A 55470-nucleotide genomic window follows, 5' to 3' on the forward strand; every position below is an offset into this window, starting at 1 on the left:
AAAGCCCCACCCTCCTCGGTTACACTCACACGCTGCCTGCCGGTGTGGCGGAATGGTATACGCAGCTGACTCAAAATCAGCCGGGGGTGACCCCATGAAGGTTCGAGTCCTTTCACCGGCACCACAGCATCAAAGGCCAGGTCCTCGACCTGGCCTTTTGCTTTTCAGGCGATGCATGCCCATGTGGCCGCTCCTGTGTCACTGCACTGACGCATAACTGCGACCGCTGACAGGGTTGTCTCTAGACGCAGCGCACACTTTTCTTGCCAGACTCACGTACATCTGCCTATCGTGATCCCGCCGGATCCGGGGGCGGGGGAATGCATGACGCTGCGTGCTGCACTGTTTTTTCTGGTCACGCACGCACTCGTCATTGCCTTGGTCGGCCCGCAGGACCCTGTCGGCTCCTACCTGTTGCTGATCACCGCGCCGCTGCTGGCCGCACTGGCCTGCGTGCGGCGCGCACGTGTCAGCCAGGCGGCCTGCAAGTGGCGGCTGCTCGGCGCGGCCGTCGGCCTGTTCTCACTCGCCCTGCTTGCCCTGCTGTACCGCAATGTGGCCGGCCTCACCCCTGCGCAGATGACCGCCTCGACACTGATCCTGTACGTGTTCTACCGGATCCCCCTGACCTATGTAGCTGCAAGCCCGGGCGGCGGGAACCGCTTCATCCGTGCGGTGGACCTTGCGATCATTGCCCTGCTTTGGCTGCTGTACTACCTGCATACGCGCGCCATGGCGCCTCTCAACACCGCGCTGTGGACGCAGTGCCTGAACACCATGAGCAGCGTGCAGAACAGCCTGGTGTTCTGCTTCGCGCTGATCCGTTTCCTGGCCGAGGACAATCCCGACCGCCGCGATTTCTTCCGCACACTTGCGATCTACGCGCTGGGCTACTTCCTGCTGGCGCTCTACATCAACACCTACCAGCCGCAGACACCTGACGGCGGCTGGGGCGACCTGCTGATCAGCGGGCTGTTCGTGTTGCTGGCCGTCCTGGCCGGCAGCCACCGCCGCTACCCGGCAGTGGAGGTATCCCGCAGCCTGCGGCGCATCGTCGACGCCGGCGTCCCACTGATGCTGCCCTTGCTGCTGATGATGGTGGCGCTGCTGGTCGCGCGCCTGCAGCCAAACCTGGCCACGGTAGGTTTCATCGGTGCGATGCTGGGTTACGCCCTGCGCAGCGTGCTGAGCCAGATCGAGATCCAGCGCCAGCGCGATGAACTGGAAACGCTGGCGCGGCGAGATCCATTGACCGGGCTGGGCAACCGGCGCAGCTTCGATGAGTCGCTGGATGGGGCCCACCGCCGCGCGCGCCGCCAGGGCCAGGGCCTGGCGGTGCTGATGATCGACATCGACCACTTCAAACGGCTGAACGACACCTACGGGCACCCAGAAGGTGATCGGCGCCTGCGTGCCGTCGCCGGCATCCTCGACGGCTGCCTGCAGCGCGGTGACGACCTGCTGGCCCGCTATGGCGGCGAGGAGTTCATTGCGGCCCTGCCATCGCCCGAGGCGATGCACGCGCTGCATCTGGGCGAACGCCTGCGTGCTGCGGTCGAAAGCGCCGCACTGCCTGCTGCCGAGGGCCATGTGACCATCAGCGTAGGCGTGGCCTGGCAGGCCGCCAGCGATGAGTACGCGCCGGGAGACCTGGTCGGCCATGCCGACCAGGCCCTTTACCGGGCCAAGCATGCCGGGCGCAACCGTGTGCACCTTGCCTCGGCCATGCAGCCGTCCGATGAGCCTGTGGGCCCGCGCACCTAGACGATCCGCAGGGTCGCCCCTCCATGCAGATGCCCTGCCCCGTCCTGCACGCGGAAACCGGCGACGGTCTGCAGCAGCTGTGCCGACTGCTCTTCCATGCTGCGCGCCGCCGCCGACGCCTCCTCGACCAGGGCAGCGTTCTGCTGCGTGCCCTGGTCGATCAGGTCAACCGCATGGTTCATCTGCTGGATGTCGTCGCTCTGCTGCTGCGAGGCAGTGCTGATCTCGGTCATCAGATCGCTGACCCGGCGGACGTTGGTCACGATCTCGTCCATGGTCCGGCCCGCGCTTTCCACCTGGGCGGTGCCGGCCCCGACGTTCGCCACCGACTCATCGATCAGATGCTTGATCTCCTTGGCGGCACTGGCCGAGCGCTGGGACAGCTCGCGGATCTCGGTGGCGACCACGGCAAATCCTCGACCATGTTCGCCCGCGCGTGCGGCCTCCACCGCTGCGTTCAACGCCAGGATATTGGTCTGGAAAGCGATGCCATCAATCACCCCGATGATATCGACGATGCGCCGCGAGGAGGCGTTGATCACCGCCATCGTCTCGACCACTTCATGCACCACACTGCCGCCGCGCGCAGCCACATCGGCGGCCCCGCCGGCCAGCTGGCTCGCCTGGCGCGCGTTGGTGGCTGTGCGCTGCACGGTCTCGGCCAACCCCTTCATCGACACCGCGGTTTCCTCCAGCGAGGCCGCCTGCTGCTCGGTGCGCTGCGACAGGTCGCTGTTGCCCTGCGCGATCTCGGTCGCACCCACCGCAATGGTGTCGGCAGCGAACTTGATCTGGCCGATGATCGCGGCCATCGCCTCGACCAGCGAATTCACGCCCTCGCACAGTTCGGCAATGGAACCCTGTTTGTCCGCCGTGGCAACGCGCCGGGTCAGGTCGCCCTGCTTGGCCGCGGCCACCACCTCGCGGGTCTGCGCCACTGCGCGCTGCATCGCCTGGTTCTCATGCACCTGCGCGGTGATGTCGGTTGCGTACTTGACGACCTTGAACGGCTTGCCGTTGAGGTCGAGGATGGGGTTGTAGGAGGCCTGGATCCAGACCTCACGCCCGCCTTTGCCCAGGCGTCGATACTGCCCGGCGTCATACTCGCCACGCCCGAGCTTCTCCCAGAACCGGCGATATTCGTCACTGCTGCGATGGCCTGGCTCGACGAACAGCGAGTGGTGCTGTCCACGCACCTCATCGAGGCCGTAGCCGGTGACTTCGAGAAAGTTCTCGTTCGCCGAGAGAATGCGCCCGTCCATGCTGAATTCGATCACTGCCTGCGATTTGCCGATTGCCGCCAACTGCCCGGCCGAATCGGCCGCCTGCAGCTTCTGTGCGGTGATGTCGGTGGCGAACTTGACCACTTTGTACGGTCGCCCCTGGCGATCCAGCACCGGGTTGTAGGAGGCCTGGATCCAGATCTCGCGCTGGCCTTTGCCGAAGCGTCGATACTGCCCTGCGTCATATTCGCCGCGTCCCAGCCGCGCCCAGAAGTCACGGTACTCGGCGCTGCGCGCCTGCTCGGGATCGACGAACAGGGAATGATGCTTGCCCTGGATTTCCTCCAGCCGGTAGCCCACCGCCTGCAGGAAGTTGTCATTGGCCTGCAGGATGGTGCCATCGAGCGCGAACTCGATGACCGCCTGCACGCGGTGCAGCGCTGCGACCTGGGCCTCGAGTTCGGCACGATCGGTCGCTGCTGGTTCAGTGCCGGTACGGTGCTGCGGGGCCAGGGCGCCCAGCAGCGCGCGCCACGGCGACCAACGGGTATGCAGCTCGGCCGGCGCCTGCGCGCCCGCCGTGAAGCCTGGAATGAGCATTGTCTGATCCTCGGTGTCCGGTAAGCGGTTGCGACCCGACGGGCGGGATGCCCGGCGGCAACTTCAGTTGCTTGGGACTACAGGTGCCTGCGGGCACCCCTCGAGCGGCTGGCAAGAACGTCTGGTGCGGGTGCGATCGGCATCCGGGAGCGGCGGAACACACAGCGCGGGCCGCCCATCGGGGGCAGCCTGGGGTCCTGCAGCGGGCGACTGGAGCGGGATCCAGAGGGGATATCGGCGATGCCGTCGGCCGCTTTAGCGGGATTCCGCGACCTCCGTCGCAACTCCGTGCATTGCAGCAGGAAAGCGATAGATGATCGTTGTGTACTTCACACCCTGTTCACGTGCTGCGGGCTGTCCCCCGAGGGACTCAGCAAGCGAACGGCTGGACCGGTTCTGCTCGGCCACCGGATAGCGGAACGCCGCGCATGACAGTCGCTGCGACGCCGCAGACCACACCGCCGCCACTGCTTCCCGCCCATAGCCATGGCCATGCATTGCTTCAGCGATCCAGATACCCAGTTCGGGCTCTGCATCACCGGTGCGATGCAGGCCGGCCAGTCCCAGGAACACGCCATCCTCGCGCCTGCGGATCACGAACGTGATGTCGCTCCCATCGGCAATGGCAGGCAGCCACGCCTGCCAGACGGCGGCAAATGCCTCCTTTGACGGGGGCGGCTCGAAGGCCATGTAGCGGGTCAACCCGGGGGTGATGCCCGCAAACGCCTCGTCAGCGTCACCGGACGTAAATGGCCGGAGGCACAGCCGCGGACTTTCGATGCTCCAGTGATCGGATGTCATGTTCTGCATTGCCTGGGCACGGAATACAGCATCACTCGGCAGATGGATGCAGCTCAAGGCAAAAAGGTTTGCATGACCAACGGGAGGTCCCCTGCCGGGCGGAAATGGCGAGCATGCAGCGATCCGCAGGATGTTCATCTACAAGGAGATCGTATGTTCGTTCGCCTCACCAGCTTCGTCATCCTCGGCCTGTGCAGCACCGGCGCGCTTGCCGCCGATGCCACCTATCGGCCGGCCTTTCACCCCGACCAGCTGAAGGGGCCGCCCGCAGGCCGCACCAACGAGGTGCTGGTGCTGGGCAGCCCGCATCTGTCCGGCCTGCCGAAGACCTTCACACCGGACATTCTGCAGCCATTGCTGGAGCCTCTGCTCGAGCGCCTGCAGGCATGGCAGCCCAATGCCATCGCCGTGGAGAACCTGTCCGGGCTGCAGTGCGACTTCATGCGCCGCAACCCCACCCGCTACGCGGACAGTGTCGAGACCTACTGCATCGACCCGGCACCGGCCCAGGCCGCGACCGGCCTGGACGTTCCCAGCGCCAATGCCGAGATGGAGCGCCTCCTCGCACAATGGCCGAAAGCCCCTACGCCGGCCCAGCGCCGCCGCCTCGCGGCCGTGTTCCTGGCCGCAGGCGAGAACGGTTCGGCGGTGGTGCAATGGCTGCGCCTGCCCATCGACGAACGTCGCGCCGCAGACAGCCTGACCCCGGAGCTGGTGCAGTTCCTCGACAAACGCATTGCCAGGCGCGACGAGGCCGGCATGATCGCCGGCGTCCTCGCTGCACGCCTGGGCCTGGAGCGCTTGTGGTCGGTCGATGACCACACCGCCGACGCGCCTGTCCCGAAGGAGCAGGAGAAGGCCTATGGCGCGGCGCTTCAGGCGGCCTGGGACAACCCGGCAACCACGGCGCGGTTCGCCGCCGACGAACCGCTGCACGCCAACCTGGCCAAGCCCGACGGCCTGCTTGCGCTCTATCGCGACTACAACGCCCCGGACACGGCGATGACCGTCTACAACAGCGACTTCGGCGCGACCCTGGTCGAGCCGTCACCCGATGCCTTCGGACGCAAGTACCTCGGCTACTGGGAAACCCGCAACCTGCGCATGGTCGCCAACATGCGCGACGTGCTCGGCCAACACCCGGGCACCCGCATGCTCACCATTGTCGGTGCCTCGCACAAGGGCTACTACGAGGCTTACCTCAACCAGATGCACGATGTGCAGCTGGTCAGTGCGGACGCAGTATTGCGTTGACGGGCTGGGTGCCGGCCACCCGCCGGCACTATCCTGCAGGGCCCCATCCACAGGTGCCTGCATGCTCAAGGTCATCGCCGAAGACTTCATACATCCCGATGCCGTGGACACTGTGCTTCCGCTGTACCGGGAACTGGTCGCGTGCACGCAGCGCGAGCCGCTCTGCCTTGGCTATGAACTGTTCGTGGACCAGAAGGATCCCGGGCATTTCGTCTTCATCGAGCAATGGCCGGACCGCGCCGCCCTGGACATCCACTGTGCCAGCGAGCATTTCCAGCGGCTGGTGCCGCAGATCAATGCCTTCCAGCGCGCGCCATGCCGGTTCCTGCTGATGGATGCTGCACCTCAGTAGTGGCGGCACCGTCGCCGTGATCCCGGCGACGGTGCCGCCACAGCACCAGGCTGGCCGCCATCGTGCACGCCAGGGTCAGGGCCAGCAGCGCCACCACGCTTCCCTGCAGCACCGGCAGCATTGCCTGGGCCAGACGGTCCTCACGCACCTCCTCCAGCCGCAGCCAGGCGGCGAGGGTCAGGCACCAACCGACCATGGCCGGGGCGAAGGCGCGCACCGTCATCGGGTTCCAGACATTCATGGGATCACCTGTACGAGAGGAGGTGGGCGGAGTATTCGCGCCCGTCCTCTCACTGGATGAGATCAACCCTCGGCCGCGTCGACGTCGTCGCCTGGCAGCTCGCTGGCCTCGCCCTGCACCTGCACGTTGTTACGGCCCATCGCCTTGGCCCGGTAACACTGGGCATCGGCCGCGGCCACCGCCTGGTCCACGCTCATCCCGCCGGCCAGCGGCGCGATGCCGATGCTGGCCCCTACGCGCAACCGGTTCTGGTCCCACGGAATCGACAGCGACGCCAGGGTGTGCAGCAGCTCACCGCCAATGCGGGCAGCACGACGCGGCGTGCAACCGGACAGGATCACCGCGAACTCGTCGCCGCCCAGCCGCGCCACCACATCCGAATCGCGTACCCCGTGACGCAGAACGCTGGCCACCGCCCACAGCACCGCATCGCCAGCCAGATGGCCCCAGGTATCGTTAATCGGCTTGAACCGGTCCAGATCGATGTACATCAGCGACGCGGCCTGGCCGGTACGTTCAACGCGGGTGATCGCCTGCTGCAGATGCACCTCGAAGCCACGGCGGTTGCTCAGTTCGGTCAGCGGATCGATCTCGGCCAGATGGCGCGCCTCGCGCTGGCGGGCACGCTGCTGGGTATCGTCGCGCAGCACCCAGACCGCGCCTCGCACGTGGCCCTCGTCATCGCGCAACCAGGCGCGGGTCAGGTCCACCGGCACCGTGGCGGCACCCAGGCGCAGCAGCAGGTCGGCATGCAGGTCCACCGCGTTGCTTTCCGGATCCAGCAGTACCGACACGTCCAGCACCGACCCCGGCGCGTACTCGGTGGTCAGCGCCAGCACATCCTGCACCTTGTGCCCGGCCAGCGACAACGCGCCATCGCCGGCCAACGTGCGTACTGCGGCGGCATTGGCGTAGTCGATCCGGCCATCGAGGCTGACGCTCAGCACCAGGTCGGCCACGGCATCCAGGGTGATGCGGCTGCGCTGCTCGCTCTCGAACAGCCGCTGCTCGCTGCTGCGCTGGGCGGTGATGTCCTGGATCTGCGACACGAAATGCACCGGCTCGCCATGCTCGCTGCGCACCAGCGAGACCGACAACCGGGCCCAGATCACCTTGCCGTCGCGATCGAGATAGCGTTTCTCCAGGTGGTAGTGGCTGCGCCGCCCGGCCAACAGGTCCTGCACCAGCGACAGGTCGGTCTGCAGGTCGTCGGGATGGGTCAGGCGCTGGAAATCCACCTGCAGCAGCTCTTCCCGCGGATAGCCGAGGATCCGGCACAGCGCATCGTTTACGTCCAGCCATCGCCCTTCCAGCGACACCAGCGCCATGCCCAGTGCAGCCGAGGTGAACGCACCGGCGAACTTCTCCGCGGACAAGCGCGCCTCGGCTCGCGCCTGCAGGATCTCGGTGATGTCGATGGCCATGCCGACATAGCCGATGCGTGCACCGTCGGCACCGTCCATGCGGCTGATCGACAGGCGTACCTGGCGTGGCTGGCCATCCTTGCGCAGCAGCGTCCATTGCCGCGAATAGGTCTGGCCATCGGCACGCGCACTGAGTGCCTCGAACACGCCTGGCAGATGGCCATCGGCATCGGCCAGCGGTCGCAGCCAGGCATCCAGTTCCTGCGGATCGTGGAAGGCATCCAGCCGGCGCTGGCCGACCACTTCGGCCGCGCTGTAGCCCAGCAGGCGTTGCGCGCCGGTATTGAACAGGGTGATGGTGCCATCGGTATCGGTGGCGATCACCGCCACCTCATCGGAGGCATCGACCACGGCCTGCAGGCGTTGACGGGTCTCGGCCGCATCATGACGGGCCTGCTGCAGTTCGGTCACGTCGGCATGCGCGCCGGCCATCCACAGCGGCCGGCCCTGCCCGTCCCATTCGAAGACGCGGCCACGGTCCTGGATCCATATCCACTGGCCGTTCTTGTGGCGCATCCGCAGCAGGCACGCGTAGTTGTCGGCGCGTCCCTCGAAGTGCTCGTCCAGTGCCGCGTCGGACAGCGCTATGTCATCGGGATGGACCAGCTTCAGGAAGGTCTTCTGGCAGATCGGCTCCAGCTCTTCCAGGCGGTAACCGACAATCTCGGCCCAGCGCGCATTGACCCGCATCTCGCCGGTCTGCACGTTCCATTCCCAGGTGCCCGCAGCGGTGCCATCGATGATCATCGCCAGCCGCCGACGCTCTTCGGCCAGCTCCTGCAGGCGACGCTCCAGCAACCCGTTGCCGTTGGTACCCTGGCCCGCCATCAACGCTCCCTCCGGCCCGCGCAGGCAGGCGTTGGCCGCAGCAATGCGCTGCAGCGTGTAACGAAGACGACGGGTCGTGCTGGCGTCATGGCCCTCCCCAGCGACAGCGGGGGGGCCGAACGCCTCCCCTCCAGCGCAAGTGTGCGCAATCACGAGGAAAACCGACAAGTCCCCCGCCGCGGATCAACCGTGACGGGGGGCACGAACCTCAGCTGCGCTTGGCGCGGGCGAAGGCCTCGGCCAGGGCATTGTTGGCCGGGGGCGCGGACGCGGCAGAACGACCGCCATTGCCCTGGCCCCGGTTCGGCCCACGGTTCTGGCCGCCTGCATCGCGGCGCGGACCCTGCCCCTGGCCGCGCTCATCGCGCTGGCCCGGGCGGCTGGTGGCCTGCCCGGGGGTATCGTCCAGGCGCCGGGTCAGCGCGATGCGCTTGCGCGCCACGTCCACCTCCAGCACCTTCACCTTGACGATATCGCCAGCCTTGACGACGTCGCGCGGGTCCTTCACGAAGGTATCGGAGAGCGCCGAGATGTGGATCAGGCCATCCTGGTGCACGCCGATATCGACAAAGGCCCCGAAGGCGGCCACGTTGCTGACCACCCCCTCCAGCACCATGCCCTCGCGCAGGTCCTTGATGTCCTCGACGCCCTCGGCGAAACGCGCGGCCTTGAACTCCGGACGCGGATCGCGGCCTGGCTTTTCCAGTTCCTTCAGGATGTCGCGCACGGTCGGCACGCCGAAGGTGTCGTCGGTGAACTGTTCTGCCTTCAGGCCACGCAGGAAGCTGCCATCACCGATCAGCGCCTTGATCGGGCGCGCGGTGCTGGCGACGATGCGCTCGACCACCGGATAGGCTTCCGGGTGCACCGCCGAGGCGTCCAGCGGCTGGTCACCATCGGCGATGCGCAGGAAGCCGGCGCACTGCTCGAAGGTCTTCTCGCCCAGGCGCGCAACCTTCAGCAGGTCCTTGCGACGCTTGAACGGGCCGTTGTCGTCACGATGGCGCACGATGTTCTCGGCCACCGTGGCCGACAGGCCGGACACCCGCGACAGCAGCGCGGCCGAGGCGGTGTTCACGTACACGCCCACGGCATTCACGCAGTCCTCCACGCGCGCGTCCAGCGCCCGCGCCAGGCGGTACTGGTCCACATCGTGCTGGTACTGGCCGACACCGATCGCCTTGGGTTCGATCTTGACCAGTTCGGCCAGCGGATCCTGCAAGCGGCGGGCGATCGACACTGCGCCACGCAGCGACACATCCAGGCCCGGGAACTCCTTGGACGCGAACTCGGACGCCGAGTACACCGACGCGCCGGCCTCGCTCACCACCACCTTCTGCAGCTTCGGGTTGGCGGCGGCCTTGATCGCTTCGCCGGCCAGCTTGTCGGTTTCGCGGCTGGCGGTGCCGTTGCCGATCGCGATCAGTTCCACGTTGTGCTTGGCGCACAGCTGCTTGATCGTCTGCAGCGACTGGTCCCACTGGCGGCGTGGCTCGTGCGGGTAGATGGTGTCGGTGGCCACCAGCTTGCCGGTGGCATCGACCACGGCGATCTTGCAGCCGGTGCGGATGCCCGGGTCGAGGCCCAGCACGGTCTTCGGGCCCGCCGGTGCGGCCAGCAGCAGATCCTTCAGGTTGTCGCCGAACACCGCGATGGCTTCGGCCTCGGCCTTTTCGCGGGCCTGGTTGAACAGATCCAGCAGCAGATGGGTGTGCAGCTTGGCGCGCCAGGTCAGGCGACAGGCGTCCAGCAGCCAGCGGTCGGCGGCACGGCCCTGGTCGGCGATGCCGGCCTTGCGCGCCACCCGACCCTCGGCGTACTGGTGGCCGGTCTCGGCGTCACTGCCCGGGTCCAGCTCCAGGAACAGGATCTCCTCGCGGCGGGCGCGGAACAGCGCCAGCAGCCGGTGCGAGGGAATCTTCGCCAGCGACTCGGCATGTTCGAAATAATCGCGGTACTTGGCGCCTTCGGTTTCCTTGCCCTCAGCCACGCGGGCACGGATCACGCCGGTCTCGCCCAGCCAGGTACGCAGTTCGCCGACCAGCGCGGCGTCCTCGCCCCAGCGCTCCATCAGGATCGCGCGCGCGCCTTCCAGCGCGGCCTTGGTGTCGGCCACGCCCTTGTCGGCATCCACGAAGCTAGCGGCAAAGACCTGCGGGTCCCGTGTCGGATCGCCCAGCAGGCCATCAGCCAGCGGCTCCAGCCCCGCTTCGCGGGCAATCTGCGCGCGGGTGCGGCGCTTGGGCTTGTACGGCAGGTACAGGTCTTCCAGCCGGCTCTTGGTATCGGCCGCCAGGATGTCGTTGCGCAGTTCGTCGCTGAGCTTGCCCTGCTCACCAATGCTGGCCAGCACCGCCGCGCGGCGTTCCTCCAGCTCACGCAGATAGGTCAGGCGTACTTCCAGGTTGCGCAGCTGGGTGTCGTCCAGGCCCCCGGTCACTTCCTTGCGGTAGCGGGCGATGAACGGAACGCTCGCGCCCTCGTCAAGCAGGCCGACGGCGGCGCGTACCTGGGCGGACTGGGCACCGATCTCGTCGGCGATGGTCTGGGCGATCTGCTGGGCGAGCGCGCTCTGGGCGTTCTTGGCGTCGTGCATTGCTTCAGGTCTGTGCCGCGTTACGGGAAGACCCCATTCTGGCAATCGACGATGCAGCCGGACAAGGCATTGACAGGGGGCAAGGTTCAGCGGCGAGGCCGGAGTGGACGCCGGCATCCTGGCGGAGAGAGGGCTCGGACTGGCCCGCGGCTGGGATGCCGGCGCGGGCGCGCGATGGTGGGCGCGCCCTGCCGCGTGTTGCGAAGGTCAGCGGTAGTGGCGGGCGGCGCGCTGCATGACGATGTCGTCACGCATGCCTTCCAGGGCCATCAGGCGGACCTTGCCGACACCCTGCAGTTCCATGAACCGCTCCGTGTAGAACTCCGGCCCCAGCGCGGTATCGGCGCGGGATTTGCTGAAGCCGTAGGGCACCACGCCCTTCTCGCCATCCTTGCTACCACCGACATAAAGAACGATTGCCATGTGATGTCTTCCTCCAAATTGCTACTGCGTACTGCACTCGATGAGCGATGCTGCGAGCTCATCGAGGGAGAGCTTACCGCGTCGAACCTGACTGGAACGTCACGAAGGCTAATGACGATCGGTTGCATGCAGATGACTGCGGGATCGCAGCAGAATGCTTACGGATCTTTAACTTTCGCCTAACGAATCCAGGTGTGTTCCCGCCAACGGCGCAGCCCCTCGTGGCTTGGTCGCGAAATGCGCTTCATGTGATTGGGTCGGTCGGGGTGGGTTCGCGGGACACGCCGTAAACCCGTCCATGGGGGCTCGATGGCGCCATCCATGGCGCCAACGGTCCCGCGAACCCACCCCGGCCGACCCCCGACAGTTTTCGGGCACGTCCAGCCACGGAAAAGAAAAAGAAGATCAAAGGCAAAAGCGGCCTGGCCGGCTGATTTGTTGCTTCCTGTAGAGCCAAGCCATGCCCCGCTCGCGAGCAAGCGCAGCGCGCGACCCGCTTCTGCTGTTCTTTTTCTTTACCGTGGGTGGTACAGGCCTCAGCCATCTGTCAGAGGGCGGTCGGGTTGGGTTCGCGGGGGTGTCCGCGGCATGGATGCCGCGGCCAAGCCCCCATGGATGGGTTTACGGCGTCCCCCGCGAACCCAACCCGACCGACCAGCGCGAAGGTTTTGCATTTGGCGACCCAGCATCACCGCCCACGAGGGGCTGCGCCGTTGGCTGGAAACTACGGCCACCAACCACGCCCGAACCGGGCGAAATGATCGGCCGCCCGCTCGAACGGATTCCGTGCACTCACTCCGCCGCACAGCAGGTACACCGGCAGGTACAGCGGCCCCAGCACCATGTACTGGTACACGTGTGCGCGTTCGTGGTCGTCCAGCCGGATCAGCGGCTCCACGCCCCAGCCCGCCTGATGCGCATAGGTCCGGCAGGAAATGCCCAGGTCATGCCCGGTGTGCAGGATCACATTGCCCAGCGTGATCGCCCCGCCCGGCCCCCACGGCCAGCGGTCGAACACCAGCGCACAGTCCCGCCCGCTCCAGCGCGGCGTCGCGCCGCCGAGCATGCCGGCCAGGCCGCCGATCACGCCGAGCAGGGAGTTGGGGGACGTCCAGAGCGCGCCCAGTACCTGCAGCGCGCGCAGCCAGACCGTCCAGGGCTGCTGCGCAGTCTTCAATCGGCCTCGTTCGGCATCAGCAGCCACAGGATCAGGTAGACCAGGATGCCGGGAAAAGCTGCAGAGGCCAGCGACAGCAGCACGTAGATCACCCGCAGCAGCGTGACATTCCAACCGAAGCGATGGGCGATGCCACCCATCACGCCGGCAATCATGCGGTCGTTCAATGAACGCGACAGCGTCTTGGGCGTGGTGTTCATGGCGGTGTCTCCTCAGCTTGCGGGCAGAACCAGTCGAGCATGGGTCGAATCTACACCGCCCCCATGTCTACGGCGTGCGTTGGCGCAGGGCCTGCAGGCGCGCACCGAACCAGGCGGCTGCGGTCTGTTCAGGCTGCCCCGGGCAATGGATGCGGTAGGGCTTGCCGCTCATGCTGCTCTGGCTGGCCGCGCGCTCGATGAACTGCTCGGCACTGTCCACCTGGTTCTTCTTCAGCAGGTAATCGTACTTGCGCTGCAGGTGCGCACGCGCCTCGGCGGCGTCATGCCAGCTGCCATTGCGCTGGAACCGGCACTGCGAGCCATCGAGGCTGGAGATCAGCTGGGCGATCTCGCGCTGTGCCTGCGGGCCGGGGGCGGCGTGGGCCACAGGCGCTGCCAGCAGCAGCGCGGCAAGCAGCATCGAAATCCGTTGCGACATCATCATTCTCCATGCAGTCGAGCATGGCTCGACGCTACAAAACCGAAGCAGGCGTTACGCGTCACGCGCCTTCAGCCAACCATCGATCGTCGCCGGCACTTCGCGCTGCGCGCGGCCGGACACGTAGATACCGATGTGGCCACCACGGAAACTGGATTCAGTGTAGTCGGTGGTGCCCAGTCGCCCACGCATCGCGCGCGAGGCATCCGGCGGCACCAGATGGTCCTGTTCGGCGTAGATGTTCAGCACCGGCAGGGTCACTTTCGCGAGATCCACTGCTTCCTCGCCGATCCGCACCGTGCCCTTCACCAGCCCGTTGCCCTGGTAGAACTGCTTGATGAAGTCACGGAACGCTTCACCGGCCAGGTCCGGCGAGTCGAAGATCCACTTCTCCATGCGCAGGAAATCCTCCAGCGCCGCCTTGTCATCAAGGATGTCGAGCAGGCCGACATACTTCTGCACGTTCAGGCGGAATGGCTTGAGCATCAGGTAGCTGGCATTCATCAGGTCGGCCGGAATGTTGCCCAGCGTGTCGACCAGCAGATCCACGTCCACCTGCCGTGCCCAGTGCGAGAGCATGTTGTCGGCGGTCTGGAAATCAACCGGGGTGACCATGGTGATCAGCTTGCCCAGCTTCTGCCGGCGCAGTGCCGCATAGCACAGCGCGAACACGCCACCCTGGCAGATGCCGAGCAGGTCCACCGGGCCACCGCTGCGCGCGCGCAGCGCATCCACCGCGCCATCGATGTAGCGCAGCAGGTAATCCTCCAGGGTCTGGAAGCGCTCGGAGCGGTCCGGGTAGCCCCAGTCCAGCACATAGACGTCCTGGCCCAACGCCAGCAGCTTCTGTACCAGCGAGCGGTCGGCCTGCAGGTCCACCATGTAGGGCCGGTTGACCAGCGCATAGACAATCAGCAGTGGCGTGCGGCGGGTGGGTGCCTGCTCGCCTACGAAGCGGTACAGCACCACCTTGCCGTCGCGCCAGACTTCCTCGCGGGCAGTCACGCCATAGTCCACGTCTTCAACCTGCGGCAGCAGCTTCAGCCCTTCCATCAGCTTGCGCTGCATGGCCAGGGTTTCCTGCATCAGGTCATCGGCGTTGAAGCCCAGCGGTCCTTTCATCGGGCACGCGCCCGCGAGGTGGTGCGTGCGGCAGCCTTCTTCGCCGGTGTTTTCTTCGCGGCCGGCTTGTTCGACGGCGCGGCCTTCTTCGCGGCTTTGCGCGCGGCCGGCTTCACCTTCGCCGGCGCCGGCTGCGACACCGGATCCACCGCGGCGGTCCCCGCCAGCACCGCCACCTGTGCCTGCAGGCGGCGAAGGCTGCGCTCCAGCTCGGCAATGCGGCGATGCGCAGCGTCCATCTCGCTGCGGGTCGGCAGACCGATGCGTTCACTCATCTGTTCCACCTCGCGCTGCAGGCCGGCGCGCAGGCGCATCTGCGCGTTGCCCAGCGCGGCATACACCTGCTGGAACGGCTCGGACATCGCAACCTTGGCGTAGGCTTCCTCCGCCACTTCAATCCACAGGTCGAACATCGCGCGGGCGCTGGTCAGCTGGCTGCCCGGTTGTTCGTGCTCCGCCAGGCGCTGCTCGAACAACGCGAAGGCTTCGTCCAGCGCCTGCTTGATCTGATCGACGTAGGCACGCGAGTGCTGCTGGTATTCCTCCTGCGCACGCAGCAGGGCCTGCCAGCGCGCCTGGTGTTCGCGGCCGGGCCCGAACGCCGGGCTCTGCAGCCACGGGCCGGCCTGCAGCTGGAACTGCTGCAGCCACGCGGCGAATTCGGGCACGGCGGCGCCGGCCTGGGTGCTGCCCCGCGCGCCCTGCAGCATCCACTGCAGCATGCCGTCGCCCTGCCCCTGCACCGCCTCGCGCCAGGCGTGGGCCACATCGGCGCTGCTGGCATCGCGTCCAGCGAAGCGTGCCGCCACTTCCTGCATCGTGCCGTACCAGCTGCCGGCCTGTTCGCGGAAACGGCGCACGGCATCTTCCGGCGCACCCTGCCCCTGTTCGGGCAACAGCTGGCCCCACCAGTCAAACAGGCGCTGCCAGCTGCCGGGGTCATCGCCGGCCGGTGCACCGGGCGTGGTCGCATGGCGCAGGGCATCCCCCCAGGCACCGAAGTACTGCCGGGCAAGGGTCTCGAAATCGCTGCTGCCGGCGTCGTGGGCCGAGCTGGTCATCGCAGGCCTCCGCAGGGCTGGCTCATGGCTTGGGAATGCGCAGGGTCTTGCTGATCATCAGCGACCCGGACAGGGCGAACAGCAGCACCATCGGGTGCAGCTGCCAAGGGCCGATCTGCCACTGGCCAAACCAGAGGTCCTGGCCGATGGCATCGGTACCGGCGGCGATCGCCAGCACGATCACCAGCACCAGGCTGGTCGGGATCGGAGTGCCCTCGAAATACTTGACCTTGCCCTCGTCGCCGGCCAGCGCCTCGGCGGTGACGTTGTAGCGCGCCAGGCGGCTGACGCCGCAGCACACGAAGTAGCTCAGCACCAGCCAGTCCCAGCCGCCCTGCATGCCGCACGCATAAGCCAGCGCCGCCGGCGCCACGCCGAAGGAGATCACGTCCGACAGCGAGTCCAGCTCGCGCCCCAGGGTGGAGCTGGATTTGCGCCAGCGCGCGATGCGCCCGTCAAGGGCGTCGAAAATGAAGGCCAGCGGGATCAGCGCCATGCCGAACAGCAGGTAGCCGCGCTCGCCGTCCTGCAGGAAACGCATCGCGGCGAACACCGCACCGGTGCCGCAGAAAGCATTGGCCAGGGTGAACCAGTCGGCCAGCTGGAATTCGCGCAGCATCGAGAAGTGACGTTTCATGGGGTCTCACGGAGCATCAAGGCCCACAGGTTACCGCGAGCACCGCCATGGGTGACAGCGCCCGCCAGGCCGATTCTTCACCATGCCCTCACCTATCCTCACCAGCGGTGAATTTTTCGCCACCCATCTTGACAGCCTAGGGGGGTGGCGCCTGTCGCGGCTTATCCACAAAGTTGCCCACGCGTAATCCACACCCCCTGTGGACAACCAGATCTCACCGACTGCGACGCTGGACATTTCCTCATCACCCTGCAGCGGGGTTTTCCTACTTCCCAAGCCGCAAGGTCAGCGTTATGGTCACCGGCGGACCCGCCGCCGCCACGTCCGAATCTCTTCGATGGACGACGACGATGCTGGATGCTTCCACCCTGGCCGCGCAGCTGCGGCAGCCCCATGGCGACGCCGCGCTGGCGGTGGCCGACTCGATGAACCGCAGCAACGCCACGCTCAACCACGCTGCAATCGGGCTGCTGGCCGTCGGCACCGGCGAACGGGTCCTGGAGATCGGCCCAGGCAATGCGGCCTTCGCGCCATTGATGCTGCAGGCCAGCGGCAGCCACTATCTCGGCATCGAGCTGTCCACGGCCATGGTCGAGGCCGGCAACCAGCGGCTGGCCAGCGCCGGCCTGGGCGACCGGGCGGCAATGCGGCTTGGCGATGCCCATGCGCTGCCGGTGGACGAGGCGTCCATGGATGCCGCACTGGCGGTCAACACCCTGTACTTCTGGCCGAACCTGGCCCCGGTGCTGGACGAGCTGGCGCGCGTACTGCACCGGGGAGGCCGGCTGTGCCTGGCGTTCGGCGATGCCAGCTTCATGCGCGGTCTGCCATTCGCCGCCGACTTCCAGCTGCATGAGCTGGACGCGGTGGAGCTGGCGCTGCGGGTATCGGGCTTCCATGTCTCGGCCTGGCGCAGCCATCGCGAAACCGCCGCCGGCAATGACGGGCAGACGCGGGAGAAGCATTTCCACCTGCTGCTGGCGCATCGGCGCTGAAGTGGTAGAGCCGGCCGCTGGCCGGCTGCCTCGGACATTCCAGATTGCCGGCCAGCGGCCGGCACTACCCCGCCCGCATCCGTCGCCAACGCGCGAAACACAACACCTGCATCACCAGCATCGCCACCAGGCCCAGCGGCCACGCCCACCACAGCCCGGCCAGACCGTACCGGGACTGCAGCCACATCGCCAGCGGCAGCTCCAGCAGCAATACCGCCACCATGCCCAGCAACGCTGGCAGCCATACCGTGCCGCTGCCGCGCATCACCCCGACCAGCACCGCGCTGATACCCATCGCCAACACGCCCCACACCACGGTGCGCAACTGCAACGCGGCCAGTTCGCGCACGTCGGTCGCCGCCAGGATCAGGCCGCTCAGCCAGGGCGCCAGCGCCACAACCAGCATCACCACCCCGCACAGCATCACCAGTCCAAGCATCACGCCGGTGCGGGCAATGGCGGGCAATCGTGCCGCACGCCCTGCCCCCATCGCATGCGCGGCGAGGATGGTGGCGGTGATGCCCAGCGACATGGCCGGCAGCTGCACCCAGCTCATCAACTGGTTGACCGCACCATAGGCTGCCGTGGCGGTATAGCCATAGCGGTTGATCCAGCCGAGCAACACGATCTCGGCAACGGCCAGACTGAGCATCTGCAGCGATGAAGGTACGCCGATGCGCAGCATCGAACGAATGATCGCGCCATCAAAGCGGATGGCTTGCAGCAACTCATGCCCCGGTGCCAACGGGTGACCCATCCGCTGCCACCGCCACATCAGCCAGGCCAGGGCCAGCAGCGAGGCGAGCGCCGCCGAGACTGCCGCACTGGCCGCGCCCAGCTGCGGCAGGCCGGCCCAGCCCAGGATCAGCAGCGGCGTGCACAGCAGGCCGACCACCGTGGCCAGCAGCAGCGCATGCAGCGGCGTTTTGGCATCGCCCACCGCACGGCTCACCGCAGTGGCCAGCCACAGTAGGAAGAACGCCGGTGCAGCCAGCAGCAGAACACGGGCATAGACGATGGATTCGCCGAGGATCGGCGCTGGCGTGCCCAGTGCTGCCAGCAGCTGTGGCGCGAAACCGCCGCCCACCGCCATCACCAGCACTGACAACAGCAGGACAAGTGCCACCGCACTGCCGGCCACCGCGCGAGCCTGTTGCGGCCGGCCCGCGCCCCAGGCCTGGCCGATCAGCACCATCGCACCGGTCGCCAGACCCATTACCAGGGCCAACAGCAGGAAGAAGACAGGGAAGAACGCTGCGGCGGCGGCCACCGCCTGCGTACCCAGCAGATGGCCGAGGTAGATGTTGTCCAGCGTGCCTGCGGCCAGCTGCAATGCGTTGGTCAGCAGCATCGGCAGCAGCAGGGTCAGATAGGTGCGCCAGAGGGGCGGCGCGACCGGGGGGATGGGATGTGCGGGGGTGTCCATGGGGTTCTCTGGGCAAGGCGCTGCCCTGCCCGGCGTTTCCGCCAGCAAAGCAAGCACAGGGAAAGCAGGCCGTGGCCCGCGGTCAGGTGGCGCCGCCGCTCAGCAACGGCGCGGTGGCTCAGTCGTCTGCGTGGTCCGAAGAATCATCGAAGGCCAGGCGCAGGGCGTGATTGCGCACATCCCCGGGCCAGCTGCGCAACGCCATTTCCAGGCCCGCCCGGTCGTGCGCGAACAGGACACGGATCGCTTCCTCGAAACCTGGCAGGTCTCCGGCGATCGTCTGCAGGAAGTGATAGGCACGCTCGCTGTGGCGGCGCTGCCGGTCCTTGTCCGCACCAGCACGGCTGGCCGCCTCCACCAGCCTGCGCAGCACTACCGAGGCCCCGCCGGGCTGCTCGGCCAGCCACGCCCAGTGGCGCGGCAGCAGGGTCACTTCGCGGGCGACCACGCCCAGCTTGGGGCGGCCACGGCCACGCGGCGTTGCCGGCACATCTTCGGCAGTGACGTCGGCATCCGCCTCGACGGCGGCGGGAAACGCTTCGATGACCCGCGCCAGCAGTTCTGCGTCGCTACCGCGCGTATCGAAATCACGGGTGCGGCCGGTAGCGTTGTCGAACACGAGCAGCGGACCGGCAGCGTTGCCGGCGCGCAGCTGTTTCAGCGCAAGCGCAGCCACTTCCGGTGTACCGGAAGCGACCAGGCGGTGGCCGTCGAAGCAACTGAAGGGAGGGAGTCGGGACGCAGGCATGGCAATGACATCAGAGGCGATGCCCGAATATTGCCCGGGTAATTTGTATTCGTCAATATTGCCCGGATATTAATAAGCCAGGAGAGCGTGCCAACCAAGGTTGGCACCCACCGGAAAGGTTGATCCCCACCCGAAAGGTTGATCCCCACCCGAAAGATCGCCCCCCCACCCGATTCGCCGGGTTACAGCCGGCTGTAGGACCAGCTGACCATGCGGCCGTCCTTGTACGGCATCACGCCGTGGAACGGGCGTGGGTCGGCGTCGAACACCAGCGGCAGAAAGTTGCGGTCGCCCTCCCACATCGGCAGCGTGTCCAGCTTGTCCAGGTCCACCCACTCCAGCGTGCCTTCGTGGTTGCCACCGTGCGGGGTGCCCTCGAATCCATCGATGACGAACACGAAGCCCAGCCAGTCCTCGCCGTGCTTGCCGAAACCCGGCCAGCTGATGGTGCCGCGCAGGCGCATGCCCGTGCAGTGGATGCCGGCTTCCTCGGCGATCTCGCGGCGCATGCCAGCCGCGACGTCTTCGGTCGGTTCGATCTTGCCGCCCAGCCCGTTGTACTTGCCCAGGTGGTGGTCACCGGGGCGGGTATTGCGATGGATCATCAGCACCTGGCGACGATCAGGCGACAGCACGTAGCCCAGAGTGGCGACGATCGGGGTATACGGCATGGGGCATGCATCCAGCAGCAGGTCAGCCGTGGATTATGGCCGATCAGCGCACCAGCGACAGGCGGCGTTCGGCGGGCGCGCCTGCGCCCTCGGGATCACGGCGCAGGGTGGCCACGCCGTGGCCGCGCTCGGCCAGGTATTCCAACCACTTGCCGAGGAAGGTGTTCATCCGCATGCGGTGGCTGATCAGCTCCGCCGGCGGCGGGTACAGGCCCATGGTGTCCTGCCAGCGACGACCGACGTAGCAATGGGTGGTCTCGGCCTGGCGGGCGTCACGGTACAGGCGCACATAGGCCGACGGATCGGGCTCGCCGGTGACCGGATCGGCCAGGTCGTAGGTCAGGCGCAGCTCCACCGTGTAGCGGTGGCACTCGATCACGTCCAGGCGGACATCCAGGCCGTCGCCGATCGAGGAAATGTAGCTGCCCGCCGCCAGTCCGGCCGGTTCGAACAGGCGCACCAGATGGCGGTAGTTTTCCGCGTACAGGCCCATGAGCCAGCTCAACCGGCTCAGGCGGGGAATGCGTTCGGTACGGGGCAAGGCTCGGGCCATGGGTCGATCCTACACGTTGGTGCTTCAACGTGGGGGCGCGCATGCGCAAGCCAACCCCGGGGGTGTTGCCGGCCGCTGGCCGACAACACCGCATCGTGGCCAAGGGTTCATCAATCAGCCGGCCAGCGGCCGGCTCTACAGGGCGCAATTGAAGCGCCCATGGGTAGTGCCGGCCGCTGGCCGGCAGCCCCGGAAAGGATCAATACAGCTCGCGCTGCAGCCCCAGCGTGGCCAGCACCTTGCTGGAGATCTCCTCGATCGAGGTATGGGTGGTGCTCAGGGTCGGGATGCGCTCCATCTGGAACATCACCTCGGCCGCGGCCACCTCACGCTTGCAGGTGTCCAGGTTGGCGTAGCGCGAATTCGGACGGCGCTCCTGGCGGATCTGCTGCAGGCGGTCCGGGTCGATGGTCAGACCGAACAGCTTGCGCCGGTAGTTGCGCAGGCGCGGCGGCAGGCGGTCGCTTTCCAGGTCTTCATCGGTCAGCGGGTAGTTGGCCGCGCGCACCCCGTAATGCAGGGCCAGGTAGATGCAGGTGGGCGTCTTGCCGGCGCGCGACACCGCCACCAGGATCACGTCGGCATCGTCGTAGTTCACCGCGATCCCATCGTCATGGGTCAGGGCGAAGTTCATCGCGTTGATGCGGCGGTGGTAGGTGTCGAAATCGACCATGCCGTGGGCCTGGCCGACCCGGGCCAGGCGCGGGCTGGCCAGTTCACGCTCCAGCGGCTCGATGAACGGTGCGAACACATCCAGCATCAGCGCACCGCTGTCGGCCAGGATCAGGCTCAGGCTCTGGTCCACGCAGGAGTTCACCACGATCGGCCGGACCTGGTACCGCTCCCCCGCCGCCTGGATCCGGGCGCAGGCTTCACGCGCTTTTTCGGGGTCGTCGACAAACGACATGCGGTCGGTAATGAAGCTGAACCCGGAGAACTGGGTGAGCAGGCTATGCCCAATGGTTTCAGCGGTGATACCGGTTCCATCGGAAACGTAGAACACCGGACGGATGGTCGACATGCGCGCTTTTACCCCCTACGAAGCCTAAAAGGGCCGCCAACACAAGCTTGTGCCGACAGCGGTCTGCCCGGCATCATATCGGCTTCTTCCTACGGACGCGGCCACTCAGCCCGCCTCGGGCGATGGCCAAACGGAGCATCGCGCTTGAACGAGAACATCCTGTGGTTGCACGAACTGCGTCTGGCCGACCTGGCCCGCGTAGGCGGCAAGAATTCGTCGCTGGGCGAGATGATCGGCAACCTGGCCGGTCTGGGCGTCTCCGTTCCCGGAGGTTATGCGACCACGTCTGAAGCCTTCAAGGACTTCATCGCGCACAACGACCTGTCCAAGCGCATCTTCGACAAGCTGGCCACGCTGGACGTCGAGAACGTCAACGCGCTGACCGCCGCGGGCAAGGAAATCCGCTCCTGGGTGATCGACGCTCCGCTGCAGCCGCAGCTGGACCAGGACATCCGCACCGCATACGCCAAGCTGAGCGCCGACAACGGCGGCGGCGACGTGGCCGTAGCCGTGCGTTCCTCGGCCACCGCCGAGGATCTGCCGGATGCCTCCTTCGCCGGCCAGCAGGAAACCTTCCTCAACGTCACCGGTGCCGACGATGTCGTGCACAAGGTCAAGGAAGTGTTCGCCTCGCTGTACAACGACCGTGCCATCGCCTACCGCGTGCACCACGGCTTCAAGCATGAGGACGTGTTCCTGTCCGCCGGCGTGCAGCTGATGGTGCGTTCCGGCGTCGGTTCTTCCGGCGTGCTGTTCACCCTGGACACCGAGTCCGGCTTCCGCGACGTGGTGTTCGTCACCTCTTCGTTCGGCCTGGGCGAAATGGTCGTGCAGGGCGCGGTCAACCCGGACGAGTACTACGTCTACAAGCCCACCCTGCAGGCCGGCAAGCCGGCGATCCTGCGCCGCTCGCTCGGCAGCAAGGCGATCCGCATGGTGTACTCGGATGTTCCGGGTGAGCGCGTCAGGATCGAAGATACCCCGGCCGAACTGCGCACCACCTTCTCGATCAGCGACGAGGACGTGCAGGAACTGTCCAAGCAGGCCCTGGTCATCGAAAAGCACTACGGCCGCCCGATGGACATCGAGTGGGCCAAGGACGGTGTCAGCGGCAAGCTGTTCATCGTGCAGGCGCGCCCGGAAACGGTGAAGTCGCGCAGCCACGCCACCCAGATCGAGCGCTTCGCGCTGACCGAAAAGGGCGGCAACGTGCTGGCCGAAGGCCGCGCCGTCGGTGCCAAGATCGGTTCGGGCGTGGCCCGCGTGGTCAAGACGCTGGACGACATGAACCGCGTGCAGCCGGGCGACGTGCTGATCGCCGACATGACCGATCCCGATTGGGAGCCGGTGATGAAGCGCGCTTCTGCCATCGTCACCAACCGTGGTGGCCGTACCTGCCACGCCGCGATCATCGCGCGCGAGCTGGGCGTGCCGGCCGTGGTCGGTTCGGGCAACGCCACCAAGGTGATCGAAGATGGCCAGCTGGTCACCGTCAGCTGCGCTGAAGGCGATACCGGCTTCATCTACGAAGGCAAGCTCGGCTTCGAGCGCACCACCACCGATCTGGGCAACATGCCGCCGGCACCGCTGAAGATCATGATGAACGTGGCCAACCCGGAACGTGCCTTCGACTTCGGCCAGCTGCCGAACGCCGGCATCGGCCTGGCCCGCCTGGAAATGATCATCGCCAGCCACATCGGCATCCACCCGAACGCGCTGCTGGAATACGACCGTCAGGATGCGGCGACCAAGAAGAAGATCGACGAGAAGATCGCCGGTTATTCCGATCCGGTCGGCTTCTATGTGGACCGCCTGGCTGAAGGCATCGCCACCCTCACCGCCTCGGTTGCACCGAACGCCGTGATCGTGCGCCTGTCGGACTTCAAGTCCAACGAATACGCCAACCTGATCGGCGGCAGCAACTACGAGCCGCACGAAGAGAACCCGATGATCGGCTTCCGCGGCGCCAGCCGTTACGTCGACCCGAGCTTCTCGGCCGCCTTCGCGCTGGAATGCAAGGCCGTGCTGCGCGTGCGCAACGAAATGGGCCTGGACAACCTGTGGGTCATGATTCCGTTCGTGCGCACCCTGGAAGAAGGCCGCAAGGTCATCGAGGTGCTGGAACAGAACGGCCTGAAGCAGGGCGAGAACGGCCTGAAGATCATCATGATGTGCGAAGTGCCGTCCAACGCACTGCTGGCTGATGAGTTCCTGGAAATCTTCGACGGCTTCTCGATCGGCTCCAACGACCTGACCCAGCTGAGCCTGGGCCTGGACCGCGACTCGTCGATCGTCGCGCACCTGTTCGACGAACGTAACCCGGCGGTGAAGAAGCTGCTGTCGATGGCCATCAAGGCAGCACGTGCCAAGGGCAAGTACGTCGGCATCTGCGGCCAGGGCCCGTCCGATCATCCGGATCTGGCCGAATGGCTGATGCAGGAAGGCATCGAGTCGGTGTCGCTGAACCCGGATACCGTGGTCGATACCTGGCTGCGCCTGGCCAAGCTGAAGGCCAACGGTTGATGCCGTGAAGGCCGCAGGCTGACGTCGTGTTCATCGGCGTCAGCCGATACTGCTGATGCACGCAAGCCCCGCCTCTGCGGGGCTTGCTGTTTCTGGCGTCCACGTACGCCCTGCCCCGCGCAGACTCCACTTCGCAGCACAGGACTCCCGCATGATCGCCGCAGCAGCACCCGCGCCCGCCACAACGCCCTGGCTCCACACCCTCGACTGGCAACATCTGCTGGAAACCTATGGCGTGCCACTGTTGGCGGCGATCATTGTGTTCCTGGTAGGCATGTGGGCAGCGCGACGCCTGTCAAACGCGATGCCGCGCGCCACAGCGCGCATGGGCGTGGACCCGATGCTGGGCAGCTTCCTGCGCAATGTGGTCTACGCCACCGCTCTGGTAATCGTGGCATTGCTGGCCATCGACACGCTGGGCGTGAAGATCACCCCGCTGCTGGCCGTGCTCGGCACCGCCGGCCTCGCGGTTGGCCTGGCCCTGAAGGATTCACTGTCCAACATCGCCTCGGGCGTGATGCTGGTGACACTGCGACCGTTCCGCGTGGGCGATGTGGTGACCGTGGCCGGACAGACCGGCACGGTGCGCGAAGTACGCATCTTCCAGACCGTCATCACCGGCGCCGACAACCAGCACACCACCATTCCGAACACGCTGATCACCGCCGCGCCGATCATCAACCTGACCGCCGAACCGACGCGCCGCGTCGAACTGGTGATCGGCATCGGCTACGAGGACAACATCCAGCTGGCACGTGATACCGCGCTGGCACTGATGAAGGCCGACCCGCGCGTGCTGCAGACGCCAGCACCGGACGTGGTGGTGTATGAGCTGGGTGCGCATGCGATCAACCTGGGCATCCGCTGCTACGTGAAGTCGGCCGACTGGTTCGGCACCAAGGTCACGCTGCTGGAACAGCTGAAGCTGGGCTATGACAAGGCCGGCATCAACATCCCGTACCCGCAGCAGGACATGCACCTGTACCTGCATGGCAAGGATGGTGGCGTCATAGAGGCTGATGCGCTGGTGCGCGACAAGCCCTGATCCCAGACAGAAATGCCGGCCAGCGGCCGGCACTACCCTGCCCCGCGCACCCTGGTAGTGCCGGCCGATGGCCGGCACCCACCCCATCTCCATACACCGGTAGTGCCGGCCGCTGGCCGGCAGCCTCCAGAATCAGGCAGCGACGCTCTCTTCCAGCGTCGGGTAATCGGTGAAGCCGACCGCACCACCGCCAAAGAACGTCGCACGGTCCGGCGGATTCAGATCCGCACCCAGGCGCAGGCGCTCCGGCAGGTCCGGGTTGGCGATGAAGGGGCGACCGAAGCCGATCAGGTCGGCCCAGCCTTCCGCCAATGCCTGCTCGGCGCGCTCGGCGGTGTACTTGCCGGCGTAGATCAGCGTGCCCGGGTAGATCATGCGCAGCGCCTGCTTGAAGGCCACCGGCATCGGCGGTGCATCATCCCAGTCGGCCTCTGCAATGTGCAGGTAGCCCACGCCCATCTCACCGAGCAGGTGTGCGGCAGCCAGATAGGTCGCCTGCGGCGTATCGTCCACCGCCCCCTGCAGCGTGGTCAGCGGCGCCAGGCGCACGCCCACGCGATCACCGCCGGCTACTGCCACTACCGCCTGCACCACCTCTCGCAGGAAGCGCAGCCGGTTCTGCAACGCGCCGCCATAGCCGTCAGTGCGCCGGTTGGCCTGCGAGTCGATGAACTGGTTGATCAGGTAGCCATTGGCCCCGTGCAGCTCGACGCCATCGAAGCCCGCCTCCAGCGCGTTGCGCGCGGCCTGCGCATAATCGGCGACGATGCCCGGAATCTCGTCTTCGGCCAGCGCGCGCGGCATCGAGTGCTGGATCATCTCCCCCACGCCCGCCTCCGGACCGGCACCGGTCGGATCGACGAACACCTTCACGCCTTCAGCCAGCAGGGCCGACGACGATACCGGTGCGCCACCGTCCGGCTGCAGCGCCACGTGTGAAACGCGGCCCACGTGCCACAGCTGGGCGTAGATGCGGCCGCCGGCGGCGTGCACCGCATCGGTCACCTGGCGCCAGCCCTGCATCTGTTCGGCGCTGTGGATGCCCGGGGTCCAGGCATAGCCCTGGCCCTGCTGGCTGATCTGGGTGCCTTCGCTGACAATCAGGCCGGCACCGGCGCGCTGCGCGTAGTAGGCGGCCATTTCCGCGGTGGCGACGTTGCCGTCGGCGGCGCGCGAGCGGGTCATCGGCGGCATCACGATGCGGTTGGGGAGCGTCAGCGCGCCCAGGCGGTGGGAGGTGAACAACATGGCGGACATCTCTTGCGGGGGGAGTGCCAGCAAGAATGGGGACCGCCTGCGAAAGGCAACAGGCGTGTTGTGGCAAAACAGTTGTGCCCGGCAGGCAAGGATGGCCATGCATGAAGGCTCATCCACGCACGGCGTGGATCTACTCCAGGCTGGGCTCGATCCTGATCGCGCCATGCGCCACCCGGTCATAGCAGGTGCGCACCACGTCTTCCCCGTACTTCAGCTCCAGTCGGCGCACGATGAAGTGGCCACGCGCCATGTCCTGGTAGTAGTCGGTGAACATGGTATTCAGTGTTGCGCCGGCGGCGGCACCGACAATCGGCACCGCCTGCGCAGCGAATTTCTCGGTGACGACCACGCCGAAGCGCGCTGCCACCTTCTCCACCATCTTCGCCAGCAGCTTGCCGGCCTCCTTCGGTGCCACGCCCAGGGTCAGGTCGCGGCCGGTCACCACGCGCCCGGCCAGCTCGGCCGACAGGTGGCGCATCACGTCGGTGGTGAAGCCGCGGGCCAGGTAATAGCCGGTCTCGCTGGCGTCATCGCGCGGCGAGTTGCCGCCCAGCGCGAACACCTCCAGGCAGGCCTGCCGGGTGCTGAACTCGGACAGGTCGAAGCCTTCGCTGCGGGCCACGTCGGCCACCGCACGCATCATGATGGTGGTCGACACCGGCAGCTCGATGAACAGCGCGGCAAAGCCAAAGGCGCCGCCCACCGCACCGGAGGTCGCTGCGGCCAGCTTGTGCCAGCGGGTGGATGCGCCCTTGCCGGGGGTGTTGTCCATGCTCCACAGCGCCGCCTGCGCCGACTTGGACAGCGCCGCCTGCACCGCACCGTGGATGCGGTTGGAGACCGAGCTGGGCAGCGCCTTCACCGCGAACTCCAGCGGCGTGCCGACCAGATTGGCCATGCGCGCGGTCAGGGTTGGCGCTTCCAGCAGGGCCACCGCCCGCTGCAGGTCGGACCAGTCGCGGGCGTCGTGGGCAATATCGCGGGGAAGCAGGATGGGCTCGTTCATGGCGCCGATCTTAGCGCCAGGGAGTTGAACGGAGGGTGGTGCCGGCCGCTGGCCGGCAACCCGATACACCTCACGAAAGCCGCCGAATTGCCGGCCAGCGGCCGGCACTACCAAGTCGCGTGTCACCCGGTAGCGCCGGGCCAAGCCCGGCGTCGTTGTTCAGGTCGTGGGCAAGCCCGACAGCGCGCCCATGAACTGGCGATAGTGGCGCAGCTCGGCGATCGAATCGTGCACGTCACTCAACGCGGTGTGGTTGCTGTTCTTGCCGACGCCAGCGGCCACGGTCGGCGCCCAGCGCTTTGCCAGTTCCTTCACCGTGGACACGTCCAGGTTGCGGTAGTGGAAGTACTTCTCCAGGCGCGGCATCTGGCGGTGCAGGAAGCGGCGGTCCTGGCAGATCGAGTTGCCACACATCGGCGAGAGGCCCGACGGGATCCACTGCGCCAGGAAGTTCACCGTCTGCGCCTCGGCCTGGCCGAGGGTGGTGGTGCTGTCCACCACGCGCTGCCACAGGCCCGAACGACGATGCTGGTTGCGATTCCACTCGTCCATCGCCTCCAGCGTTTCCAGCGGATGATGGATGGCGAATTCCGGACCTTCGGCCAGCACGTTGAGCTGGGCGTCGGTGACCACGGTGGCGATCTCGATGATCGAATCGTTGTCGGTGTCCAACCCGGTCATTTCCAGGTCGATCCAGATCAGTCGTTCGTTGGCCGCGCCGGTGTCCGCCATTGTGTCGCCTCGTTGCTGGGCAGGCGCGCGGCCTACCGGTGAAGGAAAGAGGCGCCCATCATACCCGTTCGCCCCTCAGCCCTCGCCGACGTGGTCTTCCAGCAGCAGCGGCGGCTTGCCGCGCTTGGCACGGAAGTAATTGGTCAGGCGCGTGCTCGCTTCCTTGGCCAGCACCCCGCCGTGGATCTCGACCCGGTGGTTGTGGCGGGCATCGCCGAGCAGGTCGAACACACTGCCGCAGGCACCGGTCTTTGGATCACTGGCGCCGTAGACCAGGCGCGATACCCGTGCATGCACGACCGCCATCGCGCACATCGCGCACGGCTCGAGGGTCACGTACAGGGTGCTGCCCAGCAGGCGATGGTTGGCCAGCAGCTTCCCCCCTGCCCGCATGGCCACGATCTCGGCATGCGCGCTGGGATCGTGCGAGGCGATATTGAGGTTCCAGCCCTCGCCCAGCAGCTGGCCATCGGCGCTTACCAGCACCGCACCAACCGGGATCTCATCGAACTCACGCTGTGCGCGCTCGGCCAAGGCCAGTGCATGGCGCATCCAGTGTTCATCAGCGTCGTGCACCGGTACACCCAGGACATCGGTCATGGCGGTTCTCGCTTTTCACCTGGGCCAGGATGGCCGCCGGGGCCGCATTGTACGCCCGGGGCCGTGCAGGCGCCGCTAACGTGCGTCGAAACGCTCGCGGGCCGCGTCGAGCGCCGGGAAGTTGTGCTCGGCCCAGCGGTCCAGAGCGGACAGCGTCTCGACCAGGCCGCGCGCGACCTCGGTCAGGTGGTACTCCACATGCAAGGGTTTGCTACCCAGTTCGCACCGCTCGACCAGGCCATTGCGCTCCAGCTGCCGCAGGGTCTGGGTCAACACCTTCTGCGAGATGCCTTCGATCTTCCGCAGCAGCGCACCGTTGCGTTGCGGGCCCTGCGCCAACGCCGGCAACAGCAGCATCACCCACTTGCCGGAGATCAGCGCCAGCGCATCGCGCGCCGAGCAATCGGCGGCATAGACATTTCCGGGGAACGCCATGGTTACCTCAAGGTGCGTAATTGCCGGGGCATACCGGCACCGCGAGGATGGTCGCACACTCCACGAACACCTCGCCCCATGCGCGCCCTCATCCTGCTTGCCCACCCCGAACCCCGCTCCTTCAACGCCCACCTGGCCGTGCAGGCGGCCGAGCAGCTGCGACACGACCACCTGCAGGTGGACGTGGTCGACCTGTATGCAGAAGCCTTCGATCCGCTGGAAGCGGCCTGGCACCATCCACGGCGCCTGCGACCGGACCGCTTCGATGCCCAGCGCGAACAACGCTACAACGCCGAACGCGACCAGTTGCCCGCCGATGTGCAACGTCATCTACACCTGCTGCGGGCCGCAGACCTGGTGATCCTGCAGTTCCCGCTGTGGTGGTTCGCGGCGCCGGCCATCCTCAAGGGTTGGCTGGACCGCGTGCTGGTCTACGGGCCGATGTACACCAGCCGGCAGCGTCACGAACATGGCGTGATGCAGGGCAAGCGTGCGTTGCTGAGCGTGACAACCGGTTCGTCGGCGCGGGCCTGCGCGGTCGATGGCCGCGAAGGCGATACCCAATTGCTGCTTTGGCCGTTGATGTACAGCCTGCGCTACGTCGGCTTCGAGGTGATGGAGCCGCATGTGGTGCATGGCGTACGTTCCGGGCTGGCACCGGAGCGCGTGCAGGCACACGACGAGGCACTGGCCGCAGCAACCCACTACTACCGCGAACGCCTGGCGCAATGGCCGCAGTGGCCCACCGTGCCCTTCAACGACAGCGGCGATTTCGAGGATGGTGTGGTACTGCGCGCGGAAGCGACTGCCTACAGTCCCTTCATCCGCCATCGCAACGCGGGATGAATCCGCACCTGCAGGCACGGCCGGAAAGCTTCATACTGCGCATTCCTGTCAAGCACCTTGGTGAACATATGACCACCCTCCGTCCCTCGCGCGCCGACGACGGCGCCGCCCTTGTCGACCTCTGGCGCCGCGCCGTCGACGCCACCCATGACTTCCTCAGCGCGGAAGATCGCCAGGCGATCGGTGCCGAAGTCGCCGGTTTCCTGCCGCAGGCACCGATGACCGTGGCCGTCGACGCTCAGGACCGCCCCCTCGGTTTCATGCTGATCGACGGCACGCACATGGAAGCGCTGTTCATCGATCCAGACGTACGTGGCACCGGCATCGGCCGGCAACTGCTGCAGCACGCACTGGCCCAGCATCCGCAGCTGAGCACTGACGTCAACGAACAGAACGCACAGGCCGTCGGCTTCTACCTGCGCATGGGCTTCGTCGAAAGCGGCCGCTCACCACTCGATTCGCAAGGCCGTCCGTATCCGCTGATCCACCTTCGGCACAACGGCTGACATCCGTCGGCAGCAGCCACGTGCTAGCGTGGCTGCTTTCGACCCAGGAATGCCGCATGGATGGTGCAAAAGCCCTGCTGACCCTGTTTGCGCTGGGCATCAGCCTGGTCTGGATCCTGGTGCCGTTCGCCATCTTCGCCGTGCGCAACCTGCTGCGTGAGGTACTGGTCGAGCAGCGCCGTACCAATGAACTGCTTGAGCACATCGGCGGTTACCGCATTCCGAAGCCGCAACCCGAACCGACCGTCTGGCGCGCGCCCTGAGCAGAAACGAGCCAGGCCCGGATCAGGCCGTTGCCTCGAAGGCCGGTGAGTACTGCACCTCGCCCTGTGCCAACGGAGGCTGCAGGCAAAGTGCCTGGAAGTACTCCGGCGGCACACCCGGCAGCACCAGGCCCGGCTCGGCACGGAAGCCGAAGCGACCGTAATAGGCCGGCTCACCCAGCAATACACAGCCATGTGCACCCTGCTGACGCAGTGCTTCAAGTGCGGCATGCATCAGGGCCGCACCGATGCCCTGCCCCTGCCACGCGGGCAATACCGAAATCGGGCCCAGGCCAAACCAGCCCGTGCTGCCATCGCTGATCGTCACCGGCGACAGTGCAATGTGTCCGACCACCTGGCCCTGAGCTTCGGCGACAAGCGAAATGCTCAGTTCCCCACGCGAACGCAACGCATCGACGATGAACTGCTCGGTATGGCTGCTGTGCGCAGCGTCCCGGAATGCGGCCTCGGTGAGCGCATGGAGGGTGGCGTGATCATCAATGGCTTCGGCACGGATCGCGTAGTTCATTGCGTAATGTTCGCTTGCGTGAGAGCTGCGTGAACTAGTGATTTCTGTCACAAATTTATGGAGAAATGCCGAACGCGAAGCGTAATCGCTCCGCGAACCTCGAATCGCCTGTGCCGCAATCGATTCGGCGACGCCGCCGAACTCTGAATGCGTCAAAATTCCGTCACCCACGCCTTGCCGCAGCTGGCGCCAGGTTTCCAGAACACTCCATAATCGATAAACCTGTCACCAGGGAAGGATATATGGACACGGACGCACGATGCAGGATGCCGCCATGGATGTAGCCATGCCGACACGCAAGGGACGCCATCTGGTACCGATGGGCCTCTTGCTGGCGCTGACGGCCTGCTCGCCTTACGCGGACGCAGAGCGTGACGTTGCCGCAGGTGGACGCGGCCTGGCCAAGCTCAACCCGTCACCGCAGCAGGGCTACGAGCTGGTACTGACCCTGAAGGATGCCCCCGGTCCCTTCGCGGTGGTCGAGGGAGTTGCCCAGTACGCCGTCAGCAACCACAGGGACTGCGGCCGGGTCCTGTGGGCGACCGGTACCGCCAGCCGTATCACCAGCCAGGAGTTGGTGGAACTACACAAGGTCGACGAGAACGAATCCCGCGGTACGTTCTACCTCGACCGCATGCAGGACGAGGATTACTACGGGCGTGGCGTCTGCCATTGGACGCTGACGGGTGTCGGTGCGATGTTGCGCGCTACGACCGGCGAGGCGGATACGCGATTCCTTACGTTCGTCGACAAGGAGCGCATGGAGAGCGACTCACCTCTTACGCTTTATTACCCAAACCTTATCTATCCGCGCGCCGACACTGTCGCCAACTTTGGCGCCAGTGGCGAGGAAGATCCGTCGGGGTACAGCGAAGATCTGCGCGACGCGCTGTTCTCAACCACCACCACTGTGCAGAAGCTCGTGCCATGAGCTGCCAGTTCAATAACCCCTACCCCCAAGGAGGCCGACATTGCGCCACAAGATGATTCCGTGCCTTGCTCTGCTTCTATTGACCGCCTGCAACCCGGAGACCGCCATGAACCAGGAACGTGCCGCTGCTGAAGCCGATGTCGCCCAGGGTGGGCGCGGCCTCGCCAAGCTCAACCCCAACCCGCGCAAGGCCTATGAACTGGTCCTGCGCCTGAAGGACGCCCCCGGTGATTTCGCGGTCGTCGAGGGCGTCGCCCAGTACGATGTCAGCAACGAAGACCAGTGCGGCCACATCGAACCGGCCACCGGCACCGCCGCACGCATCACCAGCCAGGAGCCGGTGCAGCTGCGCAAGATTACCGACGGCGAGTATCGCGGCACCGTCTATCTCGACCGCATGCTGGATGAGGACTACTACGGCCGCGGCGTCTGCCGGTGGCAGTTCAGCGGTGCCGGCGCGATGTTGAAGGCCACCGGCGCCGAAGGCGAGACCCGCTTCCTGACCTTCGTCGACGCCAAGCCGCTGACCGAAGGCAGCGCGCACACCCTCTACTATCCGGACGCGGCCTATCCGCGCGCGCCGCTTGCAGCCGACTATCCGGCCACCGGCAAGTCCAACCCTGCCGACTACGTCGCCGAGCTGCAGGGCAAGCTGTTCACCATGAGCCTCAGCGCCAGCGAGGTCACCCCATGACCATCACCAGCCAGGACTATGCCGCGCTGTCCGATGACGCCTACAAGGATCGCGCGGTCGGCCGGCGCGCGCCGGGCCAGGAAGAGAAAGTCATCCTCAACGGGCACGAGTACAAGGTACTGCAGCACGTCGACAACCGGCTCAACGGCTATCAGGGCACCATCTACCAGCGCACCGATACCAACGAGATCGTCGTCGCCCACCGCGGCACCGAGCAGATCGCCCGTGATGCGATCCTCACCGACGGAGGCATGGTGGTTGCCCGCACCAATGTGCAGGCCCCCGATGCCATCGCTCTGACCAAGAGCGCGCTGGACTACGCGAAGCAGGAAGCTGCATTTGGAGGCCGCGCGCCCCAGGTCACCGTCACCGGTCATTCCCTCGGCGGCGCCCTCGCCCAGATCACCTCGCACCACTTCAACGTCAAGGGCGAGACATTCAATGCCTACGGCGCGGTCAGCCTCAGCTACCGCATCCCGGAAGGCGGAAACACCATGATCAACCACGTCATGGCGTCCGATCCGGTCAGCGCTGCCTCGCCGCACTTCGGTCAGGTCCGCATCTATGCCAAGCCCGACGAGATCAAGACGCTCGCGGCAAACGGCTTCAGCAATCACGCCCTGCGTGATCTGATTCCGGACCGGCCGATCATTGCGGCGACCAGCTCGTTCGGCGCGCACAAACTGGGCAACTTCCTCGACGAAGGCTCGGTGCTGAAACATCCAGAAACCCAGAAGCTGGCGAAAGACAACGCCAAGATGATCGAGGAGTACCGCGATGACGTCGAGTCACTGCGCCGTGGCGTCACCCGCGCGGCACGCGGTATCCCGGGCGGCGCCATCGATCTGTACGACCACATCCGTGGCCCGCTGCAACCCGGTGAGCCGGCCCGTCGCGAGGCGGAGAAGAACGGCCATCACACCAGCATGCTGCGCATGGACGATGCCAACCACCTGGGCAACCCGCTGTTCAACGATGCGATCCGTGGCGTGCATGCGCAGGACGTTCGCGTCGGCCGCGTGCCGGATGTGATGAGTACGCAGTTGGCCGGTAGCCTGGCGGCGGAGATGCACGCGGCAGGTGGCAAGCGCATCGACGAAGTGGTGATGAATGCCGATGCCTCGCGCAGCTTCGCGGTGCAGGGCCAGGGCGGCGACCCCGCTCACCTTCGCGTGTCGGTGGATACGGCGGTGGCGATGAACACACCGCTGGAACAGAGCAGCCAGCGCATCGACCAGCAGGCCACGGGGCAGCGCCTTGCACTGGAGCGCGACCAGCAGCTGGAACAGCAGCAGAACCAGACCCGCAGCATGCAGGCCTGATGGCCAGCGCGGGAGCCGGTCATTCCGGCTCCCGCTTTACTTCAGCATCGCGCCTCAGGGGCTGGTGGCCGCGACCGGCGCGGACGTACTGGCGGTCACAAACAGATCCGGGCCAGAATCCGGGAAGCCGCCACAGGCCCGGTCCCCCGGCGCCACCGGGTCACAGGGCCACTGGCTGCGCGAAACCTTCTCGCGCAGCTCGAAGCGATCCCCGGTCCAGACCACGAAGGCCAGGTGCTCGCGGTTCCAGTCACTGTAGGCACGCGGACCGCCCTTCTGCGCCGACTCCGGGTACTGCACGAACCATCGCATGGCCGGGCCGTACTGCAGCTTGCTGTGGTCCAGTGTGATCCGGCCTTCGCGGGCCAGCTGGCGTGCGCGATCGGCTTCCGTCAACGGCGGCATGGCCGGCATGGCCTCGGCCGTTACATCCCGCGGTGCGGCATCGCCGCGGACCTGATACACACGCTGGGCCACATAGGCCTCGCGGCAATCCCCCGCTGGCACGCGGACCGGCTCCGCGCCGTACTCATCACGGTTGGCGACCTGATCGCTGCAGGTGAACGGCGCTGACACCAGATAGAACGTGCTGCCGACGTCGCGCCCTTCCAGCGAGCGCACCCAGATGTCGCCCATCCGCACGATGAAGTCCGGGCGCTGGCCATAGCCCGGCGCCGCCTTGAACCACGTCTTCTGCCGCACCTCACGCTCGCGCCAGCTGCGCGGCAGGTGGATGTCCTGCTGGGGCAGCGCGACCAGCAGCGCGGCCAGATGCGCCGGCATCGTGCCCTGGCAGGCGCCGATCAGCAGCTCGCCCTGGGCCGCCAGTCGCCCGGCCAGATCCACCGGACAACGGGCACCGAGCGCACGCTCGGTCGCCTGCTCGGGCGGCAACGGCACGATGGCCAATGCGGGCGGTGCCGGTGCCATCGCCGGAACGGTTGGCTCGACGGCGGCAGGCGGTGCAGCCACAGGCGCCGCCACTGAGGGCACAACGGGCACGGGCGCCGGTTCCGCAGACGGCATCGCCTGCGCGTCCACCCCAGGTGCCGCAGGAGGTGTCACGGCAACTGGTACTTCGGGAGCCGGCGCAGCAACAACGGCATGCGCCGCCGTGGGTGCTGCAACGGGCGCCGCCCCTGCAGGCGGGGCAACGGGCGCCCCGGCAGCAAGGGGCGCCTCCCCGACGGGTACCGCTGCCTCCTGAGCCTGTGCCGACGCTGCGGCTAGTCCAAGTGACAGCAGCCAGAGCGGCGGCAGACGGCGCGCGGATGGATTGCAGCGGGCAGCCGCGTGCCGGGCCTTCAAGGGAACGATTCGCATGTAGTGTCCTTACGTTGGGTTTCCATGTCGGCGCCACAGGGCGCCACGCGTCGTACGTAAAGCACCGGCGGGGCCCCCTGCCCGCCGGCATCAGGTGTTACATGGATCGAGAACGCTGCTCCTGTTCGCGGGCGAGTGCGGCCGCCGGGTCCTGTTGCGCAACACTGGCCGCCAACTGCTGGCTGCTCTGTGCCAGTGGCTGCTGTGCGGCCTGCTCCCGGTCTACGGACGCACGCAGCATGGCCGGATCACCCAACGTGCCCTGCACCGCAAACAGCGTGCGGCCGTCGTTGCCGGCCAGCAGATGATCAATGCGCGACAGCCCCGCCTTCTGCGCGCCCAACGCCAACGCACCAGCGGCATTGTCGAGATCCTGTGCATTGCGCAGCCCACTCTGCGGTCCCAGCTGCTGCAGGTGCCGGCGCGCATCCTCGAACAACGCATTGCCGGGCTCACCGGCGTGCGACATGTCACGGGCAACACTCTGCGCCTGCGCACCGACTTCACCTCGATCCAATCGCGCCATCACGTCCGGCGTCAGCTTCTGTTGCCAGACCTCGAAGCGTTGCCGGCGCGCCTCGATGCCATTGAGCGCGCCATTGAGTGCATGCGTTGCTTCGCGCACATCCTGGCGCGCCGCCTCCGGCACCCGTGTCTGCCACTGCCATACGGCAATACGGCCTGCGTGCTCGGGCTGCGCGGCCAGTTCCGGGTGATTCACCAGGTCCAGATCCAGCGCCTTGCCGGCGCGCTCGTAATTCTCCTTGCCGACCAACGGCAGATAGCCGCGGCCGTGGTACTTCAGCGCGTCACCAGGCGCGTCGTTGCCCATGCGCCCGCCGTACATCAGCTCGGCCAGGTTTTCCGGGCGGCCACGCAGCGCTTCCTGGCGGGCGCTCTCCAGCGCAGCGTTGCCATTGCGCCACGCAGCCTCCACCGGGATCTGCGAGATTCCCCGGGTGAAGTTGAAACTCTCGTTGAGCCGGCTCAAGCCGCGCGACTCGTGCCCTGCCTGGGCCATGAAATTGGCCAGTTCAAGCGGGGAGTCGATGCCGGCTTTGGTCGCCTGCCGCAACAGCTGCGACTCTCTATCGGTCGACACAGTGCAACTCCTGAATCTTCATCAGCGCGGATTCCCTTCCGCCGGTTGGAGCTTGGCTCATGGAAGCGACACCTCGGCGACACTGGACGGGTCGAAGTCCTCGAACCGCACCCTGCCCAGTTCCGCCACCGAGTAATCCCGGATGTTGGTCGCTTCGGTCTCGATATCCACGACCTTGCGTCTCACCCCGTCCACCCAGCAGGCCTTGTCCGCGGGCGCATAGCGGAACCGGTAGGTGCTGCTCCAGCGCTCGCGGCTACCGCCGTTGGTGATCACGCTGAAGGTGCCTTCCTCGACCATTGCATACGCAAAAGGGTCGCCGGCCAGGCCACCCCGGGTGGAACACGGCACCAGCTTGTCGTTGCGCGCGGCCAGCTGCCAACGCCCGCGCCCGTCAGCGCGCAGCAACAGCAGCACCCGGTTTGGTCCGTGCTGACCGGGCACCAGCCCTTCCGGCGTCGGCTGGTCGATGACCAGCAATTGATACTCGATGCCATCGCCGTTGAGCTCGCCCCTGACAGCTTCCAGCAGGTTCGCACCGGACGGAACGAATGCCAGGGCATCGTCCATGTGTGCGCCAACCCTGTCTTCCATCCCCTCCCACTCCTTCAATGTGGTCATGCCGATGCCCGCCTCCCTGCCCAGCCGGAACGCGGCGTTCCGGCTTATCCGCGCCTGCGCGGGCAGGGATCATAGCCTTGCGTACGGCAAGGCCGTGATGATGGCAAGCGTCACCCGCTGCAGGGGATGACAGCGTCCTCATTGGACGGAAGAACTCCTGCATTCGGCGGCACCGGTGCGTCATTTTCATGACGCGCGGGGAGCTTACCGCGAGGCGTTCTGCCGCGTCGAAGGGCAAGGAAATCGAAAAGCGGAATTGATCACAGAAAACGGGGCTTAGCGTGAATGGCGCCTTACCTGATGAACAGATCCGCCGTGCAGGCCGTTCTGGCGATCCCGCATTGCCCCTGCGGCAGCTGCTTCCATGCCGCCTTCGCGTTGCATTGCTGCATCGCGACAACGACCGCTCCCTGTTCGGACATGGCCGTGGCGACGCTGGTGGTTTCAGTGCCCAGACCCGCGTGGGCGACTGCCACGCATTGCGCCTGGAACAGGGTCGCCAACGTACATTCGCCCTTCCCGAACTCCCTGCACTCCTTCATGGATGCACGCCTGGCCTTGCCCCGCGAACGCATCGAGTTGCTGATGAAGGTATCGCCGCGGGCATCCATTGCCACGCCGCGCACGGTCTGCGCCCAGTTGGGGCGATTGTTGTACGGGGAGCCTGAGCTGCTCACCGGAATGGGCGCACAGCCCTGTACACCCTGGCCACCGATGGGATACATGCCCTGCGGGCAGTTGCCTTCGGCAAGCGCGGTGAACGGCAGCAGGCCTGCAATCAGCAGGCACGGGAGAAAAGCGAGGTGGATTCGTTTCATGGGGACACCCATTCCTTTGCTGCCCATTGTGAGAGGTGGGACGACCTGAGTAGACGATCGTTGCCCAATATGCCTCCCGGATTGGGAATGCTTCGCAGAGCAAACACAGGCCCAGGCTGGCCGGGTACCTGATCATTGGAGAACTCGGCGATTCCAACCGGAGTGCTCGGCAAGCACCATGCTTGCGTAGTCACGCTGAACGCTCAAGGTCAATCGCGTCAAATTGTGAATCAACGCAGGCTTGATCGGAGTACAGCACCCCAGCACAACACATTACTGCCGATCAAATAGACGCCCTTCGCACGAATATCACCTTCACATCAGCATCTCCAAGCTTGCCTTTGCCTTGGGGAATCAACACGCTCCGGGCACTGGCAGTCAGGGCTCTTTCGCTAGAACGCCTCATAGACCGGTTCAGAACACGCTGAGTAGGCAACTTTGCATTGCGTTCCAGTCGGATCCACGCAGATCTTTTGTGCCTGCACAATGGCTTCCTTCAAGTCTTGACCGCTCGCAACGCCACCACGCGCCCCATTGCCTTGGCTCTGAGGAACTACCCAAGCGGCACACTGGTTTCGGTACGCGATGAGTATTCGGCAATCGCGAGCAGCGTGCATGCCGCATCCCTCGAGAGCGACACGCTCCGCATCCTCTTTCGTCGCCCTCCCTGTCGCCACGCCTGCTTCGTTCGTACTGGGCGAGGAAGCAATGGCACCCCACGTCTTATGCCACTGGCCAGCGGGTTCCGCCCCACGGGCGCTCCCCCCCGCTCCAGGGATGGGGGCACACCCACCCACCCCTTGATCGCCGATGGGATACTGGCCGGCCGGGCATCGGCCCTCGGCATTGGCGTTATTGGCAACGAGGAGTGCAGCTAACAGCAGCGCGAGAATCACGAGCGCCGGATTACCGCGTAAAGGTTTGAAATCGGCCATTGTCTTGAATTTCCATGACGTCACAACCGATCAGTCTTGCTGGAAGGACGGTTTGGTACAGTCAGAATGGAAAACGGAGCAAGCCTGACTTCCCAAATCCTTGCAGTTCTTGGCTGCCCCCTCCTGCGCCTGTTCTTTCGTCGCCCCGGTGTTGAATCTCATGCCATTGTCCGGTCATGCAGCCCGGACAACCGCATAGCATTGGTTGTAGTAGGTAAAAACGACTGTGCAGTCGGTAGCTCCGCCCTGCCGGCATCGTTCGACGGCTTGGCGCTCTGCCGAAGCCTTGGCCTGATGCCCAGTAGCAGAACCTGCATCTCCTCCAGGCGAGCTGGCGACAGCACCCCATGTCTTGACCCAGTACCCGGGATTCTCCTGCGGGGCGCTCTGAGCCGCGCCGGGTATGGGTGCGCAGCCACCAACGCCTTGGTCGCCAATCGGGTACTGGCCCCCAGGGCAACGACCTTCGGCATTGGCATTTTCAGTAACGACCAGCACGGCAAACGCCAGCGTCAAAAACCCAAGAAATGTTACCCAAATGCTTGAATCCGGCCATTGCCAAGACTTTTGGGACATCACTGTTGATCACTCGGCGGTCTGATGCTCCGCACCCGTCATCTTCCTTGAAGCCTTCCGCAGTGCTTCAAGCGACATCCAAAGAACGGGAGGCAATATGATTCGCCACATCAGCCCTCCTGAAAGAAGGGCTTGGTGCAGTCCGAGTGGACGAACGTGCACTCCTGGCTTCCCGAATTCCGACAATCCTGCGTCGCCCTTTCCAGCGCCTGTTCCTTGGTAGCACCCGCGTTGAACATCGTTCCATTGTCCGGCCGGCCGGTTCTGATGGACGCATAGCACTGGTTGTAATAGGTGTACAGAACCTTGCAATCAGTTGCTCCCCAGTGACCGCAGCGCTCGATCGCCTGTCGCTCGGCCGAGGCCTTGGCCTGATGGCCAGTCGATGCACCCGCATCGCCATTCATGGATCCCGCAACGGCTCCCCACGTCTTAACCCAGTGCCCGGGATTCTCATCAGGCGCGCTCCGGCCTGCCCCAGGGATGGGAGCACAGCCGCCCACTCCCTGATCGCCGATCGGATACTGGCCCGGCGGGCAGCGGCCTTCTGCTAACGCAGAATTGATGTATGCAGAACCCATAAACACGAAAGACAAGCAAAGATATTTCAGAAAACCGTTGGCGCTCATCGTCAGTCCAGCCTCTAATTTCCTTGATTGGCGTTCGCCGCGCCACGTTGACCAGGTGTGGTTCCTCCCGCCCCGCCCGTGCCGTCAAACACTCGGCCCAGACTGTTCTGAGGATTTGCTGCATTGTGGCCCGACGCGGCCTCCGGAGCCGCCGGCGGCGGAGCCGACATGCCCGGCGGACGACCATCAGCACTTGGCGAGGCACTGGCGCCACCACCTATCTGCGAATATGCCATGAAGGTGCCCAAGGTACCCTGGAAGAACATCGCTGCCATTGGGGGTGTAGTCAGGATCAACGCGGTGAGGATCAGGCCCATGCCTCCCTGCTGCATTGCCTGGCTGGTCATGCCGTCGGACATGCTTTCCTTGAGGATGAACTCCTGCACCAGCGCCGTGGTCCAGAAGGTGGCCGCTACACGTACCACCATGTCCAGCGCGATGGAGACCATCGCTGCAAGTACGGCCATCGAGAACATCGTGCCGATACCGTAGAACAGCCAGCGCTGGAACAGCTGCTTGGTCTGTTCGAACAGCAGGCAGAGGATGAACAATGGGCCGAAGCCGATGAACAGCGCCATGGCGATTTCATACAGCATCAGCATCGCACCAGCGGTAATGGCCGGGCCTGCAGTGCCCATCCCGATGAAGAACAGTGCCCGTTTCTTGTCCTCCAGCAACTCCCCGTCATTCATGATCTGAATGGCGTCGATACTGGAAAGCGCGACCTGCATCCATGCCAGGCTCTTGTCGATCTGATCCTCGGGCGATTCGTTCGAGCCCGTCACGACCTTCGTGATTTCTTCCTTGACGTCGTGGGTGAGGAAGCTCTGCAGGTTGGTGCCGAACGCGCCCATCGTGGTGGCCGCGCTGACGATCAACGCCGCACGCGCCATATTGGTCACCAGTACCATCATTGAGTCCCGGCTGCGGCCGGTCACGATGCGGAAGCCCTGCACCAGCACCCACAGGGTCATGAGCGTGAGGGCGATGCCGCCGACCCACTGCATCATTTCCCCCATCATGTCGATGCCAAACTTGTTTATCTTGCTTCGCAGGAAGTCGAAGATGAACTTGAAGAACACGAAATCCCCGATCGACTGGACACGTGCCACGTGCCCCATCAAATCCTGGAATCCGCCATTGAAGTCAAAATTGGCAATCGACCTGATCATTTCCGCAATCCCTTGATGTATCCCTACCGGACAACCTCATGAGGCAAGTGCTTATACCCCTGCCCCAAGCGACGTCAGTCGATGTGCAAAGCACCTTTCAACGCAGCGGTCTTGACCAGCTGCGAGATGACGCCCGGCTTGCCTTTCAATGCCACGCGCGCCAACACGCGCTGATTGGCCTTCATTGATTCCTCATAGGCGTCGTAGGACCGCATGCGCGCCTCCCACTCCTGCTGCAGCTTGGCAATGTCGTTTGCCGTACGCAGGGAGTCACTGTTCACTGCGGACATCGTGCCGGCCAGGTTTCCGTCCCCGCCAAAACGCCAACCCATGATCTCACCAAGCGTCGAATTGATGCTGGGGATGGTCTTCTCAAGGAACTCAACCGTCTCGTTGCGCTTGCGGTTCTCCATCATCTGGATGTTCACGCAAAGCTGCTGCTGCTGCGCATACAGGTCGCCAGAGGTGTCGAGGACGAACTTCTTCAGCAGGCTTCCTGCACTGAAGCCTGCTGAAGTACGGCAGACGTCTGCAACCATGTAGTCATCTGGAACACGCTCGAGCGTTGCCCCGGGTGGCAGCCCAAAATTGTTGATCAGACCCTGGATCTGGACCAGCGCGTCCTGATATTCCTGGAACGTCTTTTTCCAGCGAGTCACCTGAGCCGCGTACTCCAGCCCATCAGCCTTGATCTGCGCCTTTCCTTGAGCAACGTCCTTCAGCGCCTGCATCAGGTTGCTGAGGTCGAAAACAGGGTAACCACCGGCTGATACCGACGTCGTGGAGAACATGACCATGCTCCCCAGCAGGATGGCTGCCAGGCGCTTCTGACGCAGACCGCGTTGGCGCTTGTTATTACTGGATGTCATGTTCATGTTCTTCTCCAATGGAATGGATTTCATTCAGCGCTGTTTGATCGAAGGCTTTCAAGCCGCATCGGTTTCGGCAGAGACCTTGGCTTTACCAGAGCCCTTTCGGTTCTTGTAGAAGTCCTCCAGCCACTGTTCCGGCGTGAGCTCGTCCACAGTGATCCGATTGCGGACCGCAGCCGTCTGCAGCACCCGATGCATGATGTCGATGTTGTCGGTCGAGGCCGAGATCACCGACAGGATGTCGTCCATGCCGCGCAGGTTGAGCTGGCAGACACTGGAAGCATGGCCCTGCTTGACCAGGAAGCAGCGCGAGCGCTCGTCCAGCGCGGTGACCACCTTGAACTCCGCCTCGGTCAACTTCAGGCCATCCATGTAGTCGCTCTTGCTGGCGTTCGGGTTCGGCAGCAGGATGAGCGTGGCGGTCTGCTCGATCAGGGCAGCGGAGATGTCACTCTTCAGCGCATCTTCCGGGCTCTGGGTGGCGAAGATTCCCAGGCCGTTCTGCTTACGGATGGTCTTCTGCTTGTTCTTCGCGAACTCCTTCAGGCCACCCTCGCCGTCCAGGATCTTCCAGAATTCGTCCATCACATAGATCAGCGGACGACCGTCGATCAGCGACTCCAGGCGGTGCAGCAGGTAATTGATGACCGGCACGCGCACTTCGGGGTTGTCGATGATGTCGGTGTAGTCGAAGCCGATGATGTTGGCCTTGCTCAGATCCACCGTATCGATCGGATTGTCGAAGACCCAACCCAGCGAATTGCCCGAGGTCCAACGACGCATGCGCGCGTAGAGACCGTCATCGCCCATGTTGGGCAGGCTCTTCTGGAAATTGGTCATGCTGCGCAGGTGCATCGGCGTATCGAGCATGCTCTCCACCGCGCGGTAGATGTCCTCTTCCTCGCGGGCGCTGTACTCGCGCTTGCCGGCCAGCACCTTGATCAGGTCGGCCAGGAACTGCACGTTGGATTCGCTGTTCTCGCACTGGAACGGGTTGAAGCCGGTCGGCGCACCATTCTCCAGGGCCAGGTAGTTGCCACCACAGGCGCGCACGAAGATCTCGGCGCCGCGGTCCTTGTCGAAGAAGAAGATGGTCGGCGACGGTTCGTACTTCTGCACCTGGCTGAGCAGGAAGTTGATCAGCGCGGTCTTACCGGTACCGGACTTGCCGATCACCATGGTATTCGCGATCGCCTTCTCACCCAGCGAATTCTCGGATGGATGGGTCGCGTGGAAATTGAAGTAGTACGGCTGGCCGTTGGTGGTCTGCAGCGTGGTCACGCAGTCACCCCACGGGTTGTTGTGCTGCTTGCCGGTGGCGAAATTGTGCAGCGGCGACAGGCCGAGGAAGTTCAGCGAGCTGACGTTGGCCAGCCGCGTGCGGAAGCGCCAGTTGGCCGGCAGCTGCGAATAGAACGACGAGGTGACCGCCAGATCTTCCTTGGTCGACACGAATCCGGCGTTGGACAGCTCGGCACGGGTCGAGGCCACGTTCTGCGACAGCTTGGCCTGGCTGTCGCCGTAGACCGCCATGATGAAGTGGTACTCGCCCAGCACGAAGTTGCCTGACGACAGATGATCCATCGCCTGGTCGAGTTCAACGATCTGGCTGACCGCCTTGTCGCCCGAGGAGATCATCATGCCCTTGGTCCGGTCCAGCACCTTCAAGGCGTCCTGGCGCCCCATCGGGCTGAACGAATGGGTGATGACGTACTCGTAGTCCAGATACTTCAGACCATTGAGGATGCCCGGATAGGTCCCCTCGGCATATTCCTTGATATTCAGGATTGCGCCGAAATGATTGACGCCATTGGGCGTATTGATCACGAAATCGCCGGTCTTGGCAGAGAACATGTGCCGGCTGACCGGAAGATAGTCTTTCACTGGCGCCGACAGTACCGGCACCGGCTCATCGATGCGGTTGATCAGGTAGCCGAACAGCTCCAGCGTCTCGGAAAACACCACGCCGTTCTTGGCTTCGTACATGCCGAGCCGGTACGGCGCGTAGTCGCGGATCACCGCCTCGACGTTCCCGGCCAGCTCCATCAGCTTCTCGACCGCCTGCTCCTGCTCGGCGCGCAGCTTGTCCACGTTCGCAGACTTCTCCACGAAGCGCTTTCCCGCCACCACCGGACGATAGATCATCGTCAGGTACAGCTCGTTCTGCATGATGCGCTGCGAGGACAGCATGCCCATGTACTGGTCGGACACATCCTGGTTGAAGCGCTGCTTGTAATGGCTCTTTCCCTTCAGGGTGCGACGGCGGCGGATGTCATGCACCCAGAAGGCGACGTTGACAAAATCCGGCGCACGCAGCGTCTGCAGCAACCGGTTGAAAGTATTGTGCCGATGCTCAAGCTCCCATTCTTCGCGCCCCACGAACGGCAGCCCTTCCAGGTGCCAGGTCAACAGGTAGTCGCCGCCCGTGGTCTTCACCACATTCGGAGCCACGTGCGACGACAGGGGAATGAATTCGCTGATGGAGGTATCTGGGTTGAACATACGACTGCTTCCAAAAGGTACTGCCGGCAAAGATTCGGAGTTGGCCAGGCGGGCGCTCAACGCCCGCGTGGCCGGATCCAGCCCTCAATCCCTGGGGGCCGGCTTGCTGCGGTAGTGATTCGGGTTGAACACCCACATGCCATCGTGCTCCTGCACGTTGCGCGTCTTGAGCTTGAACATCAGCCGCAGCCCCAGCAGGCGGAAGATCATCTCGTCACGCTTGGCCATCTGCCGCATGATGAAGATCGCCACCGGGATGGACAGCAGAAACCAGAAATTCGTGTACATGCTCAGCAGCAACAACCCACCCGCCACCATGAAAAATGGTAGGTAGGGAACGCCCAGGAACATCGCTGGGCGCGTGCAGCCCCGGAACAGGACGTTCTTATGCACTGTAGTACTGGACGGCGTGCTTGATCATTTCAAACGCCATGCCAGCGCCGTCGCCGCCACCGCCGACGTTGTCGCAGTTGCCAGCTTCCTTGCCGAGCAGCATGCGCGCGATCTGGCCCGCCGCGCCGATCAGCACACCGCCGATCAGGATCGGGGCCACGTCACCGATACGCTTGTGGGCAAACGCAATCTGGTAACCGGCGAAGATCACGGCGATCGTGACCACGGCGATCGATGCCATGTTCAGCAGGCCGTTGATGTTGGAGAAGAAGCCGCAGACCTTGCCATCGGTACCACCGAAGTCAGTGCCGCCGGCCAGGGCCTGGGGAGCGAACACAGCACCTGCGAATGCGACGGCCATCAGCATGGTCTTCAGCGTGCGCTGGGCCTGGACGAGGTCGAGATTGAATCGCTTCATGGATTGATTTCCTTGTTGATGGACTAACACAACTGAATCGACCAGCCGGGGGACCGGTCGCACCACGACTTCGTCAGAACACGAAGGCCGCATCCCCTGCGGGAATCTGCTGCACCGGCGCACGGGGTGCCGGTGCGTTGTAGAAATTCTGGGTGTCCGCTGCCGGCGCGTTGCGCTCATTCCAGGGGCGCAGCATCACCGGCGCATCCGCGCCGGCCACCCCGGGAAGCTGTTGCGGCATGGCTGAACCAACCTGCCCCGCAGCGGCCTGCGGATACTGTTGTGGCAGCTGTTGCGGCATGCCGCTTCCGCCCTGTGCCTGCGGCTGCATCATCCGATCAACCGAGCCCAGCACTACGCGCGATACCGCCTGGTCGGCGATGTTCAGCAGGCTGCCGCGGGCCATCGCACCGGTTGATGGGTAGACGGTGTAGGCCCGGGCCGGGTCATTGGACGGTACGTAAACCGGCGCACTGGCCTGGGCGACGATGCGCGCCTGGGCCGGCGAGACTGTCTGCGGATGATGCTCGACCTTCACTACCCGACGCTCGCCACGACTGACCACGTCGATCGGCGCGACGCCATTGGAGGCGACCTGCTGGCCACGACGGATGGAGTCGTAGACCTTCTGCACGTAGCCGTGGCGGAAACCGGTCTCGAAGTTGCCCGAGTAGTAGCAGCTGAACGACTTTCCCCAGTCCTTGCCCGAGCGGTTGTAGCACTCGGCGAGGATGCGGGAGCCCGCCTGCAGGTTCGGGCACTGCTGGAACGCCTTCTCGTACGAATCCAGACCATACTTGGCCAGGTTGTAGCGATTGACCTGGGCCAGGCCAATGGAGAAGTTGTAGCCCTTCTCCTCCAGCATGCGAACGGTGGCCAGCGCCTCGTCGAGTGCCTTGGGCTGGCGCACCAGGGCGCCGCCGACCACGCCGATGGCATAGGGGTTGCGCGACGATTCCACGTTGATGACGTGCTGCATCACGTCCATCGAGACGGCCATTTCCGGGCACGCCATCATTTCCAGTCCTGGCAGCATTGGTCAGCCCTCCTGCCCCTGGGCACGCCCAGGATTGAAATCAATACCGGTGATATAGCGCGAGCCTGCGTGCGCCTTGATATGCACGACGATGTCGATGGTCATCATCAGCAGTCGCTTGATGACGTTGAACTCCAGGCCCGACCCTTCAGTCGATGCCTTCACCATCAGCGCCAGCTGATCCCAGGTCTGCTCCGGGCTGCCGGCATGGCAACTGGTGATCGAACCCGGATGGCCCGATGCGCAGTTGCGGATGAAGTAGAACGCCTCGTCACCGCGCAGCTCGGCGAGGATGATGCGTTCGGGTTTCATGCGCAGGCAGGCTTCCATGCAACTCTTTGCGCTGACATTGCTGGTGCTCTGCCCGCCCTTGGAGTACAGCAGGTGAACCACATTGGGTTGGGTCAGAAACAGCTCGCGGGCGTCCTCGATCGTGACCAGGCGCTCGCTGTCCGGGATATGATTGACCAGCGCTTTCATGAAGGTGGTCTTGCCGCTACCGGTCGCACCGGATACCACGATGTTCTTGCGGTACATCACCGCACGACGGAAGAACTCTGCGTACTCGCGCTGCTGCCGCAGCTCCAGCAACTCGCGATCCTGCTCGCTCAGACTGCCATCCTGTTCCAGGATCTGGTTGAAGAAGCCATCCTCGTGGTACTGGGTGAGCGACTTGGTGTGCTTGGACGGCAGGCGGATCGTGATCGAAACCTTGCCGGCATCACAGGCAGGTGGAATCACGAACTGCGCACGCTGGCCGGTCGGGAAGGTCAGCGAGACGACCGGATCGGCATCGGTGATGCGCTGGCCCGTGTTGCTCTCATTGACGACGGCGGTGCAGAACTGCCGGGCCCGCTCGAAGGTCAGGCCCGGCACGTCCACCCGCTGCCACCCGGCCCGGGTTTCCAGGTACAGCTCACCGGGACGGTTGATGCAGATTTCCGTCACTTCCGGGGATGTCATGTACTCGGCGATGCCCAGCACTTCGTACTGATAGCGCAGGAAATCGCTGGAGACGAGGGCGAGGGGTGACACTTCGGCGTCCATGGTTGTTCTTCGGGTTACCGGCGCGGGTTGAGCACGTTGGTGAAGTCAACGTCCTTGGCGACGTAGACGTTCACGATGGTGCCCTGGTTGATGGTGACGGTCGGCGGGCGGTTCGAACTGGTCAGGGCTTCGTTGGCGAGACGCTCCATCGTGCGCGCTGTGGCGCTTTCATAGGGCGAACGAACCGCGAAGCCATTGCTGGAAACCGTGGTCGACTCCGGGCCATGCTCGGCTGCGGCGTACTTGAAGGCGTCGGCAATCAGGCTGATCATCAGTGCCGATGCAATGCGACTGCCCCAGTGCGCGCTGTACTGGCCCGGATGACCGGCACCACCCAGCTGATCCACGCCTGGGCTGGACATGGCCACGTCGATGCCATTGGGGGTGGTGATGCGATCCCAGATCACTTCCACGCGCTTGCCCTTTGGACCGCCGCCGTACGCACCGTAGATCTTGGAACCCTTCGGCAGCAGCAGGCTGCGGCCGTTGATCGAGTAGACCGGCTCGGTCAACAGGCACGACGTATAGCCTGCAAGATCGGTGATGATGCGGGTCTCCAGGACGCAACGCAGATAGGTGCCACGCACCAGCAGCGCATCGGGGCTCCGGATGTAGGACGCATTGGACACATCATCCACGTCAGGCCCGCGGCGCACCTTGGCCGGCGGAGCATTGCCGCTCTGCGCCTGTATCGCAGCCAGCGTGGCCTGCATGTAGGGATCATCGTTGTCCCCTGCTGCGGCCTGGCCGCCAGCGTCGCCCGTGCCCACGCCTGCGCCACCACTACCGGCAATGCGGCGATCCAGCAGACTCGGGCCGCGATCGATCTCGCGCTCGGGTGCGGCACGCGGAATGTAGGTCGGGCCCATCGTTTCCTGCGGCGGCGGCGGCAGCATCGGAATGGGCTCGGCGGCCTCCCGGGCGGCCTCGCGAATCGCGGAGGGCGCCATGGTCGGCAGATCGGGGGTGCTCGAACGTGCGACCTGCGGCGGCGCCTTGGCGTCGTCAGCGTCGTCCTTGCCCTTGCGCAGCAGCAGGAAGCCCATGGCCAGCAACAACACCAGGATGCCGCCGAGGAACAACAGCGCCTTGCGGTTCAAACGCTGCTCTTCCGCAGAGCGAAGCTGCGGAGCACTGGCATCCAGGTCCGGTGTCGCCTCGGCCTGCGCATGCCCGTAATAGGGGTTCGTCGGTGGCTCCTGAGCCGCAGGGCCCTGCCCGTACGGAGACGGATTTGGATCGTTGCCGGGAGTGTTCTGCTGGCTCATTTCTTCACGTTCCTTCGCAGGCCGACGACGAAGTCGCCGTGGCGGATGACCAGGTACGGGTAGGTCCCGTGCACGATCAGCGTATTGCCCTCAACCGTGGTGTTGACCACGAAATCCTCGCCGTACTCCTTCTCGCGACCGAACACGGCCGGGAAGATACCGGTCTTGTACTCGGGCGAGTTAGGCAGTTTCAGATAGGTGAAACGGCCATCGTCGTAGGCGTTGACCGGGATCAGCCACCCCATCTTCTTCGCCTTGCTGGTCGAATAGGAGTAGTTGAAGTTGTATTGGCGGTCCTTGGCCAGCTCGGTACTCAGCAGCGGCTGCGCCTCTTCCTCGACCGCTGCCTGGGCAGGCCCGAACACAGTGTCATTCGGATAGACGAAGGCGATCTTGTACTGCACGCCGGCGCGACGCGCCTGCTCAAGCTGGCGCCAGTCGGTGGCAACGACCTTCAGCTCGAAAATGTACGAATGGGTCTCGGTACGCACCATCATGTTGGTGTCGACGTCGACGTTCTTCGGCTTGAGATAGAACACGTTCTCGCGCCGGGTCAGTTCCCAGCCGCTGCTGAAGCCGGTGCTGTAGTCGAGGATCTTCTCGTTCGGGCTCAGCTCGATCTGGGTGGTGAGGCCCAGGCCGGTGCGAACCGGGTAGATGCGGTCCTTCTCGTACTCGTAGTGGTCAACTGCCTGTGCCATCGCCGCGCTGGAGAACACCAGCGACAGCAACGACAGCAGCGCCCACGCGCTTCCCCTGACTTTTCGACTACTCATCGGTTGCTTGCTCCATCAGCATTTCCGGTGGAATGGTTCGGTGCCGGCATCATTGCCGGCTGCCCCGGCACGCCCTGCCCCGGCATCGGCTGCGCCTGGACCGGCTGCCCCTGCATGGGCGCACCCTGCATCGGCTGCATCTGTCCATTGGCCGGCACTGCGACAGGCTGACCGGTGGCCGGGTCGATCATGGTGGCGGCGGCCGGATTGTTCGGGTCATACATGCCCTGCGCCTGCTGCGCGGCGAGTTGGGCCTGCTGCGCAGCATCCTGGGCCTGCTGCTGCATGGCGCCGTCATCCGGCACGGGCACACCACGCGCATAGTCGTTGTCGACACGGTACTCGGTGACCTGGAACGCCAATGGGTTGAGCACCCGGTCCTGTTCGGAAAGCGCGAGATTCTGGTTGTACTGGAAGCGCATGGTGACCAGCTGGTTGTCCAGGTAGGTCGATGCACCCGTGCGCTTGTCGAGCAGGCTGCGCTGGATGCGCACGGACGCACCGCGGAAGCTGCCATTCGCCTGCGCGCCCAGCGGGGTGATGCTGAGGATCTTGACCCTGATCGCCTTGCCCCTTCCGTACATCACGAAGGGATTCTGCGGATTGTTGCCGGCATAGCGCTGCTTCATGCTTGCGCCGACGGGATCGCTGGACATGACGAACACCAGCTCCCAGTCGCGCAACCCCATCACCGCGGAGTCGTACGACTCGCGCGCCAGCACGTACTGGGCGACATTGCTGCGGTTGACCGCTTCATTGGTGGTGATCGTTTCGCCCTGGAACGTGCCCCTCAGGCGCGCCACCGTGGCCGTACCTGTATAGGCATCGGCCATCACCAGGAACGGCACCTTCTCCTTCAGCGGCAGCATGTAGTAGTAGCCACCAGCCAGTGCGAGCGACATCAGCAATGAGCCGGTGGCCACCCACCACGCACGTCGCTCGCTGCGACGCGCCATGTCGGCCACGGTGATCTCGTAGCTGACCGCCTTGGCGACCGACTGCTCGACCTTGGGACTATTGCCGGGATCCTTCTTGCGGAACATGGATTCTTCCGTACTGCTGAAACATCAATGGGCGTGGAGCCCCTGCGACAGGCGCGGGGAGCAGCACGTTCGATGGTTTCGAGGTGGACTCAGGTGCCGCTGTTGGAATCAGCGCCCTGCGCCGACGCGGTGGGCGTCGAGCCAGCGCTCTGCACAACGATCTGGTTGCCTACGATGGAGACGGAGATACCCTGCGCCGCATACGCTGCGGTGAGGTCGATCACGGCCTGCTGCGCATTGGTGGTATCGATGTTCGAGACCGCGCCGTACAGGGTGAAATCCGAGCTCAGGCGGTAGTCCAGCGTGCGTCCGGAATCCTTGGCCCAACGCTCGAGCATGGCTTTGAGCGTGCCATCCATCGGCGAGGCCTGGTAGACGTAACTGGAGTACAGCGGAATCTCGGTTGTGGCCGCGGCGAAGCGGTTGACCGGCTTCCAGCGGCCTCCGAAATCGGGGGCAGGCTTGGTGGCACACCCTGCCACCATCAGCGCCGCGACTGCGGCGATGGACATTTTCGCGATAAACGCCTGATTCATACGGGCTTCACTTTGACGTACGAAAAAGCAGTTTCGAACGTTGGTTCCCTGGCCGTCCGGCGCTGCATGGCGCACGCCGGAATCGGAGGGACGCACTGGCATGCAGCACACCCACTCCGGCTCCCCTGCAGCCCGAAGGCTGCCAACCAGGTTGCAGGCCGAGCGACGGAGCTTCCCCGTCACGCACCTGCACACCCATACCAACGTCGAAACCATCCTTGTTTCCATGGCACAAACTCCTGGCCACCCTGCTTCAAAACTTTGACATCCAGCACACATCTCTGGATGTCGCACACAGGGTTACACAACTGCGCGTCAATTCCATGTCAGGAAAACCTGAAAATCTATCGAAACGTGTTGTTTTTTTGACGGAGCGCACCATTTCACGTCAGTGAATATGAATTCACTTCACATTTTTATGTTTGTGAAATCAGACTTTCAGCATCGGAACATCGACCTTTGGCAGCAGCCGCGAGGTGAAGTAGCGGTCCTTGTAGTAGCGGATCTTGTCGCATTTCACCGGATGCGGTATGCCCTCGTAGAGGAACACTTCCTTGTCCGGCCCCATCGCCTTCAGCTCCTGCGGCAGCATCAGCGCGCGCCGCTCTTCGGTGAAGCTGTGGGTCTTCTCGCGGGCGTGGGTGACGTTCTTCTTGCGGATGGTGGTGTAGCCCAGCATGTCCGAATAGTCATTGGCGTCCTGCTGCTCGCGCGGCGCGTACAGGATCTGCAGCGCGTGGTTGGTGATGATCGTGCGCGAGACTTCCCGGCCATAGGTGGCATCGAGCTGGGACATGCTCTGGATGATCGGCAGCAGGCGGATGTTGTAGCCGGCCATGTAGGACACCGCCGAGGCGATGATCTCGACCTTGCCGATCGATGTGAATTCGTCCATCAGCAACAGGCACTGGTACTTCAGGTCCGGGTTGGACTTGGGCAGTTCCTTGGTGTTGAGGTTGATCAGCTGGCTGAAGAACAGGTTGATGATCAGGCGGCTCTCGGCCAGCTTGTTCGGCTGGATGCCGATGTAGATGGTCATCTTCTTCCTGCGGACGTCGGTCAGCAGGAAGTCGTTGCTGCTGGTGGCCTTGTCCAGCACCGGGTTGATCCAGGCATTGAGCGGTTCCTTGAAGGTGCCCAGGATCGAGGCGAAGGTCTCGTCGGCCTGGGACAGCATGTTGGCGAACGCCGAGCGCGCGTTGGCGCTGAGGAACGAACGCTCCGACAAGGCCTTGAGGTACTTTTTCAGATCGGTGCCGTCGCCGGATGACAACCGGTAGACAGAACCCAGCGTCGGCGTGCCCGAGCCGCCCGGGAAGCCACTGCTGCGCTCGTCGTCCCAGTTCTCGAACAGATACAGGGTGAAGGCCATGAACGCGTTGCGCGCCTGGCTGACCCAGAATTTCTGGTCCTCGGCACCATCCGGATACAGCATCGCAGCGATGCTCATCAGGTCCGACACCCGGAACGCCGGGTCATCGGAGACATAGCTGAGCGGGTTCCAGCGATGCGTGCGCCGATCCTCGGCGAAGGGATTGAACAGGTAGATCTCCTGGCCCTGGCTGGCGCGCCAGCCGCTGGTCAGGTCGAAGTTCTCCTGCTTGATGTCCAGCACCACCAGTGATTCGCCGTACTCGAGCAGGTTCGGGATGACCACGCCGACACCCTTGCCCGAGCGGGTCGGCGCGGCCAGGATCACGAACTGCTGGCCGTCCAGCCGCACCAGCTTGCCGCCGTGGCTGCCGACCACGATGCTCTGGCCGGTCTTCTTGAACATGCCATGCTTGGACAGGTCGGCGCCGGTGGCAAAGCGCGCGTCGCCATGCAGCGAGCGCTTGTCCTTCTTCAGCAGCAGCACCAGGCCGGTCACCAGCAGGACCAGCAGCGGCAGGCCGAAGCCCACGTAGCCGGCCCACTTGATCTTGCCCACGAACGGCGCAACCTGGGGCTGGCCAATGGCGTGGTAGTACTGGTAGTACGTGTTCCAGGTGAACAGCTTGGTGTCCAACCCCAGGAACAGCAGGGTCAGGTAGCCGGAAAACACGAAACCAAGCAGCAGGGTCGCCAGCGTGATGATGGCGATGAGCGAATACTTCTTACTGGGCAACACCCGGATCCTCCATGATGCGCACAAGGGCGCGACGGCCTAGCGGCGGCGCCAGCGCGACGCCTTCTTCCGCAGGTGGTTTTCGTTCTCCAGCCCGGGCTCCTCGCCCTCTTCACGCACCCGCTGCAACAGCAGCTGGCGCGCTTCGGCCAGTGATACAAGGTCGGTCAGACGATCCCCATCGTCGGCGACGACCGCATGGCCGACCACATCGCCCGGAGCGTACACCGGCTCGTAGGACACCGCTACCAGCTGATAGCGGCCACGCGTCTCCAGCACATGCCTGAATTCCTGCATCGATTTCCTCCTTGCTCAAGCGCTCCACGATCCCCTGCGTGCACCATCATGCCGCCCCCCATGTCGTCACCACATGCAGGACGCCAGCCGCAGCGCGCCGCACCTCCTGCCGCCCCGGGCCCGCGCTCGGCTGGCCACAATCCCATCGATCAAACGCTGATTTGCCCCCCCGCGTGGCTGCCCCTGTTGCGGTGCAGCAGTACAATGACCGGCTCCCCCGCCCCTTCGCGCCCTCCGCATGAGCCCCAACTCTTCCCTGGCTGCGCGGCTGACGCCCCGTCAGCGCACCCTGATCATCCTCGCCCTGTCACTGGGCGGCTTTGCCATCGGCACCAGCGAATTCGCCAGCATGGGCCTGATGCTGGAGATCAGCCGTGGCCTGTCGATCTCCGAAACCCAGGTCGGCCACCTCATCAGTGCCTATGCCATCGGCGTGGTCGTCGGTGCGCCGATCCTCGCCTTCGTCGGCGCCAGCTTCCCACGCCGCAAGCTGCTGCTTGCGCTGATGGGCTTCTATGCCATCGGCAACCTGGCCAGTGCGCTGGCGCCCAACTACGGCACGATGCTGGTGGCCCGTTTCGTCGCTGGCCTGCCGCACGGCGCCTACTTCGGCGTAGCGATGCTGGTGGCGGCGGCAATCAGCCCGGCCGGCCAGCGCGGCCAGGCGATGTCGCGCGTGTTGCTGGGCCTGTCGATTGCGATCCTGGTCGGCAATCCGCTGACCACCTGGCTGGGCCAGCAGTTGAGCTGGCGCACCGCCTTCGCCCTGGTCAGCGTGCTGGCCGTCGCCACCGTGGCGATGATCGCGCGCTTCCTGTTGCCGGATCCGGATGAAGTGCGCACCTCACCGATGCGCGAACTGCGCGCGTTCAATACCACGCAGGTGTGGCTGGCGCTGGCAATCGGCGCCGTTGGTTTCGCCGGTATGTTCTGCGTGTTCACCTACCTGGCACCCACCCTGGTGCAGGTCACCGGCGTAGCCGAATCCTGGATGCCACTGGCGGTGGGCGTGTTCGGCATCGGCGCGATCATCGGCAACATCGCCGGTGGCTGGCTGGTAGACAAGTTCCACTTCAAGGCGGCCGCGGTGGTGCTGCTGTGGTCGATCGTGATGCTGCTGCTGTACCCGCTGGCCGCGCAGTCGGTGTGGACGATCGGTCCGATGATCATCACCGTCGGCACCATGGGCGCGCTGGCGGCAGTGCTGCAGACGCGCCTGATGGACGTGGCGGGCGAAGCGCAGACCCTGGCCGCTGCCTCCAACCATGCCGCCTTCAACACCGCCAATGCACTCGGCCCGTGGCTGGGTGGCATGGCGATCAGCGCCGGCTTCAGCCCGGCCAGCACCGGCTATGTCGGTGCGGCCACCGCGATCGGCGGCCTGCTGCTGTGGTGCGTGGCGGTGATGCTGGACAGGAAGCGCAAGGCAGCCGGCGCGGGCAGCCACTGACCTTCGCGCCGGATCGTCAGCTGCTGCCCGCGCGGCGGCGGCGATCCGGCCGCAGCAACGCTGTATCACCGGCCGCCAGCGTCGGTCGCGCCAGCTCACCGCGCTGCACGCGGTCCAGCACCCGCCGCGAATTGGCCGCGCAGTCGATGTCCTCCGGCCGTGCCTGGATGTCTTCGATCAGGGCCAGCAGGTGCGCCCGGCTCTGTGCCAGCCGCGACTGCAGCGCTTCGATGTCGGCCACCTTCTGCTGCAGCATCATGATCAACGCATCGTGCTGCCACTGGCCCATGTCCGGTGGCAGCAA

57 protein-coding genes and 1 tRNA gene (1 of these 58 running past the window's edge) are annotated in these 55470 nt (G+C 65.0%); 14 read left to right on the top strand and 44 right to left on the bottom strand.

Annotated features, from left to right (window positions below; all coding sequences use genetic code 11):
- Window positions 1-38: 38 nt before the first annotated feature.
- Together ACZK4H_RS13185 and ACZK4H_RS13190 are read left to right on the top strand one after the other, a co-directional pair.
- A tRNA-Leu gene (locus ACZK4H_RS13185) sits at window positions 39-124 on the top strand.
- 200 nt (window positions 125-324) lie between these two features.
- Entirely contained in the window at window positions 325-1764 is a 1440-nt protein-coding gene (locus ACZK4H_RS13190; protein ID WP_099553124.1) for a GGDEF domain-containing protein, read from the top strand.
- Here the strand turns inward: ACZK4H_RS13190 and ACZK4H_RS13195 are convergent.
- Complete coding sequence (locus ACZK4H_RS13195; RefSeq protein WP_099553123.1) at window positions 1761-3587, bottom strand: methyl-accepting chemotaxis protein; 1827 nt, start codon at window positions 3585-3587, stop codon at window positions 1761-1763. The genes ACZK4H_RS13190 and ACZK4H_RS13195 overlap by 4 nt on opposite strands.
- A 255-nt stretch (window positions 3588-3842) precedes the next feature.
- Window positions 3843-4526, bottom strand: a complete 684-nt coding sequence (locus ACZK4H_RS13200) for a GNAT family N-acetyltransferase (protein WP_239503836.1) — start codon at window positions 4524-4526, stop codon at window positions 3843-3845.
- Between the two features lie 15 nt (window positions 4527-4541).
- On the opposite strand from ACZK4H_RS13200, the gene ACZK4H_RS13205 reads away from it, so the two are divergent.
- Together ACZK4H_RS13205 and ACZK4H_RS13210 are read left to right on the top strand one after the other, a co-directional pair.
- Window positions 4542-5642: a DUF5694 domain-containing protein gene (locus tag ACZK4H_RS13205; protein ID WP_099553121.1), complete on the top strand. Its 1101-nt coding sequence runs from the start codon at window positions 4542-4544 to the stop codon at window positions 5640-5642.
- Between the two features lie 61 nt (window positions 5643-5703).
- On the top strand, window positions 5704-5994 hold the full coding sequence (locus tag ACZK4H_RS13210; RefSeq protein WP_099553120.1) for a putative quinol monooxygenase: 291 nt from the start codon (window positions 5704-5706) through the stop codon (window positions 5992-5994).
- On the opposite strand, the gene ACZK4H_RS13215 is transcribed toward ACZK4H_RS13210, so the two are convergent.
- The 10 genes from ACZK4H_RS13215 to ACZK4H_RS13260 all read right to left on the bottom strand — a co-directional run bounded on the left by ACZK4H_RS13215 (window position 5936) and on the right by ACZK4H_RS13260 (window position 16142).
- Window positions 5936-6235: a hypothetical protein gene (locus ACZK4H_RS13215; protein WP_099553119.1), complete on the bottom strand. Its 300-nt coding sequence runs from the start codon at window positions 6233-6235 to the stop codon at window positions 5936-5938. The two genes, ACZK4H_RS13210 and ACZK4H_RS13215, sit on opposite strands and share 59 nt — an antisense overlap.
- 62 nt (window positions 6236-6297) lie before the next feature.
- The gene (locus ACZK4H_RS13220) at window positions 6298-8487 is read right to left on the bottom strand and encodes a PAS domain S-box protein (RefSeq protein WP_099553118.1); all 2190 of its coding nucleotides are present in this window, start codon (window positions 8485-8487) and stop codon (window positions 6298-6300) included.
- 208 nt (window positions 8488-8695) lie between these two features.
- On the bottom strand, window positions 8696-11083 hold the full coding sequence (locus tag ACZK4H_RS13225) for a Tex family protein (protein ID WP_478472980.1): 2388 nt from the start codon (window positions 11081-11083) through the stop codon (window positions 8696-8698).
- Between the two features lie 207 nt (window positions 11084-11290).
- A complete protein-coding gene (locus ACZK4H_RS13230) occupies window positions 11291-11506 on the bottom strand; it encodes a hypothetical protein (RefSeq protein ID WP_005417149.1) in 216 nt (71 codons plus the stop codon).
- Between the two features lie 724 nt (window positions 11507-12230).
- Window positions 12231-12683 carry a hypothetical protein gene (locus tag ACZK4H_RS13235; protein WP_099553116.1) on the bottom strand — a complete coding sequence of 151 codons (453 nt, stop codon included), beginning with the start codon at window positions 12681-12683 and terminating at the stop codon, window positions 12231-12233.
- Window positions 12680-12883, bottom strand: a complete 204-nt coding sequence (locus ACZK4H_RS13240; protein WP_099553115.1) for a PspC domain-containing protein — start codon at window positions 12881-12883, stop codon at window positions 12680-12682. The genes ACZK4H_RS13235 and ACZK4H_RS13240 overlap by 4 nt, the downstream gene beginning before the upstream one ends.
- A gap of 67 nt (window positions 12884-12950) precedes the next feature.
- The gene (locus ACZK4H_RS13245) at window positions 12951-13325 is read right to left on the bottom strand and encodes a YfeK family protein (RefSeq protein ID WP_428843492.1); all 375 of its coding nucleotides are present in this window, start codon (window positions 13323-13325) and stop codon (window positions 12951-12953) included.
- Between the two features lie 51 nt (window positions 13326-13376).
- The gene (gene phaC / locus ACZK4H_RS13250; RefSeq protein WP_099553113.1) at window positions 13377-14444 is read right to left on the bottom strand and encodes a class III poly(R)-hydroxyalkanoic acid synthase subunit PhaC; all 1068 of its coding nucleotides are present in this window, start codon (window positions 14442-14444) and stop codon (window positions 13377-13379) included.
- Window positions 14441-15505 (bottom strand): class III poly(R)-hydroxyalkanoic acid synthase subunit PhaE, encoded by a 1065-nt coding sequence (gene phaE, locus ACZK4H_RS13255; RefSeq protein ID WP_099553112.1) that lies wholly within the window; start codon window positions 15503-15505, stop codon window positions 14441-14443. The genes phaC and phaE overlap by 4 nt, the downstream gene beginning before the upstream one ends.
- 22 nt (window positions 15506-15527) lie before the next feature.
- A complete protein-coding gene (locus tag ACZK4H_RS13260) occupies window positions 15528-16142 on the bottom strand; it encodes a CDP-alcohol phosphatidyltransferase family protein (RefSeq protein WP_049429661.1) in 615 nt (204 codons plus the stop codon).
- 293 nt (window positions 16143-16435) lie between these two features.
- Between ACZK4H_RS13260 and ACZK4H_RS13265 the strand changes: the two genes are divergently transcribed.
- Window positions 16436-17137, top strand: coding sequence for a class I SAM-dependent methyltransferase (locus ACZK4H_RS13265; protein WP_099553111.1), 702 nt, complete (start codon window positions 16436-16438; stop codon window positions 17135-17137).
- A 64-nt stretch (window positions 17138-17201) separates the two neighbouring features.
- On the opposite strand, the gene ACZK4H_RS13270 is transcribed toward ACZK4H_RS13265, so the two are convergent.
- The 5 genes from ACZK4H_RS13270 to ppsR form a co-directional block, all read right to left on the bottom strand.
- Window positions 17202-18563: an MATE family efflux transporter gene (locus tag ACZK4H_RS13270; RefSeq protein ID WP_142806242.1), complete on the bottom strand. Its 1362-nt coding sequence runs from the start codon at window positions 18561-18563 to the stop codon at window positions 17202-17204.
- Window positions 18564-18681: 118 nt separating this feature from the next.
- Complete coding sequence (locus tag ACZK4H_RS13275) at window positions 18682-19311, bottom strand: DUF2239 family protein (RefSeq protein WP_099552082.1); 630 nt, start codon at window positions 19309-19311, stop codon at window positions 18682-18684.
- 182 nt (window positions 19312-19493) lie between these two features.
- On the bottom strand, window positions 19494-19982 hold the full coding sequence (locus tag ACZK4H_RS13280) for an NUDIX hydrolase (RefSeq protein ID WP_099604040.1): 489 nt from the start codon (window positions 19980-19982) through the stop codon (window positions 19494-19496).
- A 43-nt stretch (window positions 19983-20025) separates the two neighbouring features.
- A complete protein-coding gene (locus ACZK4H_RS13285; protein WP_099551018.1) occupies window positions 20026-20535 on the bottom strand; it encodes a DUF1249 domain-containing protein in 510 nt (169 codons plus the stop codon).
- Window positions 20536-20734: 199 nt separating this feature from the next.
- Window positions 20735-21556, bottom strand: coding sequence for a posphoenolpyruvate synthetase regulatory kinase/phosphorylase PpsR (gene ppsR, locus ACZK4H_RS13290; protein WP_006452040.1), 822 nt, complete (start codon window positions 21554-21556; stop codon window positions 20735-20737).
- A 144-nt stretch (window positions 21557-21700) separates the two neighbouring features.
- Between ppsR and ppsA the strand changes: the two genes are divergently transcribed.
- Window positions 21701-24079, top strand: a complete 2379-nt coding sequence (gene ppsA / locus ACZK4H_RS13295) for a phosphoenolpyruvate synthase (protein WP_099551017.1) — start codon at window positions 21701-21703, stop codon at window positions 24077-24079.
- Window positions 24080-24230: 151 nt separating this feature from the next.
- A complete protein-coding gene (locus ACZK4H_RS13300) occupies window positions 24231-25124 on the top strand; it encodes a mechanosensitive ion channel family protein (protein ID WP_099551016.1) in 894 nt (297 codons plus the stop codon).
- A gap of 132 nt (window positions 25125-25256) precedes the next feature.
- Here the strand turns inward: ACZK4H_RS13300 and ACZK4H_RS13305 are convergent, their stop codons facing one another.
- The 5 genes from ACZK4H_RS13305 to ACZK4H_RS13325 all read right to left on the bottom strand — a co-directional run bounded on the left by ACZK4H_RS13305 (window position 25257) and on the right by ACZK4H_RS13325 (window position 29154).
- Window positions 25257-26372 carry an alkene reductase gene (locus tag ACZK4H_RS13305; RefSeq protein ID WP_099551023.1) on the bottom strand — a complete coding sequence of 372 codons (1116 nt, stop codon included), beginning with the start codon at window positions 26370-26372 and terminating at the stop codon, window positions 25257-25259.
- 139 nt (window positions 26373-26511) lie between these two features.
- Window positions 26512-27387: an EcsC family protein gene (locus ACZK4H_RS13310; protein WP_099551015.1), complete on the bottom strand. Its 876-nt coding sequence runs from the start codon at window positions 27385-27387 to the stop codon at window positions 26512-26514.
- A gap of 159 nt (window positions 27388-27546) precedes the next feature.
- Complete coding sequence (gene orn, locus ACZK4H_RS13315; protein WP_099551014.1) at window positions 27547-28119, bottom strand: oligoribonuclease; 573 nt, start codon at window positions 28117-28119, stop codon at window positions 27547-27549.
- Window positions 28120-28194: 75 nt separating this feature from the next.
- On the bottom strand, window positions 28195-28719 hold the full coding sequence (gene tadA / locus ACZK4H_RS13320) for a tRNA adenosine(34) deaminase TadA (RefSeq protein WP_099551013.1): 525 nt from the start codon (window positions 28717-28719) through the stop codon (window positions 28195-28197).
- 75 nt (window positions 28720-28794) lie between these two features.
- The gene (locus tag ACZK4H_RS13325) at window positions 28795-29154 is read right to left on the bottom strand and encodes a winged helix-turn-helix transcriptional regulator (RefSeq protein WP_099551012.1); all 360 of its coding nucleotides are present in this window, start codon (window positions 29152-29154) and stop codon (window positions 28795-28797) included.
- A gap of 78 nt (window positions 29155-29232) precedes the next feature.
- On the opposite strand from ACZK4H_RS13325, the gene ACZK4H_RS13330 reads away from it, so the two are divergent.
- The 3 genes from ACZK4H_RS13330 (at window position 29233) to ACZK4H_RS13340 (ending at window position 30769) form a co-directional block, all read left to right on the top strand.
- Window positions 29233-30000: an NAD(P)H-dependent oxidoreductase gene (locus tag ACZK4H_RS13330; RefSeq protein ID WP_099551011.1), complete on the top strand. Its 768-nt coding sequence runs from the start codon at window positions 29233-29235 to the stop codon at window positions 29998-30000.
- Between the two features lie 68 nt (window positions 30001-30068).
- Window positions 30069-30506 carry an acetyltransferase gene (locus ACZK4H_RS13335; RefSeq protein ID WP_099551022.1) on the top strand — a complete coding sequence of 146 codons (438 nt, stop codon included), beginning with the start codon at window positions 30069-30071 and terminating at the stop codon, window positions 30504-30506.
- A 56-nt stretch (window positions 30507-30562) separates the two neighbouring features.
- Complete coding sequence (locus tag ACZK4H_RS13340) at window positions 30563-30769, top strand: hypothetical protein (RefSeq protein ID WP_005410107.1); 207 nt, start codon at window positions 30563-30565, stop codon at window positions 30767-30769.
- Window positions 30770-30791: 22 nt separating this feature from the next.
- Here the strand turns inward: ACZK4H_RS13340 and ACZK4H_RS13345 are convergent, their stop codons facing one another.
- On the bottom strand, window positions 30792-31298 hold the full coding sequence (locus ACZK4H_RS13345) for a GNAT family N-acetyltransferase (RefSeq protein ID WP_099551010.1): 507 nt from the start codon (window positions 31296-31298) through the stop codon (window positions 30792-30794).
- A gap of 274 nt (window positions 31299-31572) precedes the next feature.
- Between ACZK4H_RS13345 and ACZK4H_RS13350 the strand changes: the two genes are divergently transcribed.
- The 3 genes from ACZK4H_RS13350 to ACZK4H_RS13360 are packed head-to-tail and all read left to right on the top strand — an operon-like array spanning window position 31573 to window position 34245.
- Window positions 31573-32229, top strand: a complete 657-nt coding sequence (locus ACZK4H_RS13350; protein WP_428843494.1) for a hypothetical protein — start codon at window positions 31573-31575, stop codon at window positions 32227-32229.
- 40 nt (window positions 32230-32269) lie between these two features.
- The gene (locus tag ACZK4H_RS13355) at window positions 32270-32923 is read left to right on the top strand and encodes a hypothetical protein (RefSeq protein ID WP_099551008.1); all 654 of its coding nucleotides are present in this window, start codon (window positions 32270-32272) and stop codon (window positions 32921-32923) included.
- Complete coding sequence (locus tag ACZK4H_RS13360) at window positions 32920-34245, top strand: XVIPCD domain-containing protein (protein WP_099551007.1); 1326 nt, start codon at window positions 32920-32922, stop codon at window positions 34243-34245. The genes ACZK4H_RS13355 and ACZK4H_RS13360 overlap by 4 nt, the downstream gene beginning before the upstream one ends.
- Window positions 34246-34299: 54 nt before the next feature.
- On the opposite strand, the gene ACZK4H_RS13365 is transcribed toward ACZK4H_RS13360, so the two are convergent.
- The 20 genes from ACZK4H_RS13365 to ACZK4H_RS13460 form a co-directional block, all read right to left on the bottom strand.
- On the bottom strand, window positions 34300-35568 hold the full coding sequence (locus ACZK4H_RS13365) for a hypothetical protein (protein ID WP_428843493.1): 1269 nt from the start codon (window positions 35566-35568) through the stop codon (window positions 34300-34302).
- Window positions 35569-35665: 97 nt separating this feature from the next.
- Complete coding sequence (locus ACZK4H_RS13370; RefSeq protein ID WP_099551006.1) at window positions 35666-36670, bottom strand: XVIPCD domain-containing protein; 1005 nt, start codon at window positions 36668-36670, stop codon at window positions 35666-35668.
- 57 nt (window positions 36671-36727) lie between these two features.
- Window positions 36728-37264: a hypothetical protein gene (locus ACZK4H_RS13375; protein WP_099551005.1), complete on the bottom strand. Its 537-nt coding sequence runs from the start codon at window positions 37262-37264 to the stop codon at window positions 36728-36730.
- A 320-nt stretch (window positions 37265-37584) separates the two neighbouring features.
- Window positions 37585-38121: a DUF4189 domain-containing protein gene (locus ACZK4H_RS13380; protein ID WP_241896733.1), complete on the bottom strand. Its 537-nt coding sequence runs from the start codon at window positions 38119-38121 to the stop codon at window positions 37585-37587.
- A gap of 380 nt (window positions 38122-38501) precedes the next feature.
- Window positions 38502-39044: a DUF4189 domain-containing protein gene (locus ACZK4H_RS13385; protein WP_099551003.1), complete on the bottom strand. Its 543-nt coding sequence runs from the start codon at window positions 39042-39044 to the stop codon at window positions 38502-38504.
- Between the two features lie 174 nt (window positions 39045-39218).
- Window positions 39219-39620, bottom strand: a complete 402-nt coding sequence (locus tag ACZK4H_RS13390) for a DUF4189 domain-containing protein (protein ID WP_099551002.1) — start codon at window positions 39618-39620, stop codon at window positions 39219-39221.
- Between the two features lie 110 nt (window positions 39621-39730).
- Window positions 39731-40249 (bottom strand): DUF4189 domain-containing protein, encoded by a 519-nt coding sequence (locus ACZK4H_RS13395; protein ID WP_223846428.1) that lies wholly within the window; start codon window positions 40247-40249, stop codon window positions 39731-39733.
- A 14-nt stretch (window positions 40250-40263) separates the two neighbouring features.
- A complete protein-coding gene (locus ACZK4H_RS13400; RefSeq protein ID WP_099551001.1) occupies window positions 40264-41421 on the bottom strand; it encodes a TrbL/VirB6 family protein in 1158 nt (385 codons plus the stop codon).
- 74 nt (window positions 41422-41495) lie between these two features.
- Entirely contained in the window at window positions 41496-42323 is an 828-nt protein-coding gene (locus ACZK4H_RS13405) for a hypothetical protein (protein ID WP_099604555.1), read from the bottom strand.
- A gap of 24 nt (window positions 42324-42347) precedes the next feature.
- Window positions 42348-44795: a VirB4 family type IV secretion/conjugal transfer ATPase gene (locus tag ACZK4H_RS13410; protein ID WP_099604039.1), complete on the bottom strand. Its 2448-nt coding sequence runs from the start codon at window positions 44793-44795 to the stop codon at window positions 42348-42350.
- An 84-nt stretch (window positions 44796-44879) separates the two neighbouring features.
- Entirely contained in the window at window positions 44880-45188 is a 309-nt protein-coding gene (locus ACZK4H_RS13415; protein ID WP_099550998.1) for a VirB3 family type IV secretion system protein, read from the bottom strand.
- Window positions 45181-45606, bottom strand: a complete 426-nt coding sequence (locus ACZK4H_RS13420) for a TrbC/VirB2 family protein (protein ID WP_099550997.1) — start codon at window positions 45604-45606, stop codon at window positions 45181-45183. Before ACZK4H_RS13420 ends, ACZK4H_RS13415 begins: the two co-directional genes overlap by 8 nt.
- 73 nt (window positions 45607-45679) lie before the next feature.
- Window positions 45680-46642 (bottom strand): lytic transglycosylase domain-containing protein, encoded by a 963-nt coding sequence (locus ACZK4H_RS13425; RefSeq protein ID WP_099550996.1) that lies wholly within the window; start codon window positions 46640-46642, stop codon window positions 45680-45682.
- A gap of 3 nt (window positions 46643-46645) precedes the next feature.
- Window positions 46646-47689, bottom strand: a complete 1044-nt coding sequence (gene virB11, locus ACZK4H_RS13430) for a P-type DNA transfer ATPase VirB11 (RefSeq protein WP_099550995.1) — start codon at window positions 47687-47689, stop codon at window positions 46646-46648.
- A 14-nt stretch (window positions 47690-47703) separates the two neighbouring features.
- Window positions 47704-48957: a TrbI/VirB10 family protein gene (locus ACZK4H_RS13435; protein ID WP_099550994.1), complete on the bottom strand. Its 1254-nt coding sequence runs from the start codon at window positions 48955-48957 to the stop codon at window positions 47704-47706.
- Complete coding sequence (locus ACZK4H_RS13440; protein WP_049402208.1) at window positions 48954-49733, bottom strand: TrbG/VirB9 family P-type conjugative transfer protein; 780 nt, start codon at window positions 49731-49733, stop codon at window positions 48954-48956. Before ACZK4H_RS13440 ends, ACZK4H_RS13435 begins: the two co-directional genes overlap by 4 nt.
- The gene (locus ACZK4H_RS13445) at window positions 49730-50776 is read right to left on the bottom strand and encodes a VirB8 family type IV secretion system protein (protein ID WP_099550993.1); all 1047 of its coding nucleotides are present in this window, start codon (window positions 50774-50776) and stop codon (window positions 49730-49732) included. The genes ACZK4H_RS13440 and ACZK4H_RS13445 overlap by 4 nt, the downstream gene beginning before the upstream one ends.
- A gap of 89 nt (window positions 50777-50865) precedes the next feature.
- A complete protein-coding gene (locus ACZK4H_RS13450) occupies window positions 50866-51312 on the bottom strand; it encodes a hypothetical protein (protein WP_099550992.1) in 447 nt (148 codons plus the stop codon).
- 430 nt (window positions 51313-51742) lie between these two features.
- Window positions 51743-53422: a type IV secretory system conjugative DNA transfer family protein gene (locus ACZK4H_RS13455; RefSeq protein ID WP_099550991.1), complete on the bottom strand. Its 1680-nt coding sequence runs from the start codon at window positions 53420-53422 to the stop codon at window positions 51743-51745.
- Window positions 53423-53458: 36 nt separating this feature from the next.
- The gene (locus ACZK4H_RS13460; RefSeq protein WP_099550990.1) at window positions 53459-53716 is read right to left on the bottom strand and encodes a hypothetical protein; all 258 of its coding nucleotides are present in this window, start codon (window positions 53714-53716) and stop codon (window positions 53459-53461) included.
- 238 nt (window positions 53717-53954) lie between these two features.
- On the opposite strand from ACZK4H_RS13460, the gene ACZK4H_RS13465 reads away from it, so the two are divergent.
- A complete protein-coding gene (locus tag ACZK4H_RS13465) occupies window positions 53955-55166 on the top strand; it encodes an MFS transporter (protein WP_099550989.1) in 1212 nt (403 codons plus the stop codon).
- Between the two features lie 16 nt (window positions 55167-55182).
- On the opposite strand, the gene ACZK4H_RS13470 is transcribed toward ACZK4H_RS13465, so the two are convergent.
- Window positions 55183-55470 carry the 3' portion of a MerR family transcriptional regulator gene (locus tag ACZK4H_RS13470; RefSeq protein WP_099550988.1) on the bottom strand. It continues 192 nt past the right edge of the window, so the window shows 288 of its 480 coding nt (coding positions 193-480); its start codon lies off the right edge, out of view — the gene reads right to left on this strand; its stop codon occupies window positions 55183-55185.

The organism is Stenotrophomonas sp. 78350_Sma, from assembly GCF_056482105.1.

What these genes read in the sequence shown, in the direction of transcription:
- ACZK4H_RS13190 (WP_099553124.1), top strand. Translation starts at nt 325, where the DNA reads ATGACGCTGCGTGCTGCACTGTTTTTTCTGGTCACGCACGCACTCGTC.
- ACZK4H_RS13195 (WP_099553123.1), bottom strand. Translation starts at nt 3,587, where the DNA reads ATGCTCATTCCAGGCTTCACGGCGGGCGCGCAGGCGCCGGCCGAGCTG.
- ACZK4H_RS13200 (WP_239503836.1), bottom strand. Translation starts at nt 4,526, where the DNA reads ATGAACATCCTGCGGATCGCTGCATGCTCGCCATTTCCGCCCGGCAGG.
- ACZK4H_RS13205 (WP_099553121.1), top strand. Translation starts at nt 4,542, where the DNA reads ATGTTCGTTCGCCTCACCAGCTTCGTCATCCTCGGCCTGTGCAGCACC.
- ACZK4H_RS13210 (WP_099553120.1), top strand. Translation starts at nt 5,704, where the DNA reads ATGCTCAAGGTCATCGCCGAAGACTTCATACATCCCGATGCCGTGGAC.
- ACZK4H_RS13215 (WP_099553119.1), bottom strand. Translation starts at nt 6,235, where the DNA reads ATGAATGTCTGGAACCCGATGACGGTGCGCGCCTTCGCCCCGGCCATG.
- ACZK4H_RS13220 (WP_099553118.1), bottom strand. Translation starts at nt 8,487, where the DNA reads ATGGCGGGCCAGGGTACCAACGGCAACGGGTTGCTGGAGCGTCGCCTG.
- ACZK4H_RS13225 (WP_478472980.1), bottom strand. Translation starts at nt 11,083, where the DNA reads ATGCACGACGCCAAGAACGCCCAGAGCGCGCTCGCCCAGCAGATCGCC.
- ACZK4H_RS13230 (WP_005417149.1), bottom strand. Translation starts at nt 11,506, where the DNA reads ATGGCAATCGTTCTTTATGTCGGTGGTAGCAAGGATGGCGAGAAGGGC.
- ACZK4H_RS13240 (WP_099553115.1), bottom strand. Translation starts at nt 12,883, where the DNA reads ATGAACACCACGCCCAAGACGCTGTCGCGTTCATTGAACGACCGCATG.
- ACZK4H_RS13245 (WP_428843492.1), bottom strand. Translation starts at nt 13,325, where the DNA reads ATGATGTCGCAACGGATTTCGATGCTGCTTGCCGCGCTGCTGCTGGCA.
- phaC (WP_099553113.1), bottom strand. Translation starts at nt 14,444, where the DNA reads ATGAAAGGACCGCTGGGCTTCAACGCCGATGACCTGATGCAGGAAACC.
- phaE (WP_099553112.1), bottom strand. Translation starts at nt 15,505, where the DNA reads ATGACCAGCTCGGCCCACGACGCCGGCAGCAGCGATTTCGAGACCCTT.
- ACZK4H_RS13260 (WP_049429661.1), bottom strand. Translation starts at nt 16,142, where the DNA reads ATGAAACGTCACTTCTCGATGCTGCGCGAATTCCAGCTGGCCGACTGG.
- ACZK4H_RS13265 (WP_099553111.1), top strand. Translation starts at nt 16,436, where the DNA reads ATGGTCACCGGCGGACCCGCCGCCGCCACGTCCGAATCTCTTCGATGG.
- ACZK4H_RS13270 (WP_142806242.1), bottom strand. Translation starts at nt 18,563, where the DNA reads ATGGACACCCCCGCACATCCCATCCCCCCGGTCGCGCCGCCCCTCTGG.
- ACZK4H_RS13275 (WP_099552082.1), bottom strand. Translation starts at nt 19,311, where the DNA reads ATGCCTGCGTCCCGACTCCCTCCCTTCAGTTGCTTCGACGGCCACCGC.
- ACZK4H_RS13280 (WP_099604040.1), bottom strand. Translation starts at nt 19,982, where the DNA reads ATGCCGTATACCCCGATCGTCGCCACTCTGGGCTACGTGCTGTCGCCT.
- ACZK4H_RS13285 (WP_099551018.1), bottom strand. Translation starts at nt 20,535, where the DNA reads ATGGCCCGAGCCTTGCCCCGTACCGAACGCATTCCCCGCCTGAGCCGG.
- ppsR (WP_006452040.1), bottom strand. Translation starts at nt 21,556, where the DNA reads ATGTCGACCATCCGTCCGGTGTTCTACGTTTCCGATGGAACCGGTATC.
- ACZK4H_RS13300 (WP_099551016.1), top strand. Translation starts at nt 24,231, where the DNA reads ATGATCGCCGCAGCAGCACCCGCGCCCGCCACAACGCCCTGGCTCCAC.
- ACZK4H_RS13305 (WP_099551023.1), bottom strand. Translation starts at nt 26,372, where the DNA reads ATGTTGTTCACCTCCCACCGCCTGGGCGCGCTGACGCTCCCCAACCGC.
- ACZK4H_RS13310 (WP_099551015.1), bottom strand. Translation starts at nt 27,387, where the DNA reads ATGAACGAGCCCATCCTGCTTCCCCGCGATATTGCCCACGACGCCCGC.
- orn (WP_099551014.1), bottom strand. Translation starts at nt 28,119, where the DNA reads ATGGCGGACACCGGCGCGGCCAACGAACGACTGATCTGGATCGACCTG.
- tadA (WP_099551013.1), bottom strand. Translation starts at nt 28,719, where the DNA reads ATGACCGATGTCCTGGGTGTACCGGTGCACGACGCTGATGAACACTGG.
- ACZK4H_RS13325 (WP_099551012.1), bottom strand. Translation starts at nt 29,154, where the DNA reads ATGGCGTTCCCCGGAAATGTCTATGCCGCCGATTGCTCGGCGCGCGAT.
- ACZK4H_RS13330 (WP_099551011.1), top strand. Translation starts at nt 29,233, where the DNA reads ATGCGCGCCCTCATCCTGCTTGCCCACCCCGAACCCCGCTCCTTCAAC.
- ACZK4H_RS13335 (WP_099551022.1), top strand. Translation starts at nt 30,069, where the DNA reads ATGACCACCCTCCGTCCCTCGCGCGCCGACGACGGCGCCGCCCTTGTC.
- ACZK4H_RS13340 (WP_005410107.1), top strand. Translation starts at nt 30,563, where the DNA reads ATGGATGGTGCAAAAGCCCTGCTGACCCTGTTTGCGCTGGGCATCAGC.
- ACZK4H_RS13345 (WP_099551010.1), bottom strand. Translation starts at nt 31,298, where the DNA reads ATGAACTACGCGATCCGTGCCGAAGCCATTGATGATCACGCCACCCTC.
- ACZK4H_RS13350 (WP_428843494.1), top strand. Translation starts at nt 31,573, where the DNA reads ATGGATGTAGCCATGCCGACACGCAAGGGACGCCATCTGGTACCGATG.
- ACZK4H_RS13360 (WP_099551007.1), top strand. Translation starts at nt 32,920, where the DNA reads ATGACCATCACCAGCCAGGACTATGCCGCGCTGTCCGATGACGCCTAC.
- ACZK4H_RS13365 (WP_428843493.1), bottom strand. Translation starts at nt 35,568, where the DNA reads ATGCGAATCGTTCCCTTGAAGGCCCGGCACGCGGCTGCCCGCTGCAAT.
- ACZK4H_RS13375 (WP_099551005.1), bottom strand. Translation starts at nt 37,264, where the DNA reads ATGGAAGACAGGGTTGGCGCACACATGGACGATGCCCTGGCATTCGTT.
- ACZK4H_RS13380 (WP_241896733.1), bottom strand. Translation starts at nt 38,121, where the DNA reads ATGGGTGTCCCCATGAAACGAATCCACCTCGCTTTTCTCCCGTGCCTG.
- ACZK4H_RS13385 (WP_099551003.1), bottom strand. Translation starts at nt 39,044, where the DNA reads ATGGCCGATTTCAAACCTTTACGCGGTAATCCGGCGCTCGTGATTCTC.
- ACZK4H_RS13390 (WP_099551002.1), bottom strand. Translation starts at nt 39,620, where the DNA reads ATGTCCCAAAAGTCTTGGCAATGGCCGGATTCAAGCATTTGGGTAACA.
- ACZK4H_RS13395 (WP_223846428.1), bottom strand. Translation starts at nt 40,249, where the DNA reads ATGAGCGCCAACGGTTTTCTGAAATATCTTTGCTTGTCTTTCGTGTTT.
- ACZK4H_RS13400 (WP_099551001.1), bottom strand. Translation starts at nt 41,421, where the DNA reads ATGATCAGGTCGATTGCCAATTTTGACTTCAATGGCGGATTCCAGGAT.
- ACZK4H_RS13405 (WP_099604555.1), bottom strand. Translation starts at nt 42,323, where the DNA reads ATGAAATCCATTCCATTGGAGAAGAACATGAACATGACATCCAGTAAT.
- ACZK4H_RS13410 (WP_099604039.1), bottom strand. Translation starts at nt 44,795, where the DNA reads ATGTTCAACCCAGATACCTCCATCAGCGAATTCATTCCCCTGTCGTCG.
- ACZK4H_RS13420 (WP_099550997.1), bottom strand. Translation starts at nt 45,606, where the DNA reads ATGAAGCGATTCAATCTCGACCTCGTCCAGGCCCAGCGCACGCTGAAG.
- ACZK4H_RS13425 (WP_099550996.1), bottom strand. Translation starts at nt 46,642, where the DNA reads ATGCTGCCAGGACTGGAAATGATGGCGTGCCCGGAAATGGCCGTCTCG.
- virB11 (WP_099550995.1), bottom strand. Translation starts at nt 47,689, where the DNA reads ATGGACGCCGAAGTGTCACCCCTCGCCCTCGTCTCCAGCGATTTCCTG.
- ACZK4H_RS13435 (WP_099550994.1), bottom strand. Translation starts at nt 48,957, where the DNA reads ATGAGCCAGCAGAACACTCCCGGCAACGATCCAAATCCGTCTCCGTAC.
- ACZK4H_RS13440 (WP_049402208.1), bottom strand. Translation starts at nt 49,733, where the DNA reads ATGAGTAGTCGAAAAGTCAGGGGAAGCGCGTGGGCGCTGCTGTCGTTG.
- ACZK4H_RS13445 (WP_099550993.1), bottom strand. Translation starts at nt 50,776, where the DNA reads ATGTTCCGCAAGAAGGATCCCGGCAATAGTCCCAAGGTCGAGCAGTCG.
- ACZK4H_RS13450 (WP_099550992.1), bottom strand. Translation starts at nt 51,312, where the DNA reads ATGAATCAGGCGTTTATCGCGAAAATGTCCATCGCCGCAGTCGCGGCG.
- ACZK4H_RS13460 (WP_099550990.1), bottom strand. Translation starts at nt 53,716, where the DNA reads ATGCAGGAATTCAGGCATGTGCTGGAGACGCGTGGCCGCTATCAGCTG.
- ACZK4H_RS13465 (WP_099550989.1), top strand. Translation starts at nt 53,955, where the DNA reads ATGAGCCCCAACTCTTCCCTGGCTGCGCGGCTGACGCCCCGTCAGCGC.